The organism is Campylobacter hyointestinalis subsp. hyointestinalis, assembly GCF_013372145.1.
In the GTDB taxonomy this organism is placed as follows: Bacteria; Campylobacterota; Campylobacteria; order Campylobacterales; family Campylobacteraceae; genus Campylobacter; species Campylobacter hyointestinalis.
Genome location: NZ_CP053827.1, coordinates 1,607,045 through 1,664,715 on the forward strand (window position 1 = coordinate 1,607,045; position 57,671 = coordinate 1,664,715).

Annotated in this window: 60 protein-coding genes and 6 tRNA genes (2 of these 66 running past the window's edge); 23 read left to right on the plus strand and 43 right to left on the minus strand. The window is 34.0% G+C overall.

What is annotated here, in order from left to right; all coding sequences use genetic code 11:
- From CHHT_RS08240 to CHHT_RS08275, 8 genes are all read right to left on the minus strand, one after another.
- Positions 1-326: the 5' portion of a D-2-hydroxyacid dehydrogenase gene (locus tag CHHT_RS08240; RefSeq protein WP_034962167.1), read on the minus strand. 607 nt of this gene lie to the left of the window's left edge; 326 of the gene's 933 nt are visible here — the first part of the coding sequence; it begins with the start codon at positions 324-326; its stop codon lies beyond the left edge, outside the window.
- A 100-nt stretch (positions 327-426) separates the two neighbouring features.
- Positions 427-972 carry a UbiX family flavin prenyltransferase gene (locus CHHT_RS08245; protein ID WP_034961802.1) on the minus strand — a complete coding sequence of 182 codons (546 nt, stop codon included), beginning with the start codon at positions 970-972 and terminating at the stop codon, positions 427-429.
- A complete protein-coding gene (locus tag CHHT_RS08250) occupies positions 972-2,150 on the minus strand; it encodes a glutathionylspermidine synthase family protein (protein WP_034961800.1) in 1,179 nt (392 codons plus the stop codon). Before CHHT_RS08250 ends, CHHT_RS08245 begins: the two co-directional genes overlap by 1 nt.
- 37 nt (positions 2,151-2,187) lie before the next feature.
- Positions 2,188-2,472 carry a hypothetical protein gene (locus CHHT_RS08255; protein WP_034961798.1) on the minus strand — a complete coding sequence of 95 codons (285 nt, stop codon included), beginning with the start codon at positions 2,470-2,472 and terminating at the stop codon, positions 2,188-2,190.
- A gap of 13 nt (positions 2,473-2,485) precedes the next feature.
- Positions 2,486-3,115 carry a UPF0323 family lipoprotein gene (locus CHHT_RS08260; protein ID WP_034961796.1) on the minus strand — a complete coding sequence of 210 codons (630 nt, stop codon included), beginning with the start codon at positions 3,113-3,115 and terminating at the stop codon, positions 2,486-2,488.
- On the minus strand, positions 3,112-3,699 hold the full coding sequence (locus tag CHHT_RS08265) for a hypothetical protein (RefSeq protein ID WP_034961794.1): 588 nt from the start codon (positions 3,697-3,699) through the stop codon (positions 3,112-3,114). Before CHHT_RS08265 ends, CHHT_RS08260 begins: the two co-directional genes overlap by 4 nt.
- Before the next feature lie 324 nt (positions 3,700-4,023).
- Positions 4,024-5,130: a PepSY-associated TM helix domain-containing protein gene (locus tag CHHT_RS08270; protein WP_034961791.1), complete on the minus strand. Its 1,107-nt coding sequence runs from the start codon at positions 5,128-5,130 to the stop codon at positions 4,024-4,026.
- 75 nt (positions 5,131-5,205) lie between these two features.
- The gene (locus tag CHHT_RS08275) at positions 5,206-7,305 is read right to left on the minus strand and encodes a TonB-dependent receptor domain-containing protein (protein WP_034961788.1); all 2,100 of its coding nucleotides are present in this window, start codon (positions 7,303-7,305) and stop codon (positions 5,206-5,208) included.
- A gap of 209 nt (positions 7,306-7,514) precedes the next feature.
- On the opposite strand from CHHT_RS08275, the gene exbB reads away from it, so the two are divergent.
- Genes exbB through CHHT_RS08290 form a run of 3 tightly spaced genes read left to right on the plus strand, consistent with a single transcriptional unit; the run spans position 7,515 to position 9,062 of the window.
- Positions 7,515-7,952 carry a TonB-system energizer ExbB gene (gene exbB, locus CHHT_RS08280; protein WP_034961786.1) on the plus strand — a complete coding sequence of 146 codons (438 nt, stop codon included), beginning with the start codon at positions 7,515-7,517 and terminating at the stop codon, positions 7,950-7,952.
- Entirely contained in the window at positions 7,936-8,325 is a 390-nt protein-coding gene (exbD, locus tag CHHT_RS08285; RefSeq protein WP_034961784.1) for a TonB system transport protein ExbD, read from the plus strand. The genes exbB and exbD overlap by 17 nt, the downstream gene beginning before the upstream one ends.
- Entirely contained in the window at positions 8,322-9,062 is a 741-nt protein-coding gene (locus CHHT_RS08290; RefSeq protein WP_034961781.1) for an energy transducer TonB, read from the plus strand. Before exbD ends, CHHT_RS08290 begins: the two co-directional genes overlap by 4 nt.
- Positions 9,063-9,301: 239 nt before the next feature.
- Here CHHT_RS08290 and CHHT_RS08295 read toward each other — a convergent pair whose 3' ends face one another.
- Genes CHHT_RS08295 through CHHT_RS08305 form a run of 3 tightly spaced genes read right to left on the minus strand, consistent with a single transcriptional unit; the run spans position 9,302 to position 15,891 of the window.
- Positions 9,302-12,328 carry a type I restriction endonuclease subunit R gene (locus CHHT_RS08295; RefSeq protein ID WP_034961779.1) on the minus strand — a complete coding sequence of 1,009 codons (3,027 nt, stop codon included), beginning with the start codon at positions 12,326-12,328 and terminating at the stop codon, positions 9,302-9,304.
- Positions 12,329-12,337: 9 nt separating this feature from the next.
- Positions 12,338-13,441 carry a restriction endonuclease subunit S gene (locus CHHT_RS08300; protein WP_051663713.1) on the minus strand — a complete coding sequence of 368 codons (1,104 nt, stop codon included), beginning with the start codon at positions 13,439-13,441 and terminating at the stop codon, positions 12,338-12,340.
- On the minus strand, positions 13,438-15,891 hold the full coding sequence (locus CHHT_RS08305; protein ID WP_074898780.1) for a type I restriction-modification system subunit M: 2,454 nt from the start codon (positions 15,889-15,891) through the stop codon (positions 13,438-13,440). The genes CHHT_RS08300 and CHHT_RS08305 overlap by 4 nt, the downstream gene beginning before the upstream one ends.
- A gap of 169 nt (positions 15,892-16,060) precedes the next feature.
- Here CHHT_RS08305 and CHHT_RS08310 point away from each other — a divergent pair, with 169 nt between their 5' ends.
- Positions 16,061-16,606: a superoxide dismutase family protein gene (locus CHHT_RS08310; protein WP_034961777.1), complete on the plus strand. Its 546-nt coding sequence runs from the start codon at positions 16,061-16,063 to the stop codon at positions 16,604-16,606.
- Between the two features lie 328 nt (positions 16,607-16,934).
- Here the strand turns inward: CHHT_RS08310 and CHHT_RS08315 are convergent.
- From CHHT_RS08315 to tig, 13 genes are all read right to left on the minus strand, one after another.
- Positions 16,935-17,019: transfer RNA gene (locus CHHT_RS08315), tRNA-Leu, on the minus strand.
- A gap of 11 nt (positions 17,020-17,030) precedes the next feature.
- A tRNA-Arg gene (locus tag CHHT_RS08320) sits at positions 17,031-17,107 on the minus strand.
- A gap of 51 nt (positions 17,108-17,158) precedes the next feature.
- Positions 17,159-17,235 (minus strand) — tRNA-Arg (locus CHHT_RS08325).
- Between the two features lie 17 nt (positions 17,236-17,252).
- A tRNA-His gene (locus CHHT_RS08330) sits at positions 17,253-17,329 on the minus strand.
- 4 nt (positions 17,330-17,333) lie between these two features.
- Positions 17,334-17,411: transfer RNA gene (locus tag CHHT_RS08335), tRNA-Pro, on the minus strand.
- A 120-nt stretch (positions 17,412-17,531) separates the two neighbouring features.
- Positions 17,532-18,251: a TerC family protein gene (locus CHHT_RS08340; RefSeq protein WP_034961775.1), complete on the minus strand. Its 720-nt coding sequence runs from the start codon at positions 18,249-18,251 to the stop codon at positions 17,532-17,534.
- Positions 18,244-18,831, minus strand: coding sequence for a phosphoribosylglycinamide formyltransferase (gene purN, locus CHHT_RS08345; RefSeq protein WP_034961772.1), 588 nt, complete (start codon positions 18,829-18,831; stop codon positions 18,244-18,246). The genes CHHT_RS08340 and purN overlap by 8 nt, the downstream gene beginning before the upstream one ends.
- On the minus strand, positions 18,822-20,207 hold the full coding sequence (locus CHHT_RS08350; protein WP_034961770.1) for a bifunctional ADP-dependent NAD(P)H-hydrate dehydratase/NAD(P)H-hydrate epimerase: 1,386 nt from the start codon (positions 20,205-20,207) through the stop codon (positions 18,822-18,824). The genes purN and CHHT_RS08350 overlap by 10 nt, the downstream gene beginning before the upstream one ends.
- The gene (locus tag CHHT_RS08355; protein ID WP_034961768.1) at positions 20,204-21,718 is read right to left on the minus strand and encodes a YifB family Mg chelatase-like AAA ATPase; all 1,515 of its coding nucleotides are present in this window, start codon (positions 21,716-21,718) and stop codon (positions 20,204-20,206) included. The genes CHHT_RS08350 and CHHT_RS08355 overlap by 4 nt, the downstream gene beginning before the upstream one ends.
- Complete coding sequence (gene def / locus CHHT_RS08360; protein WP_034961766.1) at positions 21,715-22,230, minus strand: peptide deformylase; 516 nt, start codon at positions 22,228-22,230, stop codon at positions 21,715-21,717. Before def ends, CHHT_RS08355 begins: the two co-directional genes overlap by 4 nt.
- A complete protein-coding gene (locus CHHT_RS08365) occupies positions 22,230-23,312 on the minus strand; it encodes a GGDEF domain-containing protein (RefSeq protein WP_034961764.1) in 1,083 nt (360 codons plus the stop codon). The genes def and CHHT_RS08365 overlap by 1 nt, the downstream gene beginning before the upstream one ends.
- Before the next feature lie 21 nt (positions 23,313-23,333).
- Positions 23,334-23,924, minus strand: coding sequence for an ATP-dependent Clp endopeptidase proteolytic subunit ClpP (gene clpP, locus CHHT_RS08370; RefSeq protein WP_034961762.1), 591 nt, complete (start codon positions 23,922-23,924; stop codon positions 23,334-23,336).
- Positions 23,924-25,228, minus strand: coding sequence for a trigger factor (tig, locus tag CHHT_RS08375; RefSeq protein ID WP_034961760.1), 1,305 nt, complete (start codon positions 25,226-25,228; stop codon positions 23,924-23,926). The genes clpP and tig overlap by 1 nt, the downstream gene beginning before the upstream one ends.
- 144 nt (positions 25,229-25,372) lie before the next feature.
- On the opposite strand from tig, the gene folE reads away from it, so the two are divergent.
- Positions 25,373-25,960, plus strand: a complete 588-nt coding sequence (folE, locus tag CHHT_RS08380) for a GTP cyclohydrolase I FolE (protein ID WP_034961758.1) — start codon at positions 25,373-25,375, stop codon at positions 25,958-25,960.
- Entirely contained in the window at positions 25,957-27,261 is a 1,305-nt protein-coding gene (gene fliI / locus CHHT_RS08385) for a flagellar protein export ATPase FliI (RefSeq protein WP_034961756.1), read from the plus strand. The genes folE and fliI overlap by 4 nt, the downstream gene beginning before the upstream one ends.
- Here the strand turns inward: fliI and CHHT_RS08390 are convergent.
- Genes CHHT_RS08390 through CHHT_RS08400 form a run of 3 tightly spaced genes read right to left on the minus strand, consistent with a single transcriptional unit; the run spans position 27,258 to position 30,185 of the window.
- The gene (locus tag CHHT_RS08390) at positions 27,258-28,034 is read right to left on the minus strand and encodes an HNH endonuclease (RefSeq protein ID WP_034961753.1); all 777 of its coding nucleotides are present in this window, start codon (positions 28,032-28,034) and stop codon (positions 27,258-27,260) included. The genes fliI and CHHT_RS08390 overlap by 4 nt on opposite strands.
- Positions 28,024-28,743 carry an OmpA/MotB family protein gene (locus tag CHHT_RS08395; RefSeq protein WP_034961750.1) on the minus strand — a complete coding sequence of 240 codons (720 nt, stop codon included), beginning with the start codon at positions 28,741-28,743 and terminating at the stop codon, positions 28,024-28,026. Before CHHT_RS08395 ends, CHHT_RS08390 begins: the two co-directional genes overlap by 11 nt.
- Entirely contained in the window at positions 28,743-30,185 is a 1,443-nt protein-coding gene (locus CHHT_RS08400) for a preprotein translocase subunit SecA (RefSeq protein WP_034961747.1), read from the minus strand. The genes CHHT_RS08395 and CHHT_RS08400 overlap by 1 nt, the downstream gene beginning before the upstream one ends.
- 258 nt (positions 30,186-30,443) lie before the next feature.
- Here CHHT_RS08400 and CHHT_RS08405 point away from each other — a divergent pair, with 258 nt between their 5' ends.
- From CHHT_RS08405 to CHHT_RS08420, 4 genes are all read left to right on the plus strand, one after another.
- Positions 30,444-31,634 (plus strand): NifS family cysteine desulfurase, encoded by a 1,191-nt coding sequence (locus tag CHHT_RS08405; RefSeq protein WP_034961745.1) that lies wholly within the window; start codon positions 30,444-30,446, stop codon positions 31,632-31,634.
- A gap of 21 nt (positions 31,635-31,655) precedes the next feature.
- Complete coding sequence (locus CHHT_RS08410) at positions 31,656-32,657, plus strand: iron-sulfur cluster assembly scaffold protein NifU (protein ID WP_034961742.1); 1,002 nt, start codon at positions 31,656-31,658, stop codon at positions 32,655-32,657.
- The gene (locus tag CHHT_RS08415; RefSeq protein WP_034961740.1) at positions 32,654-33,049 is read left to right on the plus strand and encodes a hypothetical protein; all 396 of its coding nucleotides are present in this window, start codon (positions 32,654-32,656) and stop codon (positions 33,047-33,049) included. The genes CHHT_RS08410 and CHHT_RS08415 overlap by 4 nt, the downstream gene beginning before the upstream one ends.
- 71 nt (positions 33,050-33,120) lie before the next feature.
- Positions 33,121-33,678, plus strand: a complete 558-nt coding sequence (locus CHHT_RS08420; RefSeq protein WP_034961738.1) for a bacteriohemerythrin — start codon at positions 33,121-33,123, stop codon at positions 33,676-33,678.
- Positions 33,679-33,971: 293 nt separating this feature from the next.
- On the opposite strand, the gene infC is transcribed toward CHHT_RS08420, so the two are convergent.
- A complete protein-coding gene (infC, locus tag CHHT_RS08425) occupies positions 33,972-34,490 on the minus strand; it encodes a translation initiation factor IF-3 (protein ID WP_034961736.1) in 519 nt (172 codons plus the stop codon).
- Positions 34,487-36,307, minus strand: a complete 1,821-nt coding sequence (gene thrS, locus CHHT_RS08430; protein WP_104064106.1) for a threonine--tRNA ligase — start codon at positions 36,305-36,307, stop codon at positions 34,487-34,489. Before thrS ends, infC begins: the two co-directional genes overlap by 4 nt.
- Before the next feature lie 263 nt (positions 36,308-36,570).
- On the opposite strand from thrS, the gene CHHT_RS08435 reads away from it, so the two are divergent.
- Together CHHT_RS08435 and CHHT_RS08440 are read left to right on the plus strand one after the other, a co-directional pair.
- Positions 36,571-36,735, plus strand: a complete 165-nt coding sequence (locus tag CHHT_RS08435) for a hypothetical protein (RefSeq protein ID WP_167540854.1) — start codon at positions 36,571-36,573, stop codon at positions 36,733-36,735.
- A 9-nt stretch (positions 36,736-36,744) separates the two neighbouring features.
- Positions 36,745-38,250, plus strand: coding sequence for a disulfide bond formation protein B (locus CHHT_RS08440; protein ID WP_034961730.1), 1,506 nt, complete (start codon positions 36,745-36,747; stop codon positions 38,248-38,250).
- On the opposite strand, the gene CHHT_RS08445 is transcribed toward CHHT_RS08440, so the two are convergent.
- The 6 genes from CHHT_RS08445 to glmM all read right to left on the minus strand — a co-directional run bounded on the left by CHHT_RS08445 (position 38,247) and on the right by glmM (position 41,919).
- Positions 38,247-39,092, minus strand: coding sequence for an alpha/beta hydrolase (locus CHHT_RS08445; RefSeq protein ID WP_034961728.1), 846 nt, complete (start codon positions 39,090-39,092; stop codon positions 38,247-38,249). The genes CHHT_RS08440 and CHHT_RS08445 overlap by 4 nt on opposite strands.
- Before the next feature lie 52 nt (positions 39,093-39,144).
- Positions 39,145-39,220: transfer RNA gene (locus tag CHHT_RS08450), tRNA-Val, on the minus strand.
- A 52-nt stretch (positions 39,221-39,272) separates the two neighbouring features.
- Positions 39,273-39,719 (minus strand): protoporphyrinogen oxidase HemJ, encoded by a 447-nt coding sequence (hemJ, locus tag CHHT_RS08455; protein ID WP_034961727.1) that lies wholly within the window; start codon positions 39,717-39,719, stop codon positions 39,273-39,275.
- Positions 39,720-39,780: 61 nt separating this feature from the next.
- Positions 39,781-40,143, minus strand: coding sequence for an NINE protein (locus CHHT_RS08460; protein ID WP_034961725.1), 363 nt, complete (start codon positions 40,141-40,143; stop codon positions 39,781-39,783).
- Positions 40,143-40,586, minus strand: coding sequence for a signal peptidase II (gene lspA, locus CHHT_RS08465; RefSeq protein ID WP_034961724.1), 444 nt, complete (start codon positions 40,584-40,586; stop codon positions 40,143-40,145). The genes CHHT_RS08460 and lspA overlap by 1 nt, the downstream gene beginning before the upstream one ends.
- On the minus strand, positions 40,579-41,919 hold the full coding sequence (gene glmM, locus CHHT_RS08470) for a phosphoglucosamine mutase (protein WP_034961723.1): 1,341 nt from the start codon (positions 41,917-41,919) through the stop codon (positions 40,579-40,581). The genes lspA and glmM overlap by 8 nt, the downstream gene beginning before the upstream one ends.
- A gap of 190 nt (positions 41,920-42,109) precedes the next feature.
- Here glmM and rpsT point away from each other — a divergent pair, with 190 nt between their 5' ends.
- Positions 42,110-42,376, plus strand: a complete 267-nt coding sequence (rpsT, locus tag CHHT_RS08475; protein ID WP_034961722.1) for a 30S ribosomal protein S20 — start codon at positions 42,110-42,112, stop codon at positions 42,374-42,376.
- A gap of 11 nt (positions 42,377-42,387) precedes the next feature.
- Entirely contained in the window at positions 42,388-43,455 is a 1,068-nt protein-coding gene (gene prfA, locus CHHT_RS08480; RefSeq protein WP_059426389.1) for a peptide chain release factor 1, read from the plus strand.
- A 29-nt stretch (positions 43,456-43,484) separates the two neighbouring features.
- On the opposite strand, the gene CHHT_RS08485 is transcribed toward prfA, so the two are convergent.
- Complete coding sequence (locus tag CHHT_RS08485) at positions 43,485-45,134, minus strand: sulfatase-like hydrolase/transferase (protein ID WP_034961720.1); 1,650 nt, start codon at positions 45,132-45,134, stop codon at positions 43,485-43,487.
- A 199-nt stretch (positions 45,135-45,333) separates the two neighbouring features.
- Here CHHT_RS08485 and CHHT_RS08490 point away from each other — a divergent pair, with 199 nt between their 5' ends.
- Entirely contained in the window at positions 45,334-45,660 is a 327-nt protein-coding gene (locus CHHT_RS08490; protein ID WP_074898779.1) for an MmcQ/YjbR family DNA-binding protein, read from the plus strand.
- Positions 45,661-45,665: 5 nt separating this feature from the next.
- On the opposite strand, the gene CHHT_RS08495 is transcribed toward CHHT_RS08490, so the two are convergent.
- Together CHHT_RS08495 and CHHT_RS08500 are read right to left on the minus strand one after the other, a co-directional pair.
- The gene (locus CHHT_RS08495; protein ID WP_034961718.1) at positions 45,666-46,169 is read right to left on the minus strand and encodes an isochorismatase family protein; all 504 of its coding nucleotides are present in this window, start codon (positions 46,167-46,169) and stop codon (positions 45,666-45,668) included.
- Between the two features lie 20 nt (positions 46,170-46,189).
- Positions 46,190-46,948, minus strand: a complete 759-nt coding sequence (locus tag CHHT_RS08500; RefSeq protein ID WP_034961716.1) for an exodeoxyribonuclease III — start codon at positions 46,946-46,948, stop codon at positions 46,190-46,192.
- Between the two features lie 135 nt (positions 46,949-47,083).
- On the opposite strand from CHHT_RS08500, the gene CHHT_RS08505 reads away from it, so the two are divergent.
- From CHHT_RS08505 to CHHT_RS08515, 3 genes are read left to right on the plus strand one after another with little or no spacing between them, the layout of a single operon-like run.
- Positions 47,084-48,616, plus strand: a complete 1,533-nt coding sequence (locus CHHT_RS08505; protein WP_074898778.1) for a phosphoethanolamine transferase — start codon at positions 47,084-47,086, stop codon at positions 48,614-48,616.
- Positions 48,613-48,975, plus strand: coding sequence for a diacylglycerol kinase (locus CHHT_RS08510; protein WP_034961712.1), 363 nt, complete (start codon positions 48,613-48,615; stop codon positions 48,973-48,975). The genes CHHT_RS08505 and CHHT_RS08510 overlap by 4 nt, the downstream gene beginning before the upstream one ends.
- Positions 48,942-49,214 carry a replication/maintenance protein RepL gene (locus CHHT_RS08515; protein ID WP_034961709.1) on the plus strand — a complete coding sequence of 91 codons (273 nt, stop codon included), beginning with the start codon at positions 48,942-48,944 and terminating at the stop codon, positions 49,212-49,214. Before CHHT_RS08510 ends, CHHT_RS08515 begins: the two co-directional genes overlap by 34 nt.
- Here the strand turns inward: CHHT_RS08515 and CHHT_RS08520 are convergent.
- Positions 49,183-49,728, minus strand: a complete 546-nt coding sequence (locus CHHT_RS08520) for a manganese efflux pump MntP (protein WP_064019908.1) — start codon at positions 49,726-49,728, stop codon at positions 49,183-49,185. The two genes, CHHT_RS08515 and CHHT_RS08520, sit on opposite strands and share 32 nt — an antisense overlap.
- Positions 49,729-49,856: 128 nt before the next feature.
- On the opposite strand from CHHT_RS08520, the gene CHHT_RS08525 reads away from it, so the two are divergent.
- On the plus strand, positions 49,857-50,774 hold the full coding sequence (locus tag CHHT_RS08525; RefSeq protein WP_034961707.1) for a DMT family transporter: 918 nt from the start codon (positions 49,857-49,859) through the stop codon (positions 50,772-50,774).
- Here CHHT_RS08525 and CHHT_RS08530 read toward each other — a convergent pair.
- Genes CHHT_RS08530 through CHHT_RS08545 form a run of 4 tightly spaced genes read right to left on the minus strand, consistent with a single transcriptional unit; the run spans position 50,763 to position 54,617 of the window.
- Entirely contained in the window at positions 50,763-51,575 is an 813-nt protein-coding gene (locus CHHT_RS08530; RefSeq protein WP_034961705.1) for a metal ABC transporter permease, read from the minus strand. The genes CHHT_RS08525 and CHHT_RS08530 overlap by 12 nt on opposite strands.
- Positions 51,568-52,332: a metal ABC transporter ATP-binding protein gene (locus tag CHHT_RS08535; RefSeq protein ID WP_034961703.1), complete on the minus strand. Its 765-nt coding sequence runs from the start codon at positions 52,330-52,332 to the stop codon at positions 51,568-51,570. Before CHHT_RS08535 ends, CHHT_RS08530 begins: the two co-directional genes overlap by 8 nt.
- The gene (locus tag CHHT_RS08540) at positions 52,329-53,753 is read right to left on the minus strand and encodes a HoxN/HupN/NixA family nickel/cobalt transporter (RefSeq protein ID WP_034961701.1); all 1,425 of its coding nucleotides are present in this window, start codon (positions 53,751-53,753) and stop codon (positions 52,329-52,331) included. The genes CHHT_RS08535 and CHHT_RS08540 overlap by 4 nt, the downstream gene beginning before the upstream one ends.
- A complete protein-coding gene (locus tag CHHT_RS08545; protein WP_034961699.1) occupies positions 53,754-54,617 on the minus strand; it encodes a metal ABC transporter solute-binding protein, Zn/Mn family in 864 nt (287 codons plus the stop codon).
- A 147-nt stretch (positions 54,618-54,764) separates the two neighbouring features.
- On the opposite strand from CHHT_RS08545, the gene CHHT_RS08550 reads away from it, so the two are divergent.
- From CHHT_RS08550 to CHHT_RS08565, 4 genes are all read left to right on the plus strand, one after another.
- Positions 54,765-55,115, plus strand: a complete 351-nt coding sequence (locus CHHT_RS08550; RefSeq protein ID WP_034961697.1) for a Fur family transcriptional regulator — start codon at positions 54,765-54,767, stop codon at positions 55,113-55,115.
- 73 nt (positions 55,116-55,188) lie between these two features.
- Entirely contained in the window at positions 55,189-55,902 is a 714-nt protein-coding gene (locus CHHT_RS08555; protein ID WP_034961694.1) for a class I SAM-dependent methyltransferase, read from the plus strand.
- A complete protein-coding gene (locus CHHT_RS08560; RefSeq protein WP_034961692.1) occupies positions 55,902-56,738 on the plus strand; it encodes a cytochrome-c peroxidase in 837 nt (278 codons plus the stop codon). The genes CHHT_RS08555 and CHHT_RS08560 overlap by 1 nt, the downstream gene beginning before the upstream one ends.
- Positions 56,731-57,671, plus strand: partial view of a bifunctional diguanylate cyclase/phosphodiesterase gene (locus CHHT_RS08565; RefSeq protein ID WP_034961689.1) — the start only. It continues 1,504 nt past the right edge of the window; the window shows 941 of its 2,445 coding nt (coding positions 1-941); it begins with the start codon at positions 56,731-56,733; the stop codon falls past the right edge of the window. The genes CHHT_RS08560 and CHHT_RS08565 overlap by 8 nt, the downstream gene beginning before the upstream one ends.

Consider the following 57,671-nt stretch of genomic DNA (forward strand, 5'->3'; position numbering starts at 1 on the left):
AGAGAGGCAAATGCCTGCTGGGCTACACTTGAAGTAGAATACCCAGCTACGTTTTTTACCGGGATATTTGCAACTTTTGCCGCCTCTAAGTCTATATTATTTACCCCAGTAGCACTTACACAAATCAACTTTAAATTTGTTTTTAAGATGACTTCTTTGGTTATCAAAACTTTATTTGTTATGACTATATCAGCGTCTTTTAATCTCTGGATTGTTTGAGAAGGCTCTGTTTTTGGATAGCTTATAAATTCCGCAAATTCACTAAAATACGCATTTAGATCTATATCATTTCCAAGAGTGTCACTATCTAAACAAACTATTTTTATAGAAATGCCACCTTGGGTCGCTTCGCTCATTTTCATAAATATCCTTCATTTTTAGGATTGATTATATCAAATTTAATTAACCAAAAGTTATTTTACGATCTTAATTCCAACGCCTAAATATATCGTGTTCTATGCAAAGCAGATCTAACCACTTACCGATTATAAAGTTTTCCATTTCATCAAGGTTCTTTGGACATGAATAATACGCTAAAACAGGCGGCGCGATGATGACTCCTAAGGCTGATAATTCGCTCATTTGACGAAGAGATATAGCCGAAAATGGCATTTCGCGCACAGCCAAAATAAGGGTTTTATGCTCTTTTAACATAACAGCGGCGGCTCTTGCTATGAGATTGTCCGCCAAAGAGCAAGAAATTTTAGCTAGAGTGTTGATGCTACAAGGCACAACTATCATCTTATCAAACCTAGATGAACCGCTAGCCGCGCTTGAATAAATTTCACCATTTTGATGCGTGATAACATTTGGATTTAGATCATCTGTATCAAAACCTTCTTTTTTCATAGAAATTTTTGCATTTTCACTGATGATGAGATGAACTTCGTGACCTAAATTTGATACCATATTTGCTAGATTTAAACCCAGATGTGTACCGCTAGCTCCTGTTATACCTACTAGTATTTTCACTATTTTATCACGTGTCCGACGAATTTTGAGTAATTATCAAGTACTACGCCGCCTTTTCTAAAACCAAGCGCACAACCCTCGTAAGCAAAAAACACGCCTGCTTGATAATTATCACCATTGGCGTCTTTGTTAAACTCTACAAATTCTTGATATAAAAATTTACCGTTTTCATACTCTCCGCCGTTTTCATACTCTACATTTGCATTTTCATCAAGCACCGAAACATTTGCTCCTTCTCTTGCTAAAAACGGTTTTTTGACCTGTTTTTTATGAGCAAGAGGCTCAAAACTACTCTCCAACAAAAGAGGATGATTTGGATATAGATCCCATAGGATTTTCATAATTCCTTTACTTTGAAATAAAAGAGTATAAGCCGGATTTAAAATGATCGCTTTTTGATTATTTATAATATTTTTTAAGATAAGAGCCAACTCTCCTTCTTCAACGGCAATATTTTCCCACGGGATCAGCTTGAACCAATATTCGTAATTCTCGCCGTTAAAAGAGATACCGTCCTCGTCACTAAAGCTAACTTCATCAACGTAAGCAAACTCAGTCTCAAATCCAGCTTCATTTGCAGCGCTTTGCAAAAGTCTAGTTGTATTTTCATCTTCGCTGTTTCCAGCAATACTTGAAAACAGTATCTTCCAGCCCTCGTAATGCTCATCAAAGCCACTAGTATCTTCTTCTAGCGTCACTAAACGCTTAAAGTTTTCACTCAAAGCTTCGAAAAGATCATTAAACTGTTTGCCCTCATCCATATTATTAAATTTAAGCATAGCCCACTGTACTATGGCCGTCTCAAACACGCTTGTAGGCGTATCGGCGTTAAACTCGATAAGTTTTATAGGCTTACCATCAAGTCCGCCTGCAAGATCAAATCTGCCATAAAGATGCCAATGTACGTCATTTTCCCAGCTACTTTTTATGATATCTATAAGATTAAAAGGGATGCCTAATTCATGGAAAAGATTATTTTCTATGACGTACTCAGCAGCTGCTACAAACATATCATAAAGCTCATTTGCTGCTTTATAGTAAGCCTCGCACTCAGCCTCGCTCACTACTACTAGTTCATCTGCGATATAGGGCGTTTGATCAGGATCTGTATGCCAACTAAAACCTATGCTTTCTAAATAATCATTGCTAAGCGGTTCTATCTTTTTTAAATTCAATATAATTCCTTAATCTAAATTTTATAAAGTGCGGTTTGGCTTAAACTTCTTTGCTTATTTTTATAGCTTTTTGCAGAAGTTTATCTTTAGCTTCATCGTCCAAATTTCCATATATCAGCTGATTCATAATTTGCATAAAATCAAATACTTTGAACATATCTCCATCTTTTTTGATCTCGTCTTCCAAACTATTTATCAAATCTTGTAATTCTTTAAATTTAGCGTCGCTTTCAGTTAAGAATTTCTTAAAATCATCACTTTTATTTGCTAAACTTTTACTTGTATAGCTCTCAAGAAGAGCACTCATCTGATTTGAAATTTGCATCTTGCCTCCCTTTTTAGCCTCCGACTGATGTTCCTGATGACGCAGCTTTACTTCCACCGCCAAAAAATCCACTTTTTGATGAAGCGGCTTTTGAACTTGAAGTAGAAGCTTTATTAAAACTATTTACGCTTTTGTTATACGCAGATGGATTTTTATATGCGGTCTGTCTTTGATTTTGATATCCAGGAGAGTTAAAGAGCTTGCTTCCTATCCAACTACCGATAATAGCACCAGCAGCACTAGCCAAGATAGTCTCGCCTAAGCTCATTCCACCGCTGCTCACACTGGCGTTTTGGTTTGTTAGATTGCTAGTTCCGGCGTCTATTTTTGCATTTTCTTCTTGCATAAGCTTATCTAGTTCCGCCGCACTTAAAAGTCGCTCTTGCATCTGTCCATTTTCACCAGGCTCACGTAAGAAAACACGAGTTTCATTGCTCGGGAACTCATCTGCTATCTTATAACTTCCGTCGCTATTTTTTTCTACGAAAACGGTTGCGCCTTGCTTATTTGCAGCTTCATTTATGGCTCCGCTACCATCACTAGAACTATTGCTTTCATTGCCACAAGCCGCCAAACCAAAAACTAAAATCGCACTCAAACCACTAATCTTGCCTATATCTTTTAAAGTTTTTATATGTTTCAAATTTTCTCCTTTAATCTATCATAATCCAAATTTGATCTTATATAGATAATTCCGTTTTCAAATTTAACGAATTTCTTTTTACCTATGCATTTTAACAGATAAATTTGAAGTTTTTTTAACTTTTTTTCTTTTATTTTTAAATTTGATAAAAATTCACTCAAACTGAGCCATTTTTTACTTCCTATCTCTTCAAACTCAGCTTCTATCATTTGCGTATCATCAAGAGCCTTAAAAGAACGTCCAGCCATACTTAAAACAGCTCTTAGTCTCTCGTCACTACTTTGATATGCGACTCTTAGCTCTTCTATTTTTGTTATGATGATCTGTTCTTTTTCTTTGACTAGTTTATCTTTTTGCTCGAGTAATCTCTCATTTTGAAGTTTCAAAGACGCTATTTGAGATAACAAATAATTTGTAAAATTATCTGTTTTTTTAGGTTTTATAGGCTCATCATCATCTAAAATCACGTATTTAATACCGTCTTTTTCCTCACTTTTAAGTGATTTTCTTCTTATGCGGTTGTAAATAGCTTCTTTCGTGATACCCAAAATTTGAGCTGCTTCATTTATGAGAACTCTTTTCATCTATAACCTTAGATAGTAGTTTAATTATTATAAAAAAATTTTACTAAAAATCTCGTTAAACTTTATATATAGCGTTTGATAGGCAATTTAAATTTATGTGAATTTATCTAATTTTTAGTTTAAATTATCTTTTAGCGTATTAATATGATGGTTATAAATTTTAGAAAAAGTAAAAAAGTTATAAATCAAAACTAAAAAATATTTATAGAAAATATAATATCTATTATCATAATTTTTAAATAATTTATAATAAATATTATCAAAATATATCTAAAATTTAAACTATTAATTTTAGATATATTACAATTGATATTTAAATTATATTTAATCTTTATGACGAAATTTAGGTTTTAGTCTAAAGTATGTCATAAAAATGCCACTCATTGCTATCAAAGCACCAAAAAACGATACTACGCAAAATATAAACTCACCGATATTGCCAAAAAATCTACCTGAATGAAGTGCTAAAATAGTCATACTAGCTTTCTTACGCTCACTAATTTTCATGGCGGAATTTACTTCTTTGAATCTGCCATCAGTTGTTATTTGAGCTAATTTTTTTATGCCTCCATCCTCATACGCAAACGTATAAATGCCCTCTTTGGTTTGGGTTATACTTAAGCTTTTGTTATAGTCTCTAAAATGCTCTTTAAATTTACTCAAAACTATGGTAAAATCATCTTTTACAAAACTATTTTCTATGATATTTACCTCTTTTTTATGAGCCATTCTTGTTTCACTATTAGGAACACCAAAAGCTCTATTTACCAAGTTATTTATCCATTCATAAGACCAGTAAAGCCCAGTTAAACAAATGAAAAGAAAAATAAGCCCAAAAATCACTCCAAAAACAGCGTGAAATTTATAAAAAATCATCTGCTTTTTAGCATGAAAGTTTATACTAAAAGCCTTTATTACGCTGTATTTAAGATGAGGAAAATATATATAAAAGCCACTTATTACCAAGATCATAAAGCCTATAGTAGTAAGTGCAACTATGTTTTTACCGAGCTTTTGTAAATCAAATTCGCTAAAAAGAAGCCACCTATGAAGCTGCCTAACAAAGCGGTTAAATTTAGTACCGTAGTCCTGCCCTAAAATTTCACCCTCATCCGATACAAAAAGTGTTAAATTCTCTTTTTCTTTTAGTGCTTGTATAGTGTAAAATTTCTGGTTTTTCTCATCAAATTTTACCGAGATTATCTCTAAATTTGGGTTTTTATCTCTAAAATTTGATAACAAATTCTCAAAATCAGGATTTAGAATTTCACTCTTCGTATCTTTTAGTATGATTTTATTTATTAAATTTGCAATTTGCTTATCATAAGAGATGAGAGAACCGCTAAGAGCAACCAAAATCAGTGGGATACAAATCATAAATCCTAAAACCAAATGTAGATTAAAAATATATTTTTTCTTTTTAAAAAACAAAAGTTTCTCCTTTAAATAAAACTATAATTAGATAAAGTTAGCGTTTTTTTCTCGCTAACTTCAAATTTACAAGGATTAAAAATTATGTTTATAACTCAGCCAAAAAGCCCTGCCTTCAGTATAATCTTGATATTCATTAGCATATCCTGTTGGATTTCCGGATTTTGTATATCCTGTAACTACTGGCTTAAAATAGTCTTGATCAAATAAATTTGTTATAACAAAACTCAAAGATGATTTTTGATCTATTTTATAGCTAACTCCAAGATCGGTTGTATAAAAATCTTTATATGTATGAAATGGTAAAGGTCTGTTTCCACCACCTTTTGATTTTGAAACAGTATCTAGTCTGGCTTTTTGTCTTATGTATGATTTCCATTTGCCTATTTCATAGTTTAGTTTTAGCATAGCCGTATGTTTGGCTAAGTTTTCTACTCTATCATTTCCATAAACATTTGTAGCACCATCTTTATAACGCTTATCAAGATACGTATAGGTTCCATCTAAGCTAAAGCCTTCGTATGAATACGTGTTGAAATAAAACTCTATACCTTTTGCTCTAGTTTTACCGTGATTGACAACATAGCTACAACCATCGGCGTAAGAACAAATTTTACCATTTGGAAGCATAATGCCATTATTATAGCTATCTGTAGTTATCTCATCTTTAAAATCTGTCATAAAAAACGTTAAGCCATATTTTAGGTATTTAGGTATAACAAATTCAGCACCGATTTCATAGTTAGTGCTTGTTTCTGGACTAAGGTCTGGATTACCATATGTTGCTGTAGTATTGCTATAGCTATAAATTCCATTTGTTAATTGTTTTGCGGCTGGAGTTTTATATCCTTTTGCAACACCACCTTTTAGCGTAACTAACTCATAAGGGCGATAAACTAAGTACGCTCTTGGAGTTACTTCAGAGTCAAATAGATCGCTATAAATATATCTAAGACCAGTTGTAAATATCAAATCTTCAGTAATGAAATATTCACCCTCGCCATATAATGCTAACGTAGTTTGGTCTAAATCTTTTCCCTTAATCGCTTCATTTGCGCTACCAGCACTATTGTTAAATACCTCATAGTCGGCTCTTGCACCAAATGATCCAATGATAGATCCAAAACTACTAAGATCAAAAGGAATAACTGCTTTTGACTCAGCTACGTAAATATCACTAGAGATATCGCTTCTGTCGTAAGTACGACCATACTGAAAATAAGTATTTGTAGAGCCGAATTTATAATCTCCATCGTGATTTAAAACCATATTGTCTTTGACGATAGTTCTTTCGCTTTTGATAGCTCGACCGCTCGTTGATTCTACAGAGATATCATTTATATAGCGTTCTAAATCAAGATAAATATTATTTTGCTCATTTATCGTCCAGTTTAATCTACCACCAAAACCAGTTGTCGTAAATGCGCCGGGACTATGACTTGCAATCTGATAGTTTTGGGCTTTTTGAGTATCTGGGCGACCACCTTTTCCAGCTGTCCAAGGCGACTGTGGCCAAAGCAAATTTGACTCTTCTTTAGAGTAGTATTTACCTCTAAGACTAAGCGATAGAACATCATCGATAAGCGGAGTTGCCACATATCCATTAAATCCACCTGCATTTCCATATAATTTTTCGTGCTGTTGAAGCTGTGTACTAAGCTCTATGCTAGCCTCTGGTCGGTTTGGATTTTTCTTTGTGATGATATTTATAATACCACCAACAGCGTCTGAGCCATAAAGCGTAGAAGCCGGACCTCTGATAACTTCAACTTTTTCTATCATGGACGCCGGTGGAATATATCCAGACTCGCTTCCACCAAAACCGTTGTCGTAAAACCCATTTGCAACACTTTGACGCTTTCCATCTATTAGAACAAGCGTATATGCGCTACCAAATCCACGTATGCTATAGTCGTAAGTTCCTGTTTTATTCATAGTAACATCGACTCCTGGCACATCTGCTATCATCTCTCCTATATCTTTAAAAGGCTTGTTTTCAAGCTCTTCTTTTGTGACTACAGATATACTTGCTGGGGCGTCTGTCACGGACTGTTCAAATCCACTTGCACTTACGACTGACTTATCTAACGTGTAGCTATCATCTGAGTTTGCAAATAAACAAGATGAAAGCAAAACTAAACTTACGCTTTTTGCGATAAAACCGCTATTAAGCATTTTTCTCCTTTTATAATTTTTTGTTGATTTTGGAATATTATTATAAATTTATTGAATTTTTTATAAATTTTGATAATAATTTTTAAAATTATATATAATAGTATTAATTCAATAATTAATATCAATAAAAATCTATAAGTTTATATATTGATATTAATTTTAAATTTATTTTTATTTGAATATAATTATCAAAAAAATTAGGACTAAAAATGCAATTCTTAAAAGAGTACATAGACATTATCATATTTATCATACTTGGATTTATGGCTTTTATAGCCTTATGGTGCGTTATAGAAAGAATCTTATTTTTAAGAAAAATAAATTTCGACGACTATAAAAATCAAAATGAATTTGAAGATAGCATAAGTGAAAATTTGACTACTTTATATATCATATACTCAAATGCTCCTTACGTCGGGCTTTTAGGAACAGTCATAGGCATAATGATAACGTTTTACGATATGGGAATGGTAGGAAATATAGACGTAAAATCAGTAGTTTCAGGACTCTCTTTAGCCTTAAAAGCAACTGCTCTTGGTCTTTTTGTAGCCATACCTAGTCTAATGGCGTACAACGCTCTGCTTAGAAAGATAAATTTACTCTCAAGCAGATATGCTTCAAGGATAAATAGTGGTAAAATTGCCTAAAAACGAAGGGTTAAATATCATTCCATTTATCGATATAATGCTAGTTTTGCTCGCTATAGTACTTAGCGTATCTACTTTCATCGCGCAAGGAGAGATAAAGATAAACCTTCCAAAATCGCAGTCTGCCGCAAGTCTTAGCGATGAGATTAAAAAACTTCTCATAGCAATAGACGAAAATAATAAATTCTATTTAGACGATAAAGAAACAAGCATAGATGATATAAAATCTAAATTTGAAAATCTAAGCCTTGATACTTTTGTAGAGCTAAAAAGTGATAAAAACGCTAAATTTGAGAGTTTTATACAGATAATAGATCTATTAAAACTCAAAAATCACGATAAATTTCAAATAATCACAGAAAAAGAGCAATGAGATACATCCGTCCGTATTTTAACCACAAGCTTCAAGCATTTTATATCACTTCATTGCTATTTATGCCAATGATTTTTGCATTTATACAGTTTGCGACTACTGTTAAATTTGAACAGCAAAAAAGCGATGAAATTTTACTAAGTATAAAACAAATCACGTTAAATAAAGCGTCATCGCCTTCAAAACTCGCAGTAAAGCCGCCTGAGCCCATACCAGAGCAAGTAAAACCTATACAAAAGATAGAAGAATTTAAAAAACCAAAAAAGATAAAAGTAGCTAAACCGCATCATATAAAAAATAAGGTAAAAAAACCGATCGTTGAAAAACCCATACAAAAACCCACCATAAATGAGCAAAACCAAGCCATTAGCGCTATTAGCACTGCTCAAACTAATACGCAAGAGCCTACAACCAAAACAGTCGAGGCTACAGAACAAATGCAAACATTATCTTATGGAAATAGCGACGATCCATTTTTAAAAGAGTTAAAAGCCGCGATAGATAGAGCTGGGATTTATCCTAGGATCGCTCGTAAAATGCGACTTGAGGGCGAAATTTGGCTTGAGTTTATCTGGACAAAAAATTCAAAGCTCGAAGATCTTAAGATAACCAAAAAATCAAGTCACGATATACTTGATAAAAGCGCGTTAGAAACCATAATCAAAGCTTCAAGAAACTTCCCAAAACATTATAAAACCATTAAAATTCAAGTACCGATCATATATAAGATCAAATAAAAAACTATTTTTGATAGATTGAACTTATACAACAACACAATCAAATTTACGCACCCAAACAGGTTCATTTTTCCAAAATAAATTTAAAAAGTAAATTATACAATGCCGTAATTAATAGTGCAAAAAATTATTAATAAAATAAAATTTCAACTCGCATTTATGGCTTTTATTAGGATTTAACTAAACATATAAAAATAAAGCAAAATATCCTAAAATCCATTATTACCAGCAAAGGAATTTTACTTTGTTGAGTAGTTTAAAATCAAATTTTTCACTATATTTTTGGATTTTGGTTTTATATCTCTTAGAGATTTTATATCTTCGCCACGCTCTTTTAAAAATGCTTTAGCTTTGTCTAAATCCATCTTATCCATTATATTTTCAAAGTCATTATGTTGATTTAGATTATTTTCATCTCTGCGTTCATTTATTAGCCTTTTTACGGCATTTTCATCAATCCCAAGCCCATCGCATATCTTTTTTATATGATTATCTCTATCTTGATTTTTATAGCTATAAAGTAGCTCATTAAAGCTTAACTCGCTATCTTTTATCTTAGCATTTTCTAGATCGGCTAAGATCATTCTAGCAAATTCTTGATCCCCCTCGCTTAGAATTCCAAATGAGCTATGAATATCATTTTTTATATTCTCTATAGCTACAATATCGCCATCGCCTAAGGCTTTTAAAAGCTTTTTAAAATGCGTGTTTATGTAGTCTATATCTATTTTTATTATCGCGCCTTCGCTTAAATGTGGGTCGATTTCAAAAATTTCTTTATCCCCACTTCTATTGCTTTGCATTTTTACTATATCATTATATCTAGCTATTAATTTAGCGTAAATTTCATTATTTAGCCTTACTTCTACATTTTGGCACTCATATACTCCATTTTTTACATCATCTAGTCTAAATCCTTGCAGTTCGGCTGAGTTTTTATATCTCTCTAGCATTTTCATAGCTTTTGCAAATTTAGCTATACTCTCATCATCGCTAGGCAAAGATGAAAAATCGCTTATCCCAGCATTGCTAAACACAGAGCAGATCTCATCAAAGGCTTTATTTAAATTTTGTAAATTATCTTTTATCTTATCTACAAAAAGCCCTTTGATATTGCTATCGCCATAGAGTTTAAACGCTTTGTCTATATTTTCTTTCATTGTATTTGTTTTGTAGTAGTAAAACACATTGCCAAAGAGCTTATACGCATCAAAAACCCTATTTGTCCGTGAAAAGCTTTGAATGATTTTTTCATACTCCATAAGCCTATCGATGAAAATAGTATTTACCCACTTTGAGTCATATCCTGTAAGCATCATATCTACTACTATTAAAATATCAAGCTTTTGATTTTCGGCTATATTTTTATATGCATCTTTATGTGCTAGTCTTGCGCTTATATCGGCTTTATAGCTTTTATAATTTTGCATAGTAAAGCTTTTATTAAATGTATCATTATAATCTTGTAGCATTTCTAAAATTCCAGCTTCTTTATCAAATGCCTTTAAGCTAGAGTTATCAATACTAGGGTCAAACAGCCCAGCTACCTTTAGCTCAGGGGCGATTTCTTTAAAAAGCTTGTAGTATATAATCGCATCTTCTATGCTCCTAGTAGTAAATATGGCATGATAGTGCCTAGCTCTACTTACGCTAGTAAATCTATCTTTTATATCCCTTACTACTAGCCTTTTATGCTTTTCATCATCAAAGATACTATCAGCTATCTTTTCTAGCTCACTCATAGGCTTTGCCATATACTCATCATATATTTTTTGCTTTTTAGGCTCACTCATAGCCTCATCTATGCTTTTAGCGTTTGCCTTTTTTAGGGCGATTTTTTCTTTTATATCGCTATCTTTATAGGTTTTTATAGCTGTGATATCAAAGCCCAAAACATTGCCATCTCTTATTCCATCGCTGATATTATACCTATGTATCTCATCGCCAAAAATATCGCTAGTTGTGATATTATCTTTTGCGTTTTCGTTGTGGATTGGTGTGCCTGTAAAACCAAATAAAATAGCTTTTTTAAAATTATCCCTTATCCTTTTGATATTCTCCCCAAAAGTCGAGCGGTGCGCTTCATCTATGATGATTACCATTCGTTTTTTAGCGATTTTATCAAATTCCCTTTTCTTTCTAGCTATGATTTCATCATCTATTTTTCCCATTTTTTGGATTGAAGTGATGATTAGAGTATTTTCATCATCTGCTAATTTTTTGATAAGGTCATCGCAACTTTTAGTATCTATTATATCGTCATCATCAAGGCAAAAGCTCTTATAATTTAAGCTTGATTGAATTCCAAGCTCTATTCTATCTACCAAAAATACCACCTTATCAGCTAATTTATGCTCGCTTATGAGTTGAGCTGATTTAAAGCTAGTCATAGTTTTACCTGAGCCAGTCGTATGCCACACATAGCCGCCACGGATATTACCCCATTGTGCTTTGCTTACGATATTTCGTATCGCACTACTTGCGTAGTATTGATAGCTACGCATCACCTTTAGCACTCCATCACTTCTATCTGCTATGGTGTAAAATCCCACTAGCTCGTGAGCTTTTGGTATGTTTAGAAACTCCCCAGCGAACTTATCCCAGCGATTTACCGGCATATTATCAAAATTAGCCCAGTTAAAAAAGAACTTATCATTAAATTTACCATCTTTACCAGGATTAGCAAAGTATAGAGCCTCATCAGGATTCATAGCTACAAAAATTTGAATAAGGCTAAAAATCCCAGTAAAATACCCTCTCTTGCTATATTTTTCTATCTGATTACAAGCCTCTCTTACTGGCACGCCACTTCTTTTTAGCTCTATGTGGATTAGTGGCATTCCATTTATGAGTAGGCACATATCGCCCCTACCAGCTAGTCCTAGCTCATTAGTTTTATCAAATTTAGGTTCAATAGCTATTTGATACACGCTTTTGCCTTGACCTATGCTATTTCTATCGTAGTTAAATAGCACCAATGGCAAACCATCATCGCCCATTATGCTTATCTCTTTGCCATTTATAAATTTATTTATATCATTTGGGGTTTTTAGATCTCTTAGTTGATTTAGGATTTTATCCATTTCATTATCGCTGATTTTGCGACCATTTAGCTTATTTTGATTTATATGCTCTAGCACGGCTTTCCAGTTTGCTATAAGATCATTTTGGCTTGGATACTTTAGCACTCCATCTAGCCAACCCTTTTTGGTAGTTAGTAGCTCAGTTAAGGCATTTTGAAAATCTTTTTCTTTGGTAAAACTCATTTCATATTCCTACACAAACATTTTATTTAATAGATATTTTTTTATATTTTCAAGCTTTGAAATTCTCTTTTGACTAAGCTCTAAAATCTCATCAATTTTTCTAAAAAACTCCCCAATTGCTTCTTGCTCTTTTGGATCGGTTGGGATTTGAAATTTAAATTCTAATAATCTTGATTTTTGTATATTTGGCAAACCACTACCAACCCTAAGCGACATAATGTTTTTTTCTCTATATTTTAATAAAGCATATAAAAATCTAGTATTAATTACTAAATTTTGTAAAGTATAATTATGACCGCCAGACCAAAATTTTTCTTTATTAAAATTTACAAAACCGCAAGAATTACCACCTTCACTAATTGAAATAATGTTTTCATTTGTATTAAATGAATTTGTATAACCAGAAGGTGTAACTCCGCCATTTAAAACATAATATTTCCCGCTTAGTAATAAATCAATTTTATTTATTTGCCGACCTTTTATTATTTCGCACACTTCTCCCAAAGTTACAGAAGTCCAGTTGGAAGTAAAAGAGCCAAGGCGGAGGCGAGGCTTATTTTCACCAGAAGCTACAAAAAGCTTATCAAGCATAGTTTTTTTGAAATTTTCAAATTTTTTAAATCTTAATTTTTCTAAATCTAAAATTTCATCAATTTTTCTAAAAAACTCCCCAATTGCCTCTTGCTCTTTTAGGTCGGTTGGGATTTGGATTTTAATATTAGATAATGTAGGTTTTGTTAATTGTGGGACACCAGTAGATTCAACAGCTATTTTCTTCCTATTTATAGAACAAGCAATAAAGCTAACATTACTATCTGTTTTTAATGATAACAATCTTACAACAGGTGTAAAATTTTTAAATCTTGCTTGTGCATATCCTACTTCGCCACAACCAGTAATAGTTACAGCTGGTGCTGAAATTCTAAAATAATCATTATAATATCCGACAATTCCATCGTTTGTTAAAGCATTAGCATAAACTGGATAAATGCCTTTACTTAAAATTTTATTTTTATCAATATCTCCACCAGCCACAATTTCGCCAAGCTCTCCCAAAGTTGTGGAATTCCACTCGCTATTAAATTCCTTAAAGCGGATTTTTGGGCTTTTCATAATGAGCCTTTTAAAAGCGCCATAAGCTCATTTAAGGCTTCTTGGTCGTTTTCATTATCGCACTTTAAATTCTCTATATCAGCTACAAGCTCATCGCTTAGGACTTTTATCTTGCTATCAAGGTCTTTTAGAGTGTCTTTATAACGCTCATTTAGATTTAAAATTTTAGAGATGAACTCACCCATTTTATCATCGCATAGGGCTAAAATACCTTTTATTATAGGCTCTATCCATTTGATTTCTAGGCATTTTTTAGTATCGGCTTGATTTAGATTATCTAGCGTTTTTAAGGCTTTTGTATCTAGCTCAATTTGGGTTTGTTTGATCTTTTTATCAAGGGCTTTTTGATTTTCTTTATTTTCAAATAACTTATAAAAAACGCTAGTTTTATCACTTGCTAGGCTTTTTAAGGCTTTGCTATCTAGCTTATCATCACTAAAAATTTGCTCTTTATCCTCAAGCTCTAGCCCCTCTATCATCTCATCAAAATCGCTTGAGAGTTTGCTAAGCTCACTATTTAAATTTGAAATTTCATTTAGCTCATCTTGTAAATAAAGATTACTAATAATCTCAAGCGGTATAATCTGGGCGATTTTCTCGCTACTCTCTATCTGGCTTAAAAGCTCTATATCAGCACAAATCCCTTGAAAACCGCTATCAAGCACCCCAAAAGCATCGTAATAATCAATAAGCCTAATATCATCAAAAGTCTCTTTTAGCTTTATACTTGCTAGGTCTAAAAGGGCGGTTGGATTTGTAGGCTGATTTTCTATCAAATTCTCTTTTAAAAAGCCTTCAAAGCTAGTAAAATGCTTAGCGTAATGCTCTTTAAATTTAGCTATATCTCTATGCTCTCTTAGCTCATCAGAGCTTAATTTAAGTGTGCTATAGTTTTTATTAATTAAGCTAAAAGCTTCACTTCTAAGCTCACTAAATTCGCTCCAAAACTCACTTAAAGCCTCAAGCTGGTAGTTTGGAATCCCACCATTTATACTGGCGTATAGATCATCGCTTATCTCATCATTAATAGGGCTAATGTAGCGTGGGATATTTAGGTTATATTCATTTGCTTTTATCTCATCAAGCGGGGCTAAATATGAGTAGCCTGGCAAAGATTTACGCTCTTTTATGGTGTCTGTGATTTTTTTAATATCTCTTGGCCTTAGGCGGTTATTTTTACCAACTTTTTCAAAGCCATCTTTTGCATCGATAAATAAAATATCATTTTTAGTATCTACGCTTCTGCGTTTTAAAACCATTATAATAGTAGGAATTCCAGTGCCGTAAAATATATTTGGCGGAAGGCCTATAATGGTATCAATGTGGTTGTTTAAGATAAGATTTTTGCGAATTTCAGCTTCACTGCCACCACGAAATAGCACGCCGTGGGGTAAGATAATGGTTACTATGCCATCATTTGCCGTGTGTGAAAGGTCGTGGAGCAAAAAGGCGTAATCAGCCTTAGTCTTTGGTGCTACGCCGTAGCTAAAGCGTGGGTCGGCTGCGGTTTTGCCATCTATGATTTCCCATTTTTGCGAATAAGGCGGATTGCTTACCACCGCATCCATTCTAAAAGGTTCGCCGTTTCTATCTATCATTTCAGGCCAATCATCTTTTAAGGTATCTGCGTTTTTGACAAAAATATTATCTGCTAAAACATCTCGCATTATTAAATTCATTCTAGTAAGGTTAAAGGTATTTACTCTAAGCTCTTGGGCGTAGTAGCTTATCCTATTTTTATCTTTGTTATGAGCCATAAAGGCTTTGCCTATATTTATAAGCAGTGAGCCAGAGCCTGATGTGGGGTCGTAAATCTTTATAGTATCGCGGTTTTTTAGGTGCTCGGCTACGATTTGCGACATTAGAAGGGATACTTCGTGTGGCGTGTAGAATTCGCCAGCTTTTTTACCAGCATTTGCAGCAAACATAGAGATAAGATACTCATAAACAAAGCCTAGCGTATCATAGCCATCTTTGCTTGAGATTGGGATTTGCTTAATGAGTGAGATGATCTTTTGTATAGCGGTGGATTGGTCTGTGGCTGTCTTGCCAAGAGAGATTATGCCTGAACGCAAAGTATCAAAAATACCGCCAAAAACCTCTTTTTTATTCTCAGCTATGTTTTTATCTTCAAAGGAATTTAGGGCGTCTATTACATTTGAGATTTTAAGATCCTTACCAAGCTCCACCCAAGTACTAAAAAGATTTTCATAGCTTATGACATAGCCTAGAGTGTTTTTAATATCTTGTCCGTATTCATCATCATCTTTTAAGGCTTTTATCTCATCATCGCTCCACTGCTGTTTTTTGAGATATTCTAGCTCTTTTTGAGAAAGGAAGTTATAAAATATAAAGCCTAGCATATAGTCTTTATACTCACTAGCTTCCATTTTTGAGCGTAGATTATTCGCACCTTCCCAGATGATTTTTGCTAATTGCTGTTTTGTCATGGCTAGCCTTTGGAGTTTTTAGTTGAGTATTATACAATTATTTAGTAAGAATTTAAAATCATAGATGATGGTTTTATTAAATAATATTGAAATTTTTTATTTAAAATTTTTTACTTTAATTAATAATTTTTTGTTACAATGCGAAATTATTTCATTACAAAGGATAAATATGAAAAAATTTGGTTTTGTAGCATCTGCTTTAATGCTAGCTAGCTCTAGTTTATTAGCTGCTAATATGACGATTTTTGACCCTAAAAGTGTTGATCATGTAGAGATCAAAGTTGATTTACTAGGACAAGATAAAAACACTCCAGTAGGTAGCGTAATCGCAGTTAAAACAAACTACGGCGTAGCATTTTTCCCAAATCTTAAAGGCCTAGAGCCAGGACTACATGGCTTCCATGTTCATGCAAATCCAGATTGCGGTGCGACAGATAAAGGCCTAGGTATGAAAGCAGGCGGTCACTGGGATCCAGCAAATAGTGGTAATCACTCTTTCCCTTGGGATGATAACGGACATAAAGGCGACCTACCAGCTCTATATGTAGCAGCTGATGGCACAGCGACAAATCCTGTTTTATCTCCTAAAATTAAAGATTTAAGCGAGTTAAAAAATCACTCTCTTATGGTTCATATCGGCGGAGATAATCACAGCGATCATCCAAAAGCACTTGGTGGTGGTGGCGCTAGAATGGCGTGTGGCGTTATTAAGTAATTTTAGCTCTTTTTAGGGCTTTTGACTATAAGCCTTTTGGTTATCAAAGGCTTATAGTGGCTATTTTGATACCAAATTTCGCATTCAAACTTATTATAAATTCATCTTTTTATAAATATTCTCATCTAAAAAATTTAATAAATATAAAATATATCTTAAATTCAGATATTTTTTTGTTTTATTAAGGTATAATCACCGCCATTAATTTATTAGCGTATGGGGGGGGGCAGATTTTACCATCTGATTTAAAGCATTAACTTGCGAATTATTTAGATTTATAAGCTTTAGCATATTAAAAAGTGCTTAGAAAAATAAGAAAAAGATTGAATGGTGCGGACGAGAGGACTTGAACCTCCACACCGTAAGGCACCAGATCCTAAGTCTGGCGTGTCTGCCAATTTCACCACGTCCGCATAAAAATAAGTGGTACGCCCAAGAGGATTCGAACCTCTGGCCTACGGCTTAGAAGGCCGTTGCTCTATCCAGCTGAGCTATGAGCGCATAGCTAAAATAAATAACAAAAAAGCTGCAAAAAACTCAGCAAAACTAAAGTGGTGCGCCCGATAGGGGTCGAACCCATAACCTACAGATCCGAAGTCTGTCGCTCTATCCAATTGAGCTACGAGCGCATAAAGGATCTATCAAATGGGGTGAGTGATGGGAATCGAACCCACGACCCTCAGGACCACAATCTGATGCTCTAACCAACTGAGCTACACTCACCAAATGGTCGGGGTGAAAGGATTCGAACCTTCGGCCCCTTGGTCCCAAACCAAGTGCGCTAACCAGACTGCGCTACACCCCGAAGTGTGAGTATCACTACTTCAAATTAAGAGATGAAATTATATCCACTTTTTTATATATTGTCAATTAAAGCAATCTTAAAAAACTAAATTTAGCTCCAAATAAAGCTAAATTTAGATAATTATTTAGAATGCTTCTTTTTTGAGTAAATATTTATCATCTCTACACCCAAAGAAAATGCCATTGCAAAATAAATATAAGCTTTTGGTATATGAAGCTCTAAAGCCTCTGCGACTAGTGCTATACCGATCATTATCAAAAATGCTAAAGCAAGCACTTTTATCGTTGGATTATTATCAACAAAACGGCTTATAACACCACTAGCAAGCAGCATAACACCAACTGCTAAGATCACAGCTAGGATCATTATTTCTATATGATCAGCCATTCCGACTGCTGTTATTACGCTATCTAATGAAAAAACTATATCTAACACGCCTATTTGTGCTATCGTCGCCATAAAACCGGCATGTTTTATCTTTGATATATTTTCGCTCTCATTTTCGCCAGTAGCGTGAGAGTGAATTTCTAGTGTGGATTTTGCTATCAAAAACAGACCGCCTACTATCAATACAAGATCTCTTCCTGAAATTTCTTGTGCAAAAATACTAAAAAGAGGCGTTGTAAGCTTCATAATCCAAAACAAGCTCAAAAGCAATAAAATTCTAGTTACCATAGCAAGACCAAGCCCCAAAACTCTAGCTCTATCTCTTTGATGAGCAGGAAGTTTGCCGCATAAAATAGCTATAAAAATGATATTATCTATACCCAAAACTATCTCTAAACTAGTCAGAGTAAGCAGACTTATCCAAGCCTCCAAAGAGTAGATCCACTCAAACATTGTTTTCCTTATTTGTTAAAATATTTATGATCGTTTTTGGTAAAATTTCGTGCTCTATCTTATGTATCGTCTCTTCCCACTCTTCAAAAGTTTTACCGTCTCTTTGAAATGTTTCTTGAGCTAAAATCCTACCGCCGTCTAGCTCCTCGCTGACTAAGTGAACACTCACTCCGCCAACAGCCATATCACTATCAAAACTCTCTTTTATGGCGTGAGCACCTTTAAAAAGCGGTAAAATGCTCGGATGAAGATTTATAGCTTTTACATTTTTGGTAAAAACGGGAGTTAAAATACGCATAAATCCGGCTAAAATAGTCAAGTCTATCTCGTTTTTCTCTATCTCTTTAACCAAGGCCGCGTCAAATTCCTCTCTTGAACTAAATGCTTTATTTTCTATTATAGTAGTAGTAAGCCCGAATTTTTTGGCTCGTTCTATCCCATAAGCGTCTAGTTTGTTACAAATGAGTAGTTTGGCGACTATTTTTACGTTCCCAAAAACTTTTCCATGCACTTTTTCTAGTATCGCTTCTAAATTTGAACCGCTTCCACTAAATAAAATAGCAATATTTTTTATAACCATTGAAGTCCTTTTATAATGTCGTTTGGCGTGAAACTATAACCGTTTGCTTTGTAAGACAGCGCGGTTTTTTGGTGAGCTAAAACTCCGTTTAAGCTTGCGTCAAGCGGGCTAAAACCTTGAGCTAAAAATCCAAGAAGTATTCCACAAAGTGCGTCGCCGCTTCCTGCTACTGCTAAACTAGGAGTACCTAAATTTGATACATAAAGCACGCCGTTTTTAGCTATGATAACGTTTGCGCCTTTTAAAACCAAGACTGGGGAAAATCTTTTAGAGAACTCTCTAGCTAGCTCAAAGCGGCTTCTTTGCACATCTTCTATACTAAAATTTCCAAATTCCGCTATATTTAAAAGACTTGCAAACTCTTTTGGATGAGGAGTTAAAATGGCATCATCTTTGTGCAAAAAACTTAAAATTTCTTTTTTATAAAATATATCTGCATCAACCACGCAAGGTATATCTAGTATCTCATTTATATCAAATTTAGCTTCTCCAAGCCCCATTCCAACAGCGATTGCGTCCGCTCCTTTGAAACTGTTTTTTTGCATAATTTCTTCATCTAAATTTATACACTGCTTATTTAAATTTACAAGACTCACTCTACCAGAACCCATTTTCAAGGCAGCTTTAGCACAAATTTTAGCAGCTCCGCTTAACTCGCCGCAAACCACAAAAGCATGACCGAAATCGCCCTTATTTGTATTTAAAACCTCACGATTAGGAAGTTTAAGATCATCAAGCTCAAGTAAAAAATCGCTATCCTCGCTAGCAAATTTACTCTCACAAATGCCTAAATTCGAGCATACTATTTCACCTACAAAATCTTTTGCCGCGTCGCTATAAAGTCCTAGTTTTCTCACGCCCATCGTTACGGTAAAATCAGCTTTAAAGCAAGCTCCTAAAATACGTCCATTTTTTTCAAGTCCACTCGGGAAGTCGATCGCGATCTTAAGGGCATCAACATTATTTATCAAATTTAATATTTGCAAGGTTTTTTCGTCTAAATTTTTATTTAGTCCGCTACCAAATATCCCGTCGATTATGCAATGAACTCCATCTAAACTAAAATTTTCACAAATTTTTACACCGATTTGTTTAGCTATTTTTAGTTGAGTTTTGCAGTTTTCATTTAGGTTTGAAGTGGTAAAAAACAGCTTACACTCATAGTCTCCCTCAAGCATTCTAGCAGCTGCTATAGCGTCGCTTGCGTTATTTCCACCACCGCAAACAACAAAGATTTTTGAGCCTATTTTTAATTTTTTTCTTACTAAATTTGCTACGCTAAGGGCTGCATTTTCTTGCAATATAAGCTCATTCATAAAATAATTAAAAATCGCATTTTTATCAAATTCATCACTGCTAAAATACAAATTTTTCATTTTCTCATCCTATAGCTCAAGCTCTCTAAAATATGAGCTTTTTGTATCATTTGACTACCTTCTAGATCTGCTATCGTTCTAGCGACTTTTAAAGTTTTATTTATGCCTCTTTGGCTAAGATCATAGCTACTAACCGCCTTATTTAAGACCACTTTTGCCTCTTCATCGCATACACAAAACTTAAGTATCTCAGCGTCATTTAGCTTACCATTTAGCTCACTTTGAGTACGCGAGATTTGCATTTCAAATGCCTTTAAAACCATACTTTGCATATCTTTGCTGCTTATAGTAGCCTTATCATCGCTGCTTACTTCACTCATCGCAACATAGATATCAATTCTATCTAAAAGTGCCGAAGAAACTAAGTTTTGATACCTACTTTTATCTTTATCAGAGCATCTACAAAGTGCTGTTTTACTAAAAGCATTTCCACAAGGACAAGGATTTTGCGCGGCGACAAAAACAAATTTAGTCTCGTAGCTGACTTTTGAATTTACACGTGAAATATTGATTTTATTGTCTTCTAACGGCTCTCTTAAACTCTCTAGTATCTGCTTTCCAAAATGTGGGAATTCATCAAAAAATAGTACGCCGCCATTTGCCAAAGCAACTTCGCCTATCTTTGCTGTGCCGCTTCCGCCACCAAAAATAGAGCTTCTAGTGCTGGTATGATGAGGACTGCGAAAAGCTCTAAGTGAGCTAAAAGGAGCATCTTTGGAATTTAGCGACTGGTAAGCACTAGCTAAAAGTATCTCTTCTAGGCTTTGGGGAGGTAAAATGTAGCGAATTCTTTTAGCGCTCATAGACTTACCACATCCCGGGCTTCCTTCAAAAAGTATGTTATGCATACCTGCGGCGCATATAAGAGCAGCTCGTTTAGCTCTTTCTTGACCTTTAATATCGATAAAATCAAGCTCAAAGTTTAAATTTGGAACGAATTTACGCCCGTTTATCTCTATTGCGTTATCAAAAAGAGGATGTGAGTTTTTTACAGAACAGCTCTGCATAAATTCATTGTTTTTGAAAAACTCTCTAGCCTCATTTAAATTTGAAACCGCAAATACATCTAAATTTGGTATCATAGAGGCTTTTTGTGCTATGGAAGTAGGCACTAAAACTCTGGCTTTTTTGACCTGTGAGCTTAGAAAAAGTAGTATTGAAAATAGCTCCGCATTACTTTTGACACTTCCATCAAGTCCGAGTTCTCCAAAGACAAAAAAGTCATTTTCAAATTTCTCTTTTTGTAACAAAATCAAAAGAGCGATAGGAAGATCAAAGTGTGAGCCGTCTTTTTTTACATCGCTTGGACTTAAATTTATAACAATTCTAAGGGCAGGTAGAGTAAAGCCGTCCACGCTAGCAAGGGCTGATTTTACACGTGAAACAGACTCTTTTATGGTTGTACTTGCAAGTCCTACGATATCAAAATTCGGTAAAGCTCTAAGAAATGCGGATTCTATATTTATAATATGCAAGGTGTCGCTTAAGCAAGCACTTTTTAGTGATTTCATATAGCTTTTTTGGAGTTTTTCTTATATTCTTTATCAAATTTTTTACGTTTGTTAAAGCCGATTCTTTCTATAAACAAATGACCGTCCAAATGGTCATTTTCATGCTGCAACGCTACAGCCAAAAGACCATCTGCTTCTAGTGTTTTTGTATTTCCAAATCTATCTTGATACTCGAGCAAGACGTTTGCAGCGCGCTTGACATCTTCATAATATCCAGGAACGCTCAAGCATCCTTCTTGATATACTATCTCACCGTCTTTTTTAATAAATTTTGGATTTATTATCTCATAAAGATCATTTTTATCTTGAATATTTTGCTCATTTACTAAATTTACTATAAAAGCGCGGATCGGCTTTCCAACTTGCAAAGCCGCTAGTCCGATACCGTTTTTTGCTATCATAGTATCGTACATATTGTCCAAAAAAAGACCTAGCTTTTCATCAAATACTTTGACTTCTTCTCCTTTATCAAACAACCTTTTGTCAGGATAAGTAAGTATCTCTAGTACCATTACATCTCCTCGATCGCTTCATAAAGCTTTAATCTCTTACCGCTTTTTGCCAAACCATCAAGCGCCTTAGAAACAATCTCCTCGGTGCTATATCCAGAATCAAGAGCAATAACGGAAATTTCTATATCTATATCAAGCTCTTCTTCGCCTATAAAAAACGTAGTTTGATATAGCATTTGACCTATTCTTTCACAAGCTTTTTTTGCGCCTTCAATATCTGTATGCTTCATGATCATACCAAAATACCCATCTCCATAATGAGCGACTATATCGCTTCTACGCGAAGTTTTAAGTAGAATTTTGGCTATATTTCTTAGAATTCCGTTTTTATCTTTTATGCTAGCTATCGAATTTAAAACAGAATCTTTTACATGGATTAGCATAACACAAACGTTATAATTATATCTTTTTACACTCTCTAGCTCATCTTCTATGCTTTTTAGAAAATACTTTTTGTTATAAACTCCAAATTTAGAGTCATATATGGATTTTTCTTCTATGTTTTTAAATATCTTATCTACGTCTTCATAGCTATTTTTTATGACGTCTAAATGCCGCTCCATCAATGAGTTGAGCTTTGCAAGCTCATCGCTAAAGATTTTTATGATATTTTGAATTTCTAAAGAGTTTGTGTTTGATTTGGCCTCATCAAGTCTTTTTTGAACTATACCTTTCATCACAACCAAATTTTTATAGATCAAAGCTATGATTTGAAGCATATTTTTTATCTGACCAAAGCCGAGTTTTATCTCTTTTTCCATAAGCGCTTGTTGCTCTACGACATCATCTTTTTCATAATCCACCAGCTCCAAAACTCTCTTTTGAAATGCTGCTGGTTTGGTTTCTAAGAGCTTCCAAAAATAAATATCGAAATTCTTAGGCGTAGCTTGGATATTGTCGTCTGATAATTGCTTCAATACGATTTGTGAAAATTTATTTAAATCAACACCGCTATCGCCTTCTTTTTCTGTAGATCTACTAACATTTTTGTTAGTTGTTGTTTGTGAAAGATTTTGCTGTTTTGGCGTCTCACTAATGTTTGGTAAATTTATACGATCTTTATCGTTTCTTAGTTTAACCACGAAAGCCCCTCTTAATCTTGCTTATTTAAAGCTCTTTTCTAGCACTTTATCTATAAGTCCGTACTCCGCAGCCTCGCGCGCACTCATAAAGAAATCCCTATCCGTATCTTTTGCTATTTTTGATAGCTTTTGACCTGTATTATTTGCTAAAATCGTATTCAAATTCTCTTTTAAACGCAAAATTTCTTTTGCTTGGATCTCTATATCAGTAGCTTGTCCTCTAGCACCACCTAAAGGTTGATGTATCATGATACGAGAATTTGGTAGGGCGTATCTCTTGCCTTTTGTTCCGCAACTAAGTAAAAATGCACCCATGCTAGCGGCTTGTCCTATACAAATAGTGCAAACATCTGGTTTTATGTAATTCATAGTATCAAATATACTATATCCACTAGTCACTACGCCACCAGGACTGTTAATATACAAGTATATATCTTTGTCTGGATCTTCTGCTTCTAAAAATAGCATTTGAGCGACGATAGCACTTGCCATAGCGTCTTCTATCTCTCCGCTAAGCATAATGATACGATCTTTTAAAAGGCGAGAATATATGTCGTAACTTCTCTCGCCTTTGCTGGTTTTTTCGACTACATACGGGATATAGTAGCTCATTACTCTTTATCCTCTTTGGCATCTTTTTTAAATAGATTATTGAAGAGCTTCTCTTCTATCATAGCCATTTTTATAGCCGGCAATATACCTTGTTTTTTATAATCATCAAGATGTTTTTTAGGATCTATTCCATATCTATATGCTTCAAAATATACGGCTTGAACGAGCTCAGCATCGCTTACTGTTATTCCTTTAAATTTAGCAAGCTCATCAATGATAAAAGTAAGCTTCACACTTTTTTCAGCTTCATTTCTATAAGTTTCGCGTTGTTTTAAGGCTTCTTCTTTATCGGTACTAAATTTCTTTTTTTCATCTTCGCTGAAGTTGCCCCATGCGTTTCTAAATTGCATATCTATCTCTTGTTCTACTATATTTTTTGGTAGATCAAAGACAAATTTAGCCACAGCAGCTTCTGCAAATTTAGATTTTAGCTCATCATTAATAAGTTTTTGCATTTTATCGGCTCTTAGTTGTTCTTTAAGACGCTCTTCAAATTTTTCTACGCTTACGCTTTCTTCATTCGGCATTAATTTTTTAAGTGTTTCTTCATCAAGCTTACCTACTTTTTTACCATGAATTTCATGTAGTTTTACTTTAAAAACAGCAGGTTTTCCTGCTAAGTGAGCTGCACCATAAGCATCTGGGAAATTTACATTTATATCTTTTTCTTCACCGACTTTTAGCCCTATCATACCATCTTCAAATCCCGGAATAAATTGATTTGAACCGATCTCTAGCACATAACCTTCAGCTTTACCACCCTCAAATGCTTCGCCATCTACAAAACCTTCAAAGTCAAATTTAGCAAAGTCGCCTTTTTCTAAAATTTCTTTTTCTATCTTTTCTACTGGCGCCATCATAGTTAGAAATTCATTTGTTTTTTCTTCGATCTCTTTTTTAGTTATTCTTGGAGTAGAAAACTCAGGAATGATACTTTCAAATCCGTTTATATCAACTTCTGGTTTAAATGAAATCTCAAGCTCAACGTCGATATTTCCGTCTTTTTCATCGAATTTTAAAACCATAGGCTCGCCTATGACTGCATCAACTTTTTTATCTACTATCTTTAAACTTTCAGTGATAATATCTCTAAAAAGATCATTTTTTGCATCATTTTCAAGATCTTTTCTGTATCTTTTTAGCACCTGTGATGTTGGAACTTTACCTTTTCTAAAACCATCTATTTTTATATTTTTAGCAGCTTTTTTAGCTAAATTTTCAACTTTAGCATTTAGCTCATCTGCTTTTATTTGAGTACTTGCAGTAGCATTTGCCGGGTTTAAAAGTTTTGCTTTAACTTCCATTATTTTCCTTTACATTATAAAAAAATTAGCAAACAATATACCAAATTTTTGCTTTATTTAAGTATAAATTATTATAAATCAATGAATTTATAACTATAAAAGTCAAAATATTATAAAATTACAAAAAATTTATTGAGGTAGTTTATGTTTGACCAAAATAGAAGAGCCGAATTTGAAAAATGTATTCGCACAATGCTTGAGATAATGGGCGAAAATCCAGACAGAGAGGGACTTTTAGACACTCCAAAAAGAGTCGCAAAAGCGTATGAGTTTATCACTAGCGGTTACTCCTTAAATCCAAAAGATGTGCTAAACGACGCTCTTTTTGATAGTAGCAATAACGAAATGGTACTTATAAAAGATATCGAATTCTACAGCCTTTGTGAACATCATTTGTTGCCTATCATAGGGCGCGCTCACGTAGCTTATATACCAAACGGAAAAGTTGTTGGACTATCAAAGATCCCACGTATGGTAAATATCTACGCAAGAAGACTGCAAATTCAAGAACAAATGACCGAACAAATAGCCGTCGCACTACAAGAAGCTATAAATCCAAAAGGCGTAGGCGTAGTCGTTGAAGCAAGACATATGTGCGTAGAAATGAGAGGAGTACAAAAGATAAACTCTATTACTACAACTTCGGCTTTAAGAGGAATTTTCATCAAATCGGCCGAAACTAGAAAAGAATTTTTCGACCTTATAAACTCACCAAAATCGGTAAAATTTTGAACCTAGAAAAGATCAAAGATAAGCTTGGTAAAAATCTAAATTTATCAAGTATTTTCGGAACTATCAAAAAAATATCATCAAATAATATAGAAGTTACTGGGCTTCGTGCTAGCATAGGCGATATAGTTCGTATCCTTAGCAACGATAATGCCAAAGAGAGCCTTGGAATGGTCACTCAAATTCACTCAAGCGGAGCGATAGTAAGTCCGTTTGGCTTTGTAGAGGGATTTAAGATAAACGATAAGGTATATGCAAGCGATCAAGGTATGAATATACCTGTTGGAGAAGCACTTTTAGGTAGAGTTGTTGATCCTTTTATGAATCCAAAAGATTCTAAAGGAGAGATAAGCTTTAGCTCATATGTTCCTATCATGCAAGCTCCTATAGATGCCATGAAAAGAGGACTTATAAACGAGCCTTTTAGCGTCGGTATAAAAACGATAGATGGGCTACTTACTTGCGGAAAAGGACAAAAATTAGGAATTTTTGCAGGAAGCGGCGTGGGAAAATCAACTCTTATGGGAATGATAGTCAAAAACTCATCAGCACCTATAAAAGTGGTCGCTTTAATAGGTGAAAGAGGACGTGAAGTACCGGAATTTATAGAAAAAAATTTAAACGGAAATTTAAACGATACCGTGATCATAGTCGCTACTAGCGATGATAGTCCGCTTATGAGAAAATACGGTGCATTTTGCGCTATGAGCGTAGCTGAATACTTTAAATCAAGCGGAAGAGATGTACTTTTTATAATGGATAGTGTGACTCGTTTTGCTATGGCTCAACGCGAAATAGGACTTGCCTTAGGAGAGCCGCCGACTTCAAAAGGCTATCCGCCAAGTGTTCTTACTTTGCTTCCTCAGCTTATGGAAAGAGCAGGAAAAGAAGAGGGGAAAGGTAGCATAACAGCGTTTTTTACAGTTTTAGTGGAGGGCGACGATATGAGCGATCCTATCGCCGATCAAAGCAGATCGATTTTGGATGGGCATATCGTACTTAGTCGTGAGCTTACCGACTTTGGTATTTATCCACCGATAAATATCTTAAATTCGGCAAGTCGCGTGATGGGAGACGTCATCAGCAAAGAGCATAAAGAGAATGCTGCCAAATTTAAAAGACTATTTTCTATGCTAAAAGAGAATGAAGTATTGATCCGTATAGGAGCGTACCAAAAAGGATCGGACAAAGAGCTTGATCAGGCTATTTCTAAAAAAGGATTTATGGAAGAATTTATGAAACAAAGCCCGGAGGCTCAATTTAAATTTGAAGACACGATTAAACTGTTACAAAATATAAACTAACTGTATAAATATTTCATATGTTCATGCATTGGCTCCATTGAATGACATTCTCTGCATAACACTATCAAATTTTCATCCCGATTATCATTCTTTTGTCCATTCTTATGATGTACATCTAACATACCCTTATTATTATAAAAATTCTTATGGCATTTTTGACATATAAATCCAACTTGAGTCCTTTTTTTTAAACTTATTATACTCCAATCATCTGCATAAACATTAGTTTTAGCCGTTTTATCATCTTCATGCCCATTACCAAATTCGTAGTCTTTGGGATAACGCTCAAAAAAACGTTTAATATACATATTTTTATCTCTGCCAAGAATATTTGTTCCTATTTTATTTAGGCAATATTTACATAACTCTAACTTTTCTTGTGATAATTGAACATCATTACCTGTAATTTTTTTAATATCAAACAACCCATTATCTCTAGAGGCAATAACATATCTCCCTTTTCTATTAGCACTTACCATCTCTTGATACTTTTGACAGTTGATCAAATGATATTTTGGTAGGTTAAAATCATTATGATACATAGAGACATCTCTTATATGTAATATAACCCTCCTTCCATGATAAATAAATGTATCATCATTAGCTATTTCAAGCTCAGATAAATTCTCTAATTCTATTCCGCCATTTTCTAATGCTTCTATCATTTTGGCTCTAGTATCATTATGCTCAAATTTGAACTCTAAATCTAATAAATTTGCACCTATTTTTTTTCTAAGATTTACCAAATTTTCTATTATTAGCTCAACGTTCATTTTGCTCTATTATCCTTGAAACTTTATTTTCAATATTTGTTCTAACCCTAAATTCAACCCTTTGAGACAGCAAAAAATCCTCTTTAAGCCCTGATTTTGCTACTTGATTTCCATTAGAATCCAAAGGCATTGATGAACTAAATCCAATGGCTCTAAAATGCTTTCTTAGAAAATCTTTTTCTATATCGTTTGCATTTACTAGCAAATATTCTAGCACACTTCTAGATCGATCGCTAGAAAGTTTCATATTTTTAAAATAGGCTTTTTGCTTATCTTCTCCTGTCCAAATGGAGCTTGTGTGACCCTCTATACGAATTTCTTCAATGTTATCTTTAAATTCATCAGACATTATAATTTTTAAGTATCTAGGGAAAAAGTCGTTTAAAATATCAGTAAATTTGACACTTAAGTCACTGGAGCCTGTTTTAAATAATACATCTGGTTGAGAAAAACGTATAGTTAAATCTTTATCTATTACTGCACCCCATGATTTTAAATCATCTTGAAATTCTTTATTTAATTTTTGGCTTAATCCTTGAGATACTTCTTTAAATATTTTTGGTATTTTTACACTATCTTCAACCTTAATCATATATATTACTGACATAAGCAAAAAAATTAACATTAATGCCGTCATAATATCACTTAAAGCAATCCAATAATCACTATCATCTCTATGATGTTTTACAAAAATATTATTATTTTTCATTATTGATGCCTGTTTAAGCTTTCTATCATGCTTCTAAGCCTTCCTGGAATGGAATTATAGTCAGAGGCAATTTTTTCAGATATTGAGGCAAGATTATTGCTAATATTTCTCAATGCATTTTCGAGCTCTTTGTCCAAAATATCAACTTGAGATTTTATACTTTGACTCGCTTGATTTAATGAAGCTATGAGTTGCTCATTAAGCCTATTATTATATTTTGATAGTTCTGTATTAAAGCTACTCATGTATTCAGAAAGTCTATCATTCATTATTTTATTATTAGAAATAATATCATTTGATACATTGTCACTAAATGATTTTATAATATCTCGTGTATCGCTTAACATATCATTTGAATTTTTTACAAAAGTATCAGAAATATTTTTTGTTTGTATTGTAATATTTGATATATTATCCATTGCATTTTTTTGAAATGTACTTATAGCATCATTAATCTGTGGCAATGCTGTACTATTTGCCTGTATAAAATCACCTAAACTTAATATATTTTTATATAGCATATCTCTTTGAATTGATATATTTTCTACTAATTCAAATACTTTTGCAGCTTCTTCAGTAAAATGTTTAGAAGCCAATATAACTTTTTGATAATCATCTATTTGTTTTGATACAGTATTATTAACTTTGTCAAATTCAATAGTTGTAGCCTCAAGTGAAGATTGAGTATTTTCAAACGCATTTTGGGTTTGTTCTAAAATTAACTTATAATTATCTTGCCATATAACAAGTTTTTCTACAGCCATATTTAGCTCTTTAAAATTTTCTCCAAATTGTTCAGTTAGCTTTTCATTAAAATCACGTATAACTCCATTAAGGGCTTCTATTAGTGCTTTAGAATTATTTTCACTCATCTCTTTTGCAAATGTTTCAAATTTAGTTATAAGTCTACTAAAATTGTCTCCTGTGTCAGTACGTAAATTTTTAATTTGACCAATCAAGGATGAACTTTCATCTCCAGTTATTGAGGCATTTATCTTATCTAAAGATATAGATATTTGCTTTTGGATATTCAAATTTGTTTCTTGATTTTTTAGCAAACTAACCGGATCAAATTCAATACTGCTAGTGGATTGTTTTGAGCTAATACCATATACAAGCTCAATAATTTTTAATATAATAGCACTAGTAACACCAGCTAAAGAAACTAAAAATGCCGTTTTAATACCATTAATCAAATCCGGCAAACTTCTTTCAATATCATTCGCATCAAAACGCATAAGCCCATGTGCAATTCCAAAAAATGTAAAAGCAATGCCGATTGTAATAAGCAGACTAGAAGATTGTGGATGTACTTTTTTTGGCTTCCAAGAAGCATATATGAAATATATCATAAAAAATACTATAGCCAATATTCCTACTGCAATATGACCGTGTAAATTAGATATAAAATATTGATAAAAGTCGGTAGAAGTTTCATTCATACAATATCTCCAAAAAAAATGTCGTATTATATATACAAAAATATATTAAATGGCTTAATTGAATATGTTAATCTAATTTAATTTTTTAAATTTTATTTATTTTTAAAATATTATATATAAAGTCAGCACAGTCTTTTTATAAGTTAATAAGAGAATTTTAAAGTAAAATTTATAAAGATTGTTATATCATTCAAGAATTAAAAAGATAAAGTTTATCCTAATTAAATTTTTTAGGATATAGCCAACGAAAGGTTAAATTTGAAAGTATATTTAGACAATAACGCAACCACTATGCTTGATCCTGAAGCTTTTGAGCTTATGTTACCGTTTTTGCAAGAAAACTTTGGAAATCCAAACTCACTTCACGCTTACGGTAGCCAAACGCACCCTGCTTTGCGTACTGCTATGGACCAACTATATGCTGGTATAAATGCGAAAGATAACGATGATATTATCGTTACTAGCTGTGCTACTGAGAGCAATAACTGGGTTTTAAAAGGCATTTATTTTGACAAGATTTTTACGGGTGAAAAAAAACGTATAGTCACTACCACAGTCGAACACCCAGCTATCGGAGCAACTTGTACGTTTTTAGAAAGTCTTGGTGTAGAAGTTACAAGGATAGATGTCAATGAAGAAGGTGTCATTACGCCAGAGGATCTTAGGCGCGTGATGGGCGATGACGTGGCACTTGTCACAATAATGTGGGCAAATAACGAAACAGGAATGATATTTCCTATAAAAGAGCTTGCTAAAGTATCTCACGAATACGGAGCGCTTTTTCATACCGACGCCGTTCAAGCTATGGGTAAAATTCCAGTAAACGCCCAGGACGTAGATGTGGATTTTCTAAGCTTCTCGGCGCATAAATTTCACGGTCCAAAAGGCGTAGGTGGACTATTTATAAAAGACAGCATGAAGCTTACTAGTTTGCTTCACGGCGGAGAGCATATGGGAGGCAGAAGAAGCGGTACGCTAAACGTAGCTGGGATAGTAGCTATGGGAAAAGCACTAGAAAATGCTAATAAATTCTTAAACTACGAAGATGCTCATGTAAGAAGACTAAGAGACAAACTAGAAGATGCTTTGCTTGAACTTCCAGAAGTTACTGTTATAGGCAAAAAAGAACATAGAGTGCCAAATACTATTTTAGCTTCTATAAAAGGCGTAGAAGGAGAAGCTATGCTTTGGGATCTAAATCAAGCAGGTATAGCAGCTAGTACTGGCTCGGCTTGTGCAAGCGAAGATCTAGAAAGCAACCCGATAATGGAAGCCATAGGCGCAGATAGTGAGCTAGCTCATACCGCACTTAGACTCTCTCTATCTAGATTTAACACTGAAGAAGAGATAGACTATGCTATAGAAAAGATAAAAGCAGCTACTAAAAGACTAAGAAGTATCTCAAGTAGTTATGCTTACGCTCCAAAATGGCATAAATCTGGATTATAAAATAAAACTATAGGAATAAAAATGGCTAAAGGAAACTTAATAAGCGGAAATATATGGGACGAGTACTCACAAAAAGTACAAGACGCTATGAATCACCCAAAAAACATGGGCGAAATCACAGAAGAAGAAGCTAAAGCTATGGGCTGTAAGCTCATCATTGCAGACCACGGCGCTGAGAGTTGCGGAGATGCGGTCAGACTTTACTGGGCTGTCGAAGAAGGCACCGATATCATCAAAGAAGCTAAATTTAAAAGCTTTGGATGTGGAACAGCAATAGCAAGTAGCGACTATATGGCTGAGCTTTGCAAAGGTAAAACCGTAGATGAAGCAGTCAAAATCACAAATATAGATGTAGAAAAATCTATGCGTGATACTCCTGATATACCAGCTGTTCCACCACAAAAAATGCACTGCTCGGTTATGGCTTATGATGTTATAAAAGCAGCTGCGGCTAGCTATAAAGGTGTAGATCCAGAGCATTTTGAAGATGAGATCATAGTATGTGAATGTGCTAGAGTAAGTCTTGGTACGATAAAAGAAGTAATTCGTTTAAATGACTTAAAAACAGTAGAAGAGATAACTAGGTACACAAAGGCAGGGGCTTTTTGTAAAAGCTGTATCAAACCAGGCGGTCATGAAAAAAGAGAGTATTATCTAGTCGATATCTTAGCAGAAACTAGAGCCGAAATGGAAGCTGAAAGACTAAAAGCCGTAGCTGACGCAAAAATAAGCGGAAGCGGACTTGATAGCGATCTAAGCTTTGAAGAGCTAACTATCGTAAAACAACTAAAAGCCGTAGAAGCAGTAATAGATGAAAATATACGCCCTATGCTTGTGATGGACGGTGGAAATCTTGAGATATTGGATATCAAAAAAGACGAAGAGAGCGGTAAAATAGACATTTACATTAGATATCTTGGTGCTTGTAGTGGTTGTGCGAGTGGAGCTGGCGGTACGCTTTATGCGATAGAAACAGTACTTCAAGAAAATCTCAGCCCAAATATCAGAGTACTTCCTGTTTGATAAGTGCTAAATTTAAAAAAGGAAACTACTATATAGGCGCCTTAAAATACATACTAAGCTATAAAAGTCTATGTGAAATAAAATTCGGCTTTGGTAAAGTTAATGGCGCCTATGAATATGCGAATTTTAATGTCGGAGTTCATGATGACGGGCTAGAAGACAGTGATAAATTTAGATACTGCATAGATGATGAAACCTTAGGAATCATAAGCTCAGATATCATAGATGAAGAGCTTTTGAGCGAACGTATTTTAACACTAAGAAATTCTGTACTTGCAAATAAATTTACTAGCTTCTCGCTTGCTAGAGTTGTCAAATTTAAAAATGACTTTATAGTAAGCTTTGATGAAAAAACTATCACGATTGCTAATTTAAATATAAAATTCAGATAAAATAGACACAAACTCACATAGAATTTAGTATAATACATATAGTGCGAATTTTTTTGTGAGGGAGCGGTATTATGATTCCTATATGGGATGCGAAGTATAGCATTAACAATGACGAGATAGACGCGCAACATCAAAAATTGTTCGAATTAGCAAGAAAAGCTTATATATATGCGAACAAAAATATCTCAAAAGACGATATGAAGGGCATTATAGGCGAATTCTTTGAGTATATGAAAGAACATTTTAGCAAAGAAGAGCTATATATGGAGCAAATAGACTATCCAAGACTAGAAGAACACTCCAAGATCCATAAAGACATTATAAATAGTATGTCAAATTTGATACGCACTACAAAAAATATCAATGAGATGAAAGAAAATTTAGTCGTAATAGCTGAAAAATGGCTACTTGAACACATACTTCAAAATGATGTCAAAATAGAGGAATGGAGACGTTTAAAAGTCCTAAATCTACAAAAAGATCCGAAAAAAGATGAGATAAAGTACAAATACGTCTGCGGCTGCCAAAATAAAATACACAATATATCCAAAACCGTACATGATAGAATACTACAAGGCAAGAAATATTCATGTACTATATGCAACCAACTTATAAAAATAAAAGACTGACAATCATAAATACTTAAGATCAATTATTTATTGAAAGTGCTATTTATAAACTCTAAGATAAGTGGATCCCAAAAATAACTTTGAAAAAAGATAAAATCTACTAAAGTTTACTTGATTTTGTTTATGGTTTAAATTTATATCTTTAAAAACGTTATAGTATGAATTTACAACTCAACTTTTAAATTTAAAACAGATAAAATAAATTTAATATCATTCTAGCTTGATAAACGTGAATTATCGAATATGGATAAGTATGAAATGGCGACCGAGTACCGGCCGACCAGATCTAAAAACTAACCTTTTTTAGGGGTTACTAGCATATTTACGTAGCGACCCTCTAAAATAGGAGCTTTGTCACGTTCCGCAAAATCTTTTACTAATTCCCAAATTTTTTCAAGCATTACTACACCGACTTCTGGGGTAGCCATTTCACGTCCTTTTAGGAAAACTCTAAATTTAACGTGTTTGCCCTCTTCGAGAAATTCTTGTGCGTGTTTGATTTTATAGTTTATATCGTTTTGGGCTATTTTTACAGAGAGTTTTATCTCTTTTACTTCGATAACTTTTTGTTTTTTCTTGGCTTCTTTTTGTTTTTTCTCTTGCTGATAACGGAATTTACCGTAGTCCATTATCTTACAAACCGGTGGTTTAGCATCAGGAGCGATAAGGACTAGATCTAGCCCCATACGTCCAGCTATTCCTAAAGCCTCATCACGGCTGATCACACCATAAACAGTGCCATCATCGCCCACACATCTTATCTGCTCTGCACGAATCTCTTCGTTTAGGTACACGTCTTTTTCTTTGCTCAAAAATTCACCTCATTTAGTTTAGTTTTGACAAGACTTAGGAATTCATCTAAGCTCAAGTCTTTTTGTTCTCTAGCGCGTCTATCACGAAGCGCTACACCTCTATTTGCGACCTCATTATCTCCAAGTACGATTATCATCGGTACTCTTTGTTTTTCTGCTGTTCTTATTTTTTTATTTAACGTTTCATTTTTACTTGAAATTTCACTATCTACACCTAGTTCCAAAAGCTCTTGATAAATTTCTTTTGCATATTTCAAATGGTCATCTCCGATAGGGATAATGACGACTTGAGTCGGCGCTATCCAAAATGGAAGCTCACCGGCAGTATGCTCAAGCAAGATCCCTATAAATCTCTCAAAACTACCTAAGATAGCTCGGTGAAGCATAACTGGTTGCTTTTTCTCGTTATTTTCATCCACGTAGCTAAGCTCAAATCTCTTTGGCAAGTTAAAATCGACTTGCACTGTTCCGCATTGCCATTTACGTTTTAATGCGTCAGTTATCTTAATATCTATCTTTGGCCCGTAAAATGCACCGCCACCCTCGTCTATGCCGTATTTCAGCCCTTTTTCATCAAGAGCGTCTTTAAGTGCTTTTGTTGCTATTTCCCAAATTTCATCGTCTCCGACCGCCTTTGCCGGTTTTGTTGAAATTTCCATCTCATAAGTAAAACCAAACGCACCCATCAAAGTATCGACAAAACTTAGAATTTCATAAACATTTTCTTTTATCTGGCTTGGCATACAAAATAAATGTGCGTCATCTTGAGTAAATTCACGAACTCTAAAAAGACCGTGTAAAACACCACTTTTTTCATGTCTATGAACTACGCCGTATTCAAAAAATTTAAGCGGTAAGTCGCGGTAACTACGAATTTCACTTTGATACACTTTGATGTGTCCCACACAGTTCATCGGCTTTATACCGTATTCTTGCTCGTCGATTACAGTAAAATACATATTTTCTTTGTAATTCGCGTAGTGACCACTTATCTTCCAAGCGTCGCTTTTGAGTATTTCAGGACCGCGAACAGGCTCATAGCCACGAAGTCTATGAGTGCGATAAAGCTTGTGCTCCAAGCGACTTCTAAGTCTTGCGCCATTTGGTAGCCATATAGGAAGTCCCACGCCTATATCATCATCAAAAGTGAAAAACTTCATCTCAGCGCCAAGCTTTCTGTGATCGCGTTTTTTGGCTTCTTCAATGATACGAATATGCTCTTTTAAACTCTCTTTATCAGCGTAAGCAGTTCCGTAAATTCTAGTTAGCATTTCGCGATTCTCATCTCCGCCAAGGTATGCTCCAGCTATCCTTGTAAGCTTGAAAAATCTAGTAAAAATCGTATTTGGTACGTGAGGTCCACGGCAAATATCTTCAAAATTTCCTTGAGAGTACAAACTCACGACGCCATCTGGAATTCGTTTTAAGACTTCTTGTTTTAGATCGTCGCTTGCGTATTTTGCTGCTACTTCTGATTTTGTAGAGTTAAATTTAACTATATCTATTTTAGCAAGTGCGAGCTCTTTCATCTTTTTTTCGATCTCTTCAAGATCACTTTCGCCTAGTTTTTCGCCGTCATTTTTGCTAACTCTCATATCATAATAAAATCCGTCTTCTATCGAAGGACCTACGAAAAACTTTGCATTTGGATACAGCTCTTTTATCGCAGCTGCCATCAAGTGAGCACAGGAGTGCCTTATAACATCTAACGCTTCTTTTGAATTATCAAATAATATCTCTTCGCCACCGTTTCCACCGTAGCTTTGGGTATCAACTATTTCTCCATTTACTTTGTATGCAATTACATCGCTCATTATATTCCTCTTTTCTACCGATTATTCTTTCATACAACGAAAGAACAAAATACTTGATTTTACCTTATTGTATTTTAACTTAAACTTAATCTATAACGTAAAAACCGTAAAAAAAATTACTTAAATTTATATTTATTTTATAAGATGAGTGTGTTCTGCTATAAAAATCTCAAAATTTGAAAAATACAAAATTAATTGAATTTATTATTTCTTAATCCTTAAAATTATATTATTTTATATTTAAAATATATCTCAAAGGAGACAATATGGAATTTTTAGGCTTAATACTCGCTTTTATAGCAGTATTTTTAATCTATAAAAAGCCGCAAAAAGAAAAATTGGCTTTTGGAATATTCGTATTTGCGTGGGCTATGGCTGCTTTAATGTATGTGTGCCATACTTCAAGCATATTACCGAATATAAATTTATAAGGAGCAAAAATGCAAAAAGCTAAAACTTTTTATTTGCTACTTTCGCTTGCCGCCATTTTAATAATCGCGCTTCCAGTCGGCATAGCAAATTTCATATTCGGATATGTTTTTGGAGATTCTCCTTGCACGCTTTGTTGGGGACAACGCCAAAGCATGATATATATAGGCGTTACGGCTCTATTTTTACTTAGATACGGCTTTAAACCAAAGTATTTAGCTATGATGCTTATCATCACCGCAATTGGACTTTGGGAAAGCTTTTATCATCTTGGAAACCACGGACTTGAAGACGTAGGTCAAGGATTTGGCTTGGCTATCTTTGGACTTCATACGCAATTTTGGGCTGAAGTCGTATTTTGGGCGGTGATAGTTTTCCTTGGCGTTATATTTTTCTTTGCACCGTGCGTACAAGGCTTTTTAGACGAGATGAACGGCGAGAAATTTAGAAAACTCACAACTGCAAATATCGTAGCATTTTGGGTATTTTTCATCGTTGTAGCTTCAAACATAGTTCAAGCTTTTGTTTCCACTGGACCTCCTCCGTTTTGGGGACAAGGCGATCCAGTAAGATATAGCTGGGATCCAAAATACACTATTTGGAGCAGCGAGGGTTGGAACGATATGAGAGCTCCTACTAATTTTTTAGGCAAAAGAGATGTAAATTTTCCAGATCTTGGACTTAGTCCTACAAAAGACTTTGAGTTTAACAACGACTATAAAAACTCGCCTTTAAATATAGAAAAAGAGCTAAAATTCGATGGCTTCAAAGAGATATCTTTAAATTTAAATTCTCCTATAAGCGACCTAAATTATAAAGATGGCAAAATGCTCATCGCCACTGAAGAATACGGGCTTTATATCACGGATAAAAACCTGGATAAGATAAGCTCTCATCTAGTACTCGATAAGTATTTTTCAGCTACAGTCGAGAGATTTGCCGGAGTAAATTTGATAGGTGATAACATACGCATAATGGGTATAAACAAAACAAGCGTAGATGTAAAAGAAAATGAAAACGCCGATGAAGTCGCGAATTTTCGTTATTTCTTAGAAGGTGCTGATAAATTTGAAGAGCTTGGACGCGATCGTCTAAAAACTAGCCGCGCTAAAAACTTCTATATCCTAAGCGCAAGAAGCGACGATAAATACACATATATGCTTACCGTACCTAACAACAAATATAAAAATCTCTACGTAGTAGAGCAACTAAATTCCGACAAAGGGTTAGCTGCTGAGTGGGCACCAGATCTAGACTCAAATCTTAGTTTAAAAAATGGCAGAAGCATAAACGAGCTATATATTTCGGCACTTGCTTTAAATGATGGAAAACTTTACGCTGCTAGTAAAGCTTATAATACTCTAATAGTCATAGACCCGAAAGAAAAATCCATAATAGACGTTTATGGATTGCCAAAGGAACTTTCTAACATAAGAGCTATGACTTTTGTAAATGATAAACTTTTAGTCGTAGATTATAAAGATAATAAAAATATAATTTACTCTTTTAGTTTTTAATTATTCAAGATGCCTTTTTTGGCATCTTGATCTAAAACCTCATCTATCATTAAAGACATCGCTTTTGGTATCACGCTACCGTGAGTTTTATTTTCAAACATTTTAAATTTGACCTCGCAACCACTTTGTAAGCCTATCCGATCGGCTAAATTCTTTGCATTTATAGTATGAGTTTTGCCTCTTTGTCTTTCTAAGCTACCAATCGTGATGTAAATTTCAGGGCAACTTTTTAAAGTGATATTTTGCGGTAAAAAAGAACCATCGCCCCACCATAAAGACGGCGAAGCAATGAAATAATAATGAAACGTATTGCTTGACTTAAGCAAAGCATTTAATGCAAATAACGCTCCAAAAGAATGGCCAAAAATAGCGCGTTTTGGAGAACTTACGTTATAACTTTTTTCTATAGAAGGTATGATGCTAGTTTTTACAAATTCCAAAAATATGTCTGCATTTCCGCCTTTACTAAACTCTTCTTTGGTTACTTTTGGCGTGTAATCCTTAGTCCTTTTTAAAGTATCAAAAGCCAAATCGCTATCATATCCTATAGCAACGATCAATAAATTTGAAGCTTTATCTATAAAACTATCTGCATATAAATTTAAAAGAGTAGGAAAAAACGCATTGCCATCAAGAGTATATATGACTGTTAATTCGCTTGTTTGACGCTTAGTTTTTGCGGTAAAAACCTTATATCTTGTACTGTTATTTTCAAAATAAAACGGACTATGTATTTCAAAAATCTCATACGCTTTACTGCTGATCTTTGGTATTTCATTTGATGGTTTTGCAAGTAAATTTATACACAAAAAAGCGCCAAGCAACAACATAAAAGTTTTCATGCGAGCAACCTTGATAAAAAAGGGTAATTTATAAAGATAAAACTAGAATAAATGGTGGCTCTAACTGGACTCGAACCAGTGACCCCCACCATGTCAAGGTGATGCTCTACCAACTGAGCTATAGAACCAAAGGTGAATATTATACAATCTTATCACTTAAATTTGGGTAAAAACCCAAATTTAAATCAAATTCGCCTTTACTATCATAGCATATATGATGATAAACATAATTATAGTAGGCACTTCATTGTACATTCTAAAGAATTTGCCACTTTTTTTACAGCGATTTTCTTTAAATTGTTTTAGATAGCATCCTAAACTAAAATGATAAGCTATCAAAACAACAACACAAAGTAGTTTGATATGAAAATATCCAGCTTTCATAAGCTCAGGCTTAGCAAATATAAGTATAGCAAGTCCGCTAAGAAGCGTAACTCCCATAGCTATCCAGCCTATACCATTATAAAGTTTGCTTTCTTGTATTTTTACAACATCAGTAAAACCGTTGTTTTGTATATGTTCAGCGTGATAAACAAAAAGTCTTGGCTGATAAAAAAGCATAGCCATCCATGATATGAAAGCTGCGTAATGCAACCATTTAATCCACAAATAAGTCTCAAAACTCATTTTTGTAACTCCTCAATAAAATTTTTCGTTAGTATAACATACAAATTTAAATTACTCTAGACTAGTCCAAAATAGACGCTTTTCGCCTTTCAAACTCATCTTTACTTATCGCACCGCTTTGGTATAAATCATATAGTTTCTCTATATTTTTAAGATTTTGAGTCTGGCTAAGGGATCTTTCAAGATTGTTTATATCATTTACTTCATAAACCATTTTAGAAGTTAAAAATATATCTACTAGCCACCAAATTCCCCAAATGGCAAGAAAAAAATAACCCACTAAAAATATAGCTGTGAAACTTCCGACCCAAAAAAGTAAAAGCTGTAAAATTCCGCTCAAAAATTTACCGCAATAAATTCTATGAGCACCAAAACCGCCTAAGAAAAACCAAAGCGCATACGCTATATAGATATTTCTAGTCACTATTTTTTCCTATATAAAAAACTTTGTATCAAAATGATAACTATAGCTAGATCGATCATCATATCTGCGAAGTTAAATACGGCAAAATTAAACCATTTATGCCAAAATATATAATCCACAACTCCGCCATGAACGAAACGATCAAGTATATTTGAGCAGCCGCCGCCAAGCAAAAGGCCAAACGCGGTGCTATGAGATCTCAAAAGCTCTTTTTGACCAAAAAGATAGCCTAAAAGAACGGCGATAAGAGCTAGTTGGATATATTTTAAATTTTCACCCAAAAACGAAAACATAGAAAAAGCAACGCCTTTATTATAGACCAAAATCAGATCTATAAATTCACTTTTATATCTAAACCCGTTTAAAAATATCCATTTTATGATCTGATCAGCAGCAAAAACAGCAGCAAAATACGATAGAAATTTAAAAACCACTCTACTCATTTAATGCTTTTGTAAAGAATTTTTCCACTTCGGACATTTTTTTAGTTACCAACGCCTCATCACGTCCTTCAAGCAAAAGTCTTATAACGTTTTCTGTACCAGAATATCTAAATAGTGTTCTTATTCCTATTTTTTTGAGTTCATCTTCGAGTTCTTTAAGACCTTTGATACTATCAAGAGACTTTTTATCTGCTACTTTTAAATTTAAAAGCTTTTGTGGATATGGTTTTATAACGCCAAATATCTCACTGGCTTTTTTGCTTTTTGCAAGTAAACAAGCACTAACTTGAAGTGCTGAAACAAGTCCGTCGCCGGTCTTTGAAAAATCACTAAATATAATATGACCACTTTGTTCACCACCGAAATTTATACCGTTTTCTTTCATCATCTCAAGAACGAATTTATCACCCACGTTTGAGCGAAGTAGTTTGATCTTATGTTTTGCTAGATAGTCATCAAGCGCAGCATTGCTCATCACAGTAGCTACTATCTCTTTTTTATCAAGCATCTTATTTTCATCAAGATAAGTCGCTAAAATACCAAGTAGAGCGTCGCCATCAACGACTCTGCCGTTTTCATCGACGACTACGAGTCTATCGGCATCTCCATCAAAAGCAAAACCGATATCTGCTCTTAAATGTTTAACTTCTTTAGCCAAATTCTCAGGATGTAAAGCACCACAATTTAAATTTATATTTCCGCCGTTTGGCTCATCATTTAGCACTATTATCTCAGCGCCTAGCTCGCTAAATACTGTAGGAGCGACTTTATAAACAGCGCCGTTTGCCACGTCCAAAACAACTCGTAAACCTTTTAAGGTAAGCTTAGCTGGAAATGAGTTTTTGATATGAACTATGTATCTGCCGATCACATCATCGATCCTTTTTGACTGACCGATCTCAAGTCCTGTTTTTTGGTTTGCATTTATCATTTCATCATTATAAAATATATCTTCTATCGCTTTTTCAGCCTCAACATTTAGTTTGTTTCCAAAACTATCAAAAAATTTGATACCGTTATCATCAAACGGATTGTGACTCGCACTTATCATTATGCCAGCATCGCATCTCATATCTTCGGTTAAAAACGCTATTGCAGGAGTCGGCATAGGACCTATTTGTATCACGTTATATCCTACAGCAGTTAGTCCAGCGACGATAGAAGTTTCTATCATATAGCCACTTTTTCTAGTATCTTTTCCGACTAATATCTTATTTGTAATTGAGTTTTTACGAAAATAAATTCCAGCAGCCATAGCTAGACGCATCGCAGTCATCGCGTTTAGCTTTTCTCCGGCTCTGCCTCTAACTCCATCGGTTCCAAAAAGCTTCATAATTTTGCCTTCTTTTGATTTAAATGTTAAAATTTAAAACGCATTTTAGCAAAAAGATTATTAAATTTGATACATATAAATATTTAAATTTAAAAGAAAAGATTTAATGATTAAATTTGACTTAAATTCAGATTTATTTAATTATCTTTAGGGTATAATCACCGACTAAAATTATGAAAAAAGGTAAGTTATGGCAAACCACAAATCTGCTGAAAAAAGAGCAAGACAAACTATAAAAAGAACTGAGAGAAATAGATTTTACCGTACAAGACTTAAAAATTTAACTAAAGCGGTAAGAGTTGCAGTAGCAAACGGCGACAAAGACGCTGCTCTACTTGCTTTAAAAGATGTAAATAAAAACTTCCACAGCTTTGTAAGCAAAGGATTTCTTAAAAAAGAAACTGCTTCTAGAAAAGTTAGTCGCTTAGCAAAACTTGTTAGTACTTTAGCTGCATAATTTAAATTTAAATGTTAGCTGACAAACTACGTCCTTTTTTAGATCGCTACGATGAGCTAGATACTCTGCTTAGCGATCCATCGGTCATAAATGATATATCTCGTATGACCAAACTCTCAAAAGAGCAAAGAAACTTAGAACCTATAAAAGACGCCGCCGAGAGATACTTAAACATCTTAAACTCTATAGAAGAAAATAAAACTCTACTTGAAGATCCAGAACTAGGCGAACTCGCTAAAGATGAATTAAAAGCGCTAGAAACAGAGCTTCCAAAGTTAGAAGAAGAGATAAAACTTTTGCTTCTTCCAAAAGATCCAAATGATGAGAAAAACATCTTTTTAGAACTACGCGCTGGTACCGGCGGCGATGAGGCGGCTTTATTTGTAGGAGACTTAGCTACTGCTTATATAAGATATACCGAAGAGCGTGGCTACAAATACGAAATAGTAAGTTCAAGTGAAGGAAGCGCGGGCGGATATAAGGAGTTGATCTTACTCATAAAAGGCGAAGGTGCTTACTCAAGACTTAAGTATGAAGGCGGAACACACAGAGTTCAAAGAGTGCCAGAAACAGAAAGTCAAGGTAGAGTACATACTTCAGCTATCACAGTGGCCATTATGCCTGAAATTGAAGATAGCGAGATAGATATAAATCCAAACGATCTTAAAATAGACGTTATGAGAAGCTCAGGTCATGGCGGACAATCAGTAAATACCACAGATAGCGCCGTGCGCGTAACTCACATACCAACAGGCTTAGTCGTCGTCAATCAAGATGGTAAAAGCCAACACAAAAACAAAGACGCTGCTATAAAAGTCTTAAAAGCTAGGCTTTACGATATGCAAGAACGTGAACGTAGAGAAAAAGAGAGCAAAGAGCGTAAGGATCAAGTAGGAACCGGAGATAGAAGTGGTCGAATTCGCACGTATAACTACCCACAAAACCGCATCAGTGATCACCGCATAAATCTCACTCTTTATAGGCTAGATGCCATAATGGCAGCAGGACTTTTTGACGAGATCATAGATCCACTCATCGCCCACTACCAAGCAGAAGCCATAGCAAACGCCGGACTATAGCCGGCTTGTTTATTAGTAAATAGCTTATTTTATCTATTTGAATTTTGACTTGCGACTTTTAAATAATCATAAATATAACTTTTATATGATTTTGTGAGATTTTTATCTTTGCAAGTCTCAACCGCTCCACAAAGCTTTCTCATCGCGTAGATCGCTTCAAAATATTTGTTTGGCTTGATTTGCATAAGCTCTAAAAGCACAGAAGTATTTAGTCCAAGCTCACTTAACTCAGTAGTCGTAAGTTTTTGTATCTCTTCACTGCCTTTTGTATAAAAACCGGTTATAAAAAATGGATTTTTATGGGGTAAAAGCAAGTCATTTTCTTTTAGTCCCAAGATCCCATGATGATCCCCAAAATATGCAAAAACATAAGGTTTATTCGTATTTTTCATAAATTTATCAAAGTCCAAAGTCGCATCACTAAGATCTATTTGTCTTTTATAATAATCACTAAGAACCAAAGCCTGATCTTTAGGATAAAACTTATCAAGCCCATACTCTACCTTACTCGCTCTGTCATAAGGCACATGTTCATCAATAGTAGTGGCATAGATAAATAGCGGCTCTTTATCTTTATATTTGTTGTAAATTTCCTTTACACACTCACCTAGCTTTTTAGAAGATATCTTCCATAAATTCTTATATGAGTCTCCATTTTTAAATTCTTTACCGCACTCAAGATCGTATGGGTGAAAATATTTATCAACTCCTAGATCCTTATATGCATTATAAACGTTAAAATATTTTGACACCAATGGATTTAGCGAAATGACGTAGTATCCATGCTCTTTTAACATTTTAGGCAGCGAATGACTCAAATGCTCTGTTACATTGTAAAATACGGTAGATGAATTTACCCCAAAATCATTTACGCTAAGCCCTGTTAAAATCTCAAATTCGCTCTTAAACGTCTCACCGCCAAACGTATGAACTCTAGCTAGTGATTTAAATTTAAAATCATCTCCTTTAAACATATCTACTTGCTTTAGATCGCCTTTATAGTACGTTACATCTACAGTGGATTCTTGCAAAAAAAGAACTAAATTTGGCTTTAAATTTGATACTTTATAAGGACGAATTCTGCTCATTTTATCTTCAAAATATGGATAAGAATCATCAAAATACGGCGCTTGATAGCTCATATTTACTAAAGACATCGCGAGATTCATATTTATCTCTTTGGCTTCTGGAAATGTTTTTAGCCAATTTTCCATAATAAATTTTTGACGTATTAAAATACAGTTACTAAAGATCAAACAAACAAGTCCAAAAATAGAGATAATTCTAAATTTAATACTCACTCTTTTTGTGTCACGATATGCAAATATACCAAAAAGTAGCACCAAAATATATAGCAAAATTATAAATATAAGCTCTTTATACTCAAGTATTATTCCCCAGTTTTCAGTGTCGAAAAACAGTAAAAAATCAGACGAAAACAGAGGTTTTTTATAGTAATGATAAGTTAAATTTGATATATAATAAACGCATACAAGCAAGGTACTAGCAAAATTTACACTTCTTAGCCATTGCCCGCTTAGTGCAAACATCGCTAAAAATAGTATTCCAAACTGTAAAGCAGTAAAAATAATCGCCACTGGAGTGACTTTAAACCTAGCGATCAAAACCATTGCAAATACAAAAAACGCGAAAGTGAAAAAATATGAAGTACGCTTCACCCCCCCCCTTTTTTTTTAATTTTTATTTAAGAAGCAATAACAAAATATATTCATAAACATTATATAGCTAAAATTATACTAAATTTAGAATTTAAAGTTTTTGAAATAGATTAATTTTTTCTAAATATTGCAATAAATGCTATAATGTCCATCTTTTAAAACTAAAAAGGATAAATATGACTAAAGAAGCCGTGTTTGGATATGTCCAAAAAAGTATGGCACGACACCTGATTATCCCTGGGAAAGATACCCAAAATACGCTGTTTTAAGGCATTTGAAAAATAAAAAATGGTATGGAGTTTTTCTTTGCATACCAAGAAACAAGCTAGGATTAAACGGAGATGATATGGTCGATGTTTTAAATTTAAAGTGTGAAAAAGATCTGGCTATTTTGTTAAAAGATGGCAAAACTATACTTCCAGCGTACCATATGAACAAAAAGAACTGGATATCGATCTTACTTGAAGAAGCAAACGAAGAGATGGTTTTGGATCTCATCGCTCAGAGTTATGAGCTAACTCTTTAACTATTTTATTTTATCAAGTTTGAGATATCTTTAAATTTAGTATGCTCGGCACTTTGCATCATCTCAAACGCTATCATTTCAGCAGATTTTATAGCTACACCTTTTAAATTTAAAAAAGCAAGTTCTTTATTTCTTTCGTTTCTACTACCCACGCACTCATCTACCAAAGTCACGCTATAGCCATTCTTTAGCAGATCTCTTGCACTTTGATATACGCAGATATGGGCTTCTACTCCAATCAAAATCACGTTTTTATACTCTAAAATTTCATCTTTTATAGCGTTAAAGGCTGAGAATTCCAACTTATCAAATATCTTAGAGTTTATCAAATTTAGTATCTGTTCATCGGTATCGCCAAGACCTTTTTTATACTGCTGAGTAGCGATCACCTTAAGTCCTAGCTCATTTGCTATTTTTAGAAATTTAACGCTATTTTGCACCAAATTTTTATCACTCATCACATTTAAAAGCTTAGTTTGCATATCGATAACTACAACTATACTATCCATAAAATTCTCTCCGTTTATTTTTATAAATCTATCTCGATACCCACTGGGCAGTGATCACTACCCTCGATGCCATCGAGTATAAATGCATCCTTTAATCTATCTTTTAAATTTGAGCTGATGAAAAAATAATCGATCCGCCAACCGACGTTTTTAGCCCTTGCGTTAAATCTATAACTCCACCACGAGTATGCGTCCTCTTTATCGCCATTTATAAATCTAAAAGTATCTATAAATCCACTGCTAATAACCCTATCTATCCACGCTCTTTCACACGGCAAAAATCCGCTTGTTTTGGAGTTGGCTTTTGGATTTTTTAGGTCGATTTCACGGTGAGCGGTATTTACATCACCGCAAAATATCACCTCTTTGCCATCACCAACCAAAGCATTGATATAAGCTAGAAATTTATCATAAAAATCAATCTTATACGCTAGTCTCTCATCACCTTGCTGACCGTTTGGAAAATATATATTAAAAAGATAAGTATTACCAAATTTATGTTCCAAAACTCTGCCCTCATCATCATCAAAAAACTGCGATTTTAGATTTTGTGATTTTAAATTCGACAAACTCATCACGCCTGAATAGCCCGGTCTTTTAGCTGAATTTACAGATATATTTTCAAATCCTAGATTATAAATTTCTGCTGGTATCTTATCTTCACTTACTTTTATCTCTTGTAAGCCTAAAAAGTCTGGTTTATGCTCACTCAGCCACGCAAAAGACTCCTTTCCAAGAGCTGCTCTAAGCCCATTTACGTTCCACGAGATTAGTTTCAAAATTTGTCCTTTTTATTTTCATTATAATCTTAAATTTAAAATATTTTTTTAAAATTTCCAATTATTAACCATATCTTTACCGTTAAATTACTATTTGGATTTATAATTTCCACTTTCATATTAAAGGAAATTATAATGACTATGAGTTCAAATAAGTTTATCTTATATTTCGCACTATTTATTACAGTGTTGAATTATCAGTTTTTCGCATTTGCATTCAAGAATGTGGACTTTTATGACAATGTCCTTGTTCTGCTGACACTACCCATACTATTTTTCTCACTAATAGTTTTCATTTTTAGCTTACTGTTTTTACCATACATAACAAAAGCTTTAGCAATATTTTTAACCATTATAGGCGTTGTAGGTGCGTATTTTATGAGCACTTACTCAGTCATAATAGACAGCGAGATGATAAGAAACGCACTCCAAACGGACGCTAAAGAGGTAAAAGACCTATTAAATTTAAATATGATATTTTGGGTAGCTCTAGCTGCTGTAGCTATATTTTTAATAATCAAAGTAAAAATAACCAAAACAAATATGCTAAAAGCCCTAAAATACAGAAGTTTGCTCTGTGCTACTTCGCTTATACTTTTTGGTCTGCTTTTTGCAGGTTTGAGTAAAAGCTATATTCCATTTTTTAGAACTTACAATCACTTAAGATTTTTTAGTACTCCTTTTTATCCTTTGTATTCAAGCTACAAATATGTCAAATCTCTAGCTCCAAAAGCCGAGTTTAAAGCTATAGGGCTTGATGCAAAACAGACAAAAGAGCAAAAAAAGCTATTTGTTTTTGTAGCAGGAGAGACTGCTAGATCGGCGAACTATTCATTAAACGGTTATGAAATACACGACACAAATCCATACTCAAAAGCAAACGAAATACTCAGCTTTTCTAAATTTAGCTCTTGCGGAACATCTACTGCTATAAGCTTGCCTTGCATGTTTTCAAATTTAACAAGGAGCAATTTTTCGCCAGACATCGCTGCAAATACGGGTAATCTACTAGATGTTTTAGAAACTGCTGGTATAAACGTAAGCTGGATAGGAAATAACTCTGGGTATTGCAAAGGCGTGTGCGTACGCCTAAAAGATGCTAAAGATTTTGGCGGCGATAGTTATGATGGAGTTATGCTTGAAGAGATACAAAACAAAATTCAAAATGCCAAAGAAAGTAGCTTTATAGTAGTTCATCTCCAAGGCAGTCACGGACCTACATACTTCAAAAGATATCCAAAAGAATTTAGTAAATTTAGCCCTACTTGCGACACGGCTACGTTAAAAGACTGCACTTATGAAGAGATAGTAAATACCTATGATAACACTATTTTATACACGGATTATATAATAAATCAAATAGTAGATATGCTAAAAGAAAGTAAATTTCAAACAGGGCTATTTTACGTAAGCGATCACGGCGAGAGCCTTGGAGAAAATGGGGTTTATCTCCATGGAGCACCATATTTTTTAGCACCAGATTTCCAAACTAAAGTCCCTGCAATGCTATGGCTAAAAGATAAAAATCAGCTAGAAAATTTAAAAAGCCTAAAAGACAAGAGCTTTTCACAAGACAATATTTTTCACACTATGCTGGGATTTTTTGGTATCCAAACAAGTGTCTATGATAAAAACTTAGATATAATGCAAGAAGGAGAACAAAAGTGAGAAACCAGCCAAAATATAACTTTTTTAAAAATAGCTCATATGCCTTGCAAGGGCTAAAAGATATCTATGAAAACGAAAAGAGCTTTAAGATAGAGCTAGCCATCATCTTACCGCTTTTAGTAGTACAGGTATTTTTAAATTTAAGCTTAGAAGGGCATTTGATATTAGTCATTTCTTTATTTGGTATAATTATAACCGAGTGCATAAACTCTGGTATCGAAAGATGCGTGGATCTAGCTTGCAAAGAGCAGAATCTACTTGCGAAAAAAGCCAAAGACGCAGGTGCGGCAGCAGTGTTTTTGAGCATAGGAGTAGCTAGTTTAGTATGGATAATTGTTATCTTAAAACTGATATTCTAAATGGAATTTTCAAAAAGCTTATCGGAGACAAAAAAGTTCAAATTTTGGAATTTTTAGCCGATAACTGCGATGAAGAGGGATTTTTTAAATTTAATATCAATGAAATTTGTGAGCTTCTAAATACGAGCAAACCAACTGTGATAGCTACTTTTAAAATATTAGAAGATAAAAAGATCCTATACAAGATAAAAAACGGACTTTATAAGCTCAATCTAAAAGATGAGTTATCAAGATCTTAAAGCCTATCAAAATAAGTATAATTCCGCCAAGAATCAAGGCTTTGCTCTCTAGCTTATCGCCTAGCATTTTACCTATGTAGCTACCTAACACACAAAGTAAAAAGCAAACCATGCCGATAACTAAAGCACTAAAAGCTATATCGGCGTTAGTAAAACTAAACGTCACACCTACAGCTAACGCATCTATACTAGTCGCAAATGCGCCTAAGACAAGCATTCTTAGAGTCAAATTCAAGGTGCATTCTTCAGATACGTTTCTACTTTCTTTTATCATTTTTATACCTAAAAATAGCAGTATTACAAAGGCTATATAATGATCTATCGCAGATATAAACTTAACAAAGCTAAGCCCTAAAAAATAGCCTATAGTCGGCATTACGGCCCCAGCTAATCCAAATATAAAAGACATTTTTATAATAGAGCCAAATTTGATATTAAAACATTTGGCGCCGTTTGCCATACTGATCGCTACGCTATCCATCGCTAGAGCTATAGCCAAAAAGAGAAGTTCCATAAAATTCCTTAAAAAAAGTAGTAATTATATCTTAAAAAACTTTATGCTAAGATTATGCTTTTTTAACAAACGACTAAAATGAAACTTCTCTAAATTTAGATATTTTAGCCGTAAAAAGGTAAGTTTAAGTGAGAAAAAATGTCATAGCCGAGCTACTTTTGGTATTTGTAGCATTGTCGTGGGGAAGTACGTTTTTACCAGTTGCCGAAGCGATAAAAAGCGTAAATGTATTTAGTTTTTTATTTTGGCGATTTTTGCTAGCAACCATCCTTATGTTCATACTCACCATAAAATTAGCTAAATTTGATAAAAAATCTATGCTTTATGGCTCACTTCTTGGTTTTTTCTTATTTTGTGGATTTGCATTTCAAACATACGCTTTAAAATTCGCATACACCTCAACAGTAGCTTTCATCACCGGATTAAACGTCGTTTTAGTGCCGTTTTTAATGCTGATATTTTTCAAAGAGCGGGTAAATAAATTTGCATTTGGAGGCGCTATCATAGCCGTATTCGGACTGTATTTTCTAAGCGGAAGTGGTGGAATTTCACCTGGACCAGGCGAGATCTTAGCTATCATATGCGCTTTTGCTTACGCTCTTCACATCGCATTTACAGGAGTTTTGATACCAAAGTGCAATATCTTCGCACTTGTTTGCTTCCAGTTTTTGACAGTAGGCGTTCTTAGTTTTTTTGGCGCAGTATTTTTTGAGAGCGGTACTTATGAGTTTAGCATAATAGGTGGTTTAGAAGCGAATTTGAGCGCAAAGTTTATAGTAGCAGTCTTGGTTTGCGCACTGTTTGCTACCGTATTTGCGTTTTTTATTCAAAGCTGGGCGCAAATTTATACAACTCCTACGAAAACTGCTCTCATTTTTACGCTTGAACCAGTTAGCGCAGGTATTATAGGCTACTTTTTTGCAAATGAAATTTTAAGCACCTTACAGCTTATCGGTGCCGCAATGATACTTTTTGGAGTTCTATTTAGTGAGATAGGATCAAATTTGATCAGTCTCAAAGATAGCTTTTTAAAGCTATCTAAATAACTTTTTAAATCTTGAAAATAACAAAGTCGCAAAAAACGTCGCAGTCGCCACCAAGATAATGCTAGCCCCACCGCTTAGGTTAAAACTAAAGCTTAGCCAAAGTCCTGATATAGTAAATAAAGTAGAAAGAATAGATGCTAAAATCATCATCACACATAAATTCGGACTAAATTTCTCAGCTATATAAGGTGGTACGGTAAGAAGTGCTATCACGAGTATAAGCCCCACAACTCTTATAGTAGCCACAACACAAAGCGCCATTAAAGCTATCATCAAATAGTACAAAAACGTCACTTTAACGCCTCTAAGTTTTGCAAACTCGCTATCAAAACTCATAGCACAAATTTGTGGATAAAGAACAACGATAAAGAGTAAAAATAAAACATCCAAAATACCCATAAACCACAGATCACTGTTTGGTACAGCCAGTATCGAGCCAAAAAGATAGCTCATCAAATCCACGTTATATCCTGGCGTGAGATCCGTAAAAACGATACCGATCGCCATACCAAAAGCCCATAAAGCGCCTATGATACTATCGGTGCGATCTCTATTTTTAAGGCTTATAAATGCGATAAGCATTCCGAGCATCAAAGCAAAGATAGTCGCACCAAACAAAGGAGCAAGTCCTAGAAAAAAAGCTATGCCAATACCACCATAAGCTCCATGAGCAATACCTCCTGCTATAAAAGTCATTTTGTTTATGACAGTAAGTGAGCCGATGATCCCACAAGCAATGCTAACTAAAACTCCAGCCATAAGTGCATTTTGCATAAAAGAAAAGCTCAAAGCATCAAGCATTTCCCTCTCCTTTTTTACAACCGCACTCGCCAAGCAGCAGCTCAACATCGCAAAAATGGCTATGTTCACTAGCTAGATGATTTATGAAATTCGGTCTATTTTCGGTGTTGATATCATGAAGAAACAGCTCTTTATTTACGTAAGCTGCCTTGTCTGCAAAGTTTATCGCCATATTTATATCGTGACTTATCATAATGATCCCTATCCCATTTTTATTAAGATTTTTTAACGTATTGTAGATATCTACTTGTCCGCGTGAGTCTATACTAGCTGTTGGTTCATCAAGCATTAGCACGCCTGCGTCGCTACAAAGTGCTCTTGCTATATAAACTCTTTGTCTTTGACCGCCACTTAGACCCTTTATATCTCTTTTATAAAAATCTTGCATTGAGACTTTTTTTAGTGCGTCAAGGGCTAGCTCTTTATCTCTTTTAGAGTAAAAACAAAAACTACTACTTTTACAGCGCCCCATCAGAACAACCTCTAAAACACTCATAGGAAATAGGCTATTAACCGGTATATTTTGCGGTACATAACCGATAGATTTTGAAATTTCACTTTGCGAAATTCCGCTAAATTTAATAGTTCCTTTTTCAGGTTTTAAAAGTCCCACCATAAGCTTTAAAAGCGTACTTTTTCCACCGCCATTAGGTCCTATGATACTCAAAAAGTCCTTTGAGTCGTAAGCCAAATCAATATCTTTTAAAACATAGCAATCATCATATCTAAAACTAAGATTATCAATCTCTATCTTCATAACACCTGGATCCTTTGTGAAGCTATAAACATAAATACACCAAGCATTATCATCAAGCATAATGCCAAGATTTCAAAGTAAAATCCTACCGGTTTAAACTTAGAAAATCCTAAATTTAAAGCTCTTCCAAAAACCGCTGCTAAAAATATAACGATCGCCATCGCTAGTCCTATCATCAACGCACTCAAAAATGCTACGCCAAAACTACCTATACTAAAAGCTAAAATAAACACTAGAACGACTCCTGGACAAGGAACTAGCGATGCACCTAGCACCACAAACCATTCACCGTCTTTTTTACAAGAACACTTAGGGCAGCTACAAGCACACGAGCTATTTAAGATCCTACTTGAAGATCCAGAAGGACTAAATTTAAATTTATTTTTTTTGAATTTAGCTACTAACATAGCACAAGCTACTAGCACGATCAAAATAGCTGATATCTTTGTAGTCGCGTTAGCTACTTCATTTACGGTTTTACTTACGAAACTTTCTACTAAAAACATAGTCGCATAAACCAAAACCAAAGCGCCTATAACGTGCAAAAAACCTATCTTTAAAGCAAATAAAAAGGCTTTTACGTAGCTTCCGCCATTAGCAGCAAAATAGCTAGTAGTAAGCAGCTTACCGTGTCCTGGACCAGCAGCGTGCAAAAGTCCGTAGATAAAAGATATAAGTAGTATGAAGTGGATATCACCGCCGTTTTTTATCAAGGATTTTAGCTCGCCTAGGTATTTTACCCCGAGCATACTGATAAAATTTGTCTTACTTTCATCTATCTTGTCTATTTCAAATTTTTGCTCGTTTAGCTGCTGTTCGTTTGGCACTAGCTGGTGGAGCAAGGGCTTTGGAGGCGCTTTTGTAGTTATCTCATAAAAACCGGTATTTAAATTTACATTGGGTTTTATAAAAAAACCATCTTCAAGCTCGTAAAACTCACCACTTGCTATCTTAAAATTGAAATAATCTTCAGGGTCAAATATAGTTATCTTTACAACTCGTTTATCTTTAAGCTCAAGATTAAGCGAAAAATCAAACTCAAACTTAAGCCTTAAGTTTTGCACCAAAACTCTCACATCTTTTGGATCTAGCTTTAAGCTTATATCCTTTTGTGAACCATCGTAATAAGAAGCGCTTATAAGATAACTTCGTGGTTTTAGATAGTCTAAAAGCGCCTTTTTTATCTCTTTTAGCTCAGCGTCCTCTAGCTTTAAATTTGAGTTTATATCATAAGTTTCGAACGTAAGTTTCGTGAAATTCTCGGAAAATATCCACTGGATTTTTATCTCTTTTAATGCCCTGTTTTGGCTTATAAATTTGATATTTGCGTGCGCTGTAGGCGAATACAAAGCACAAAGGGCACACGCATTTAAATTTGAAAAGATAGCCAATACGAAAACTATAACACTACAAAGCTTCATCTAAAAAGATTGCCTAAACGCTTCAGTAGTTTTTTTCATACTAAGAAGCCAATCTTTAGGAAGCTGATCTATCTCTACGACCTTAGCGTGGACTTCATTTGCGATCAAATTTGCTGATTTTTTCGAAAACTGCGGCGCTACAAATATCACTTTTACACCCTCTTCTTTAGCCTCATTTATGAGATTAGCAAGATCTGCTGGTTTTGGCTCTTTTCCTTCTATTTCTATAGCTATCTGCTCCAAGCCATAACGCTCGGCAAAATATCCCCAAGACGGATGATATACAATAAATTTCTTATTTTTTAAATTTGAAAACTCACTTCTTATCGTAGCATCTAGTTCATCTAAAATTTGCAAGAATTTAGCTAAATTTGTACTATAGATCTCGGCGTTTTGTGGATACTGAGCTTTTAGGGCGCTAAATATATTTTGTGCCATAGTTTTTACCAAAATAGGATCTAGCCAGATATGAGGATCAAAGCCGCCCTCACTATCTTCATGATCAGATTTATGTTCACTAGCTTCGTGATCGTGAGAGTGTTCCATCTTTTTAAGCTTGATACCATAAGCCGTATCTATGATCTTTAAATTCGCAAAACTTTTTGTAAATTTAGGTATCCAAACTCTTTCATAGTCCATTCCTACTGCAAAAAATAGATCGCTTTTCTCGATCATTTTCATCTGATTTGGACGCGGCTCATAAGTGTGAGGATCAGCGCCGCTAGGGGCCATAACGCCAACTTCTAAAGTATCTCCTGCTATTTGTTCTACAAAATATTTAACAGGAAGAATACTTGCAGTAACTATCCCTTTAGCATAAAAGGGCATAAAACTAAGACATAAAATAGTTATGATCTTTTTCATAATTCACCTTTAAATTTTAAGTATCAGTGCGAAATTATATCAAATGCAACTTAGTTGCAACTTAATATTTTGATAAAAAACAGAGTTTTAATTTTTCAAATTTAATTAAATTTATGTTATCATTGCTAAAAATTTGGATAAAAGATTATGGACGGAACCTCTTTTTTAAAAGAACAAGGCATAACAAGCACTCCACTTAGGATCAGCATTATTGAGATATTGCAAAATGCCTCTAAGCCTATCAGTTATGACGAATTTTTAGCAAAAATAAAAGCAAATAAAACGACTATTTATAGAAATTTAGATCTGCTTTTAAGTAAAAATTTGATCATAAAAAGTGAGATAGAACACAAAAGTTTTTATGAACTCTCTGGTCACGCAAAAGCTTATTTCGTATGCGAAACTTGTCATAAGATGGAAGAGATAGAAGTGCCGATCTTGCCGGGGAAAAATATCAAAAGTGCTGTGATAAAAGGCGTTTGTGAAAACTGCAAATAAAGACAAGCTCGAAGTGTTTTGATTTTAAAGCTTTTTTATATATAATAGTAAATCATTTTTAAAGGCAGATATTTTGCAAAATATTTGGGATAAAAAGTCTAAAACATATCCGAAGTTTAATAACACAAAAAGCGCATTTCAGATAGAATTTTTTGATTTTTTAACAAGCTCAGGCGTAAATTTCGAAGGTAAAAGTGTTATAGATGTCGGATGCGGAACTGGTGTTTATACTCTTTTTATCGCTCAAAAAGCAAAAAACGTACTTGGCATAGATACGAGCAAAGATATGCTAAATGCGCTTAAACAAAGCGCTAAAGACGAAGGTTTAAATAATATCCAAACACTACAATCAGGAATTTATGGCGTAGTTTCTAAATTCGATATAGCTTTTCTTACAATGTCTCCGGCTTTAAAAAATGAAACTGACTTTAAAAAATTTATGAGTTTTGCAGATCTTAGAGTTTATATGAACTGGGCAAAGCCTCGCACTTCAAACGTTTTAGAGCCGTTTTTCGAAAAATACGGCAGGGAACAAACCGCCATAACCATAACGCAGTTAGAAGCATATCTAAAAAACAGGCAAATTCCTTATAAAAGCAAGATCTTAAATGAGTTTAGAAGCGTAAAAAGAAGCCTATCAGAAGCTTATGAAAATGTGTCTTGGCATCTTGAGATAAACGGTATAAAGCTACCAAAAGAAGAGATTTTAAAAGAGCTACAAAAGCTAGCGATTGATGAGTTTATAACAGAAGATCTAAGCTCAAGTATGAAAGTATTGGTATTTTAATGAAGTATATTTTAGCCTTGCTTTTATCTTTTGGTTTTTTATTTGCGGACGCAAAAAGCACTCTATTTTCGCCACTTTTAAAGCCTTTAGACTACGATAAACAAAAAGCATTGCTAGGAAAAGAACTTTTTAATGATAAAAGGATAAGCACAGATAAAAAGATCTCTTGTAGGTCATGTCACAGCACTTATGAAACATTCAATAAAAAACACGGAAAAAGCGATTTAAATCCACCTTCTATTTTGAATTCATACTTAAATTATATACACTCGTTTGACGGAAAAATCACTGATTTAAAACAAAGAATAAATTTATGCTTCACATCTCAAAAAGAGCTAAAAATAGAGGTTATAATAAAACAGATAAAAAGAAATCCGGTATATATTTTAAAATTTGATGAGCTATACAAAGACGGCGTAACGTATGAAAATGCTATTGATGCGATAATAGAGTTCTTAAAAGCGACCGTTACTCCTAATAGTAAATTTGATAAATTTATCGCAGGTGATGAAAACGCTTTATCGCAAGACGAAAAAGACGGATTTGACCTGTTTATGAGGATTGGCTGCGTAAATTGTCATAATGGAGTAAATCTAGGCGGAAACATCGTTAGCCTTCTTGGCTATGAAGGTATGGCTCTTAAAGTTCCGTCTTTAAGAAACGTCTCATTGCGCTCTGTTTACCTACATAATGGCACTTTAAATGATCTTTTACAAACTATAGAATTTATGAACGAGCGTATGAATTTAAAAAACTTTACGCAAAAAGACTATGAATTATTATATAAATTTTTACTCACCTTAATAGGAGAATTTCCGGAGATTTTGCATGAATAAAAAACACATTCTAAATGGGCTAATTTTATCTTTAATAATGCTTTTATCAACATTTTGTACGTATAGCATATATTCGAGTATCAATACACTTCAAAAAAGCAATTACTGGAACAATCAAATATTTAAGATAGGTGAGATAAATAAAGAGATAGATATCTGGCTAGGCAGACAGATATCTATAGTAAGCTATGATCAGATAAACGAGCAAACTACTGGGATATTTAATATCATAAACGATATGGAGATGTCTAAAGACTTTGATAAATTTACATTTATAGTAAAAAATGCGCAAATGTTTCAAGCCGTAAAAAAAGCATTTCACGAAAAACAAGCCATAGTGCAAAGATATCAAGTATTAAAAACAAATAGCGACAATGCCCTTCTTTATCTAAACAACAACCTTGCTTATACTTCAAATTTATATCTAAGCAACACGATATATTCAGAAGTCATACAAGGCAAAATCGGCTTAAACAACCATATATCTACTACCAAACAAAAGATTAAAACCGTATTAGAAAATATAACAGATCAAAAAAGCCTTGATTATTCATTTTTCAAAAAAGCAGAAATAGTAGTAGACAATATGTATGAATTCGATAAACTAGATAAACAAAACAAAGAGCTACTTATAAATCAAAAGCTTAACGAACTAGGTATTGGTATAAATGAATATTTTAAAGGTAATATAAAAAGCATTTTAGCACCATTTATACTACTATTTTTATTGGTTATTGATTTATCTATTAGAACAATATATCTAAGTACAAAAAACAATAAAAACAAAGCTATATTATCTTATATGAAAAATTTAATTCAAAACTCTATGAACTCTATCATAATCATAGATAAAGCCGGCAAGATATTATCCGTAAATAAAGCTTTTGAAACCACAAGCGGATATAGCAAAAAAGAGATAATAGAAAAATCAAT

Coding starts and splice junctions, on each gene's coding strand:
- CHHT_RS08255 (WP_034961798.1), bottom strand. CDS start 2,472: ATGCAAATTTCAAATCAGATGAGTGCTCTTCTTGAGAGCTATACAAGT.
- CHHT_RS08265 (WP_034961794.1), bottom strand. CDS start 3,699: ATGAAAAGAGTTCTCATAAATGAAGCAGCTCAAATTTTGGGTATCACG.
- CHHT_RS08275 (WP_034961788.1), bottom strand. CDS start 7,305: ATGCTTAATAGCGGTTTTATCGCAAAAAGCGTAAGTTTAGTTTTGCTT.
- exbB (WP_034961786.1), top strand. CDS start 7,515: ATGCAATTCTTAAAAGAGTACATAGACATTATCATATTTATCATACTT.
- CHHT_RS08290 (WP_034961781.1), top strand. CDS start 8,322: ATGAGATACATCCGTCCGTATTTTAACCACAAGCTTCAAGCATTTTAT.
- CHHT_RS08295 (WP_034961779.1), bottom strand. CDS start 12,328: ATGAGTTTTACCAAAGAAAAAGATTTTCAAAATGCCTTAACTGAGCTA.
- CHHT_RS08300 (WP_051663713.1), bottom strand. CDS start 13,441: ATGAAAAGCCCAAAAATCCGCTTTAAGGAATTTAATAGCGAGTGGAAT.
- CHHT_RS08305 (WP_074898780.1), bottom strand. CDS start 15,891: ATGACAAAACAGCAATTAGCAAAAATCATCTGGGAAGGTGCGAATAAT.
- CHHT_RS08310 (WP_034961777.1), top strand. CDS start 16,061: ATGAAAAAATTTGGTTTTGTAGCATCTGCTTTAATGCTAGCTAGCTCT.
- CHHT_RS08340 (WP_034961775.1), bottom strand. CDS start 18,251: ATGTTTGAGTGGATCTACTCTTTGGAGGCTTGGATAAGTCTGCTTACT.
- purN (WP_034961772.1), bottom strand. CDS start 18,831: ATGGTTATAAAAAATATTGCTATTTTATTTAGTGGAAGCGGTTCAAAT.
- CHHT_RS08350 (WP_034961770.1), bottom strand. CDS start 20,207: ATGAAAAATTTGTATTTTAGCAGTGATGAATTTGATAAAAATGCGATT.
- CHHT_RS08355 (WP_034961768.1), bottom strand. CDS start 21,718: ATGAAATCACTAAAAAGTGCTTGCTTAAGCGACACCTTGCATATTATA.
- def (WP_034961766.1), bottom strand. CDS start 22,230: ATGGTACTAGAGATACTTACTTATCCTGACAAAAGGTTGTTTGATAAA.
- clpP (WP_034961762.1), bottom strand. CDS start 23,924: ATGAGCTACTATATCCCGTATGTAGTCGAAAAAACCAGCAAAGGCGAG.
- tig (WP_034961760.1), bottom strand. CDS start 25,228: ATGGAAGTTAAAGCAAAACTTTTAAACCCGGCAAATGCTACTGCAAGT.
- folE (WP_034961758.1), top strand. CDS start 25,373: ATGTTTGACCAAAATAGAAGAGCCGAATTTGAAAAATGTATTCGCACA.
- CHHT_RS08390 (WP_034961753.1), bottom strand. CDS start 28,034: ATGAACGTTGAGCTAATAATAGAAAATTTGGTAAATCTTAGAAAAAAA.
- CHHT_RS08395 (WP_034961750.1), bottom strand. CDS start 28,743: ATGAAAAATAATAATATTTTTGTAAAACATCATAGAGATGATAGTGAT.
- CHHT_RS08400 (WP_034961747.1), bottom strand. CDS start 30,185: ATGAATGAAACTTCTACCGACTTTTATCAATATTTTATATCTAATTTA.
- CHHT_RS08410 (WP_034961742.1), top strand. CDS start 31,656: ATGGCTAAAGGAAACTTAATAAGCGGAAATATATGGGACGAGTACTCA.
- CHHT_RS08420 (WP_034961738.1), top strand. CDS start 33,121: ATGATTCCTATATGGGATGCGAAGTATAGCATTAACAATGACGAGATA.
- CHHT_RS08435 (WP_167540854.1), top strand. CDS start 36,571: ATGGAATTTTTAGGCTTAATACTCGCTTTTATAGCAGTATTTTTAATC.
- CHHT_RS08440 (WP_034961730.1), top strand. CDS start 36,745: ATGCAAAAAGCTAAAACTTTTTATTTGCTACTTTCGCTTGCCGCCATT.
- CHHT_RS08445 (WP_034961728.1), bottom strand. CDS start 39,092: ATGAAAACTTTTATGTTGTTGCTTGGCGCTTTTTTGTGTATAAATTTA.
- hemJ (WP_034961727.1), bottom strand. CDS start 39,719: ATGAGTTTTGAGACTTATTTGTGGATTAAATGGTTGCATTACGCAGCT.
- lspA (WP_034961724.1), bottom strand. CDS start 40,586: ATGAGTAGAGTGGTTTTTAAATTTCTATCGTATTTTGCTGCTGTTTTT.
- glmM (WP_034961723.1), bottom strand. CDS start 41,919: ATGAAGCTTTTTGGAACCGATGGAGTTAGAGGCAGAGCCGGAGAAAAG.
- rpsT (WP_034961722.1), top strand. CDS start 42,110: ATGGCAAACCACAAATCTGCTGAAAAAAGAGCAAGACAAACTATAAAA.
- prfA (WP_059426389.1), top strand. CDS start 42,388: ATGTTAGCTGACAAACTACGTCCTTTTTTAGATCGCTACGATGAGCTA.
- CHHT_RS08495 (WP_034961718.1), bottom strand. CDS start 46,169: ATGGATAGTATAGTTGTAGTTATCGATATGCAAACTAAGCTTTTAAAT.
- CHHT_RS08505 (WP_074898778.1), top strand. CDS start 47,084: ATGACTATGAGTTCAAATAAGTTTATCTTATATTTCGCACTATTTATT.
- CHHT_RS08515 (WP_034961709.1), top strand. CDS start 48,942: ATGGATAATTGTTATCTTAAAACTGATATTCTAAATGGAATTTTCAAA.
- CHHT_RS08520 (WP_064019908.1), bottom strand. CDS start 49,728: ATGGAACTTCTCTTTTTGGCTATAGCTCTAGCGATGGATAGCGTAGCG.
- CHHT_RS08530 (WP_034961705.1), bottom strand. CDS start 51,575: ATGCTTGATGCTTTGAGCTTTTCTTTTATGCAAAATGCACTTATGGCT.
- CHHT_RS08535 (WP_034961703.1), bottom strand. CDS start 52,332: ATGAAGATAGAGATTGATAATCTTAGTTTTAGATATGATGATTGCTAT.
- CHHT_RS08540 (WP_034961701.1), bottom strand. CDS start 53,753: ATGAAGCTTTGTAGTGTTATAGTTTTCGTATTGGCTATCTTTTCAAAT.
- CHHT_RS08545 (WP_034961699.1), bottom strand. CDS start 54,617: ATGAAAAAGATCATAACTATTTTATGTCTTAGTTTTATGCCCTTTTAT.
- CHHT_RS08550 (WP_034961697.1), top strand. CDS start 54,765: ATGGACGGAACCTCTTTTTTAAAAGAACAAGGCATAACAAGCACTCCA.
- CHHT_RS08560 (WP_034961692.1), top strand. CDS start 55,902: ATGAAGTATATTTTAGCCTTGCTTTTATCTTTTGGTTTTTTATTTGCG.